The sequence below is a fragment of the Streptomyces spiramyceticus genome (genome assembly GCF_028807635.1).
GTDB lineage: Bacteria > Actinomycetota > Actinomycetes > Streptomycetales > Streptomycetaceae > Streptomyces > Streptomyces spiramyceticus.
Map to the genome: position 1 here is coordinate 4,444,886 of NZ_JARBAX010000001.1, position 57,296 is coordinate 4,502,181.

General features: G+C 70.2%; 51 protein-coding genes, 2 tRNA genes and 1 riboswitch (2 of these 54 running past the window's edge). Of the genes, 32 read left to right on the forward strand and 21 right to left on the reverse strand.

What is annotated here, in order from left to right; all coding sequences use genetic code 11:
- The 4 genes in view from PXH83_RS20490 to nudC are tightly spaced (at most 54 nt apart) and all read left to right on the forward strand, a layout consistent with a single transcriptional unit that may run on beyond the window.
- On the forward strand, positions 1–1,885 hold the 3' portion of the coding sequence (locus tag PXH83_RS20490; protein ID WP_274561852.1) for an ATP-dependent helicase. It extends 1,481 nt beyond the left edge of the window; only the last 1,885 of its 3,366 coding nucleotides appear in the window; its start codon lies beyond the left edge, outside the window; the stop codon is at positions 1,883–1,885.
- Between the two features lie 52 nt (positions 1,886–1,937).
- On the forward strand, positions 1,938–6,008 hold the full coding sequence (locus PXH83_RS20495) for a UvrD-helicase domain-containing protein (RefSeq protein WP_274561853.1): 4,071 nt from the start codon (positions 1,938–1,940) through the stop codon (positions 6,006–6,008).
- 10 nt (positions 6,009–6,018) lie between these two features.
- Entirely contained in the window at positions 6,019–7,428 is a 1,410-nt protein-coding gene (locus tag PXH83_RS20500; RefSeq protein ID WP_274561854.1) for a dipeptidase, read from the forward strand.
- A 54-nt stretch (positions 7,429–7,482) separates the two neighbouring features.
- The gene (gene nudC, locus PXH83_RS20505) at positions 7,483–8,436 is read left to right on the forward strand and encodes an NAD(+) diphosphatase (RefSeq protein ID WP_274561856.1); all 954 of its coding nucleotides are present in this window, start codon (positions 7,483–7,485) and stop codon (positions 8,434–8,436) included.
- An 86-nt stretch (positions 8,437–8,522) separates the two neighbouring features.
- On the opposite strand, the gene PXH83_RS20510 is transcribed toward nudC, so the two are convergent.
- A complete protein-coding gene (locus PXH83_RS20510; protein WP_214920292.1) occupies positions 8,523–8,780 on the reverse strand; it encodes a mycoredoxin in 258 nt (85 codons plus the stop codon).
- 156 nt (positions 8,781–8,936) lie between these two features.
- Here PXH83_RS20510 and PXH83_RS20515 point away from each other — a divergent pair, with 156 nt between their 5' ends.
- From PXH83_RS20515 to PXH83_RS20535, 5 genes are all read left to right on the forward strand, one after another.
- Positions 8,937–11,123, forward strand: a complete 2,187-nt coding sequence (locus tag PXH83_RS20515; RefSeq protein ID WP_274561857.1) for an ATP-dependent DNA helicase UvrD2 — start codon at positions 8,937–8,939, stop codon at positions 11,121–11,123.
- Positions 11,124–11,305: 182 nt separating this feature from the next.
- Entirely contained in the window at positions 11,306–11,599 is a 294-nt protein-coding gene (locus PXH83_RS20520) for a hypothetical protein (RefSeq protein ID WP_274562919.1), read from the forward strand.
- 155 nt (positions 11,600–11,754) lie between these two features.
- Positions 11,755–12,123 carry a WhiB family transcriptional regulator gene (locus PXH83_RS20525; protein WP_214920293.1) on the forward strand — a complete coding sequence of 123 codons (369 nt, stop codon included), beginning with the start codon at positions 11,755–11,757 and terminating at the stop codon, positions 12,121–12,123.
- Entirely contained in the window at positions 12,120–12,443 is a 324-nt protein-coding gene (locus tag PXH83_RS20530; RefSeq protein ID WP_274561859.1) for a hypothetical protein, read from the forward strand. The genes PXH83_RS20525 and PXH83_RS20530 overlap by 4 nt, the downstream gene beginning before the upstream one ends.
- 116 nt (positions 12,444–12,559) lie before the next feature.
- Positions 12,560–12,787 carry a hypothetical protein gene (locus PXH83_RS20535; protein WP_274561860.1) on the forward strand — a complete coding sequence of 76 codons (228 nt, stop codon included), beginning with the start codon at positions 12,560–12,562 and terminating at the stop codon, positions 12,785–12,787.
- A 9-nt stretch (positions 12,788–12,796) separates the two neighbouring features.
- Here PXH83_RS20535 and PXH83_RS20540 read toward each other — a convergent pair whose 3' ends face one another.
- Positions 12,797–14,206 (reverse strand): ABC1 kinase family protein, encoded by a 1,410-nt coding sequence (locus PXH83_RS20540; RefSeq protein WP_274561861.1) that lies wholly within the window; start codon positions 14,204–14,206, stop codon positions 12,797–12,799.
- A gap of 42 nt (positions 14,207–14,248) precedes the next feature.
- Positions 14,249–15,394 carry a ThiF family adenylyltransferase gene (locus tag PXH83_RS20545; protein ID WP_274561863.1) on the reverse strand — a complete coding sequence of 382 codons (1,146 nt, stop codon included), beginning with the start codon at positions 15,392–15,394 and terminating at the stop codon, positions 14,249–14,251.
- A gap of 192 nt (positions 15,395–15,586) precedes the next feature.
- On the opposite strand from PXH83_RS20545, the gene PXH83_RS20550 reads away from it, so the two are divergent.
- The 4 genes from PXH83_RS20550 to PXH83_RS20565 all read left to right on the forward strand — a co-directional run bounded on the left by PXH83_RS20550 (position 15,587) and on the right by PXH83_RS20565 (position 19,409).
- A complete protein-coding gene (locus PXH83_RS20550; protein WP_274561864.1) occupies positions 15,587–16,162 on the forward strand; it encodes a M48 metallopeptidase family protein in 576 nt (191 codons plus the stop codon).
- Positions 16,163–16,268: 106 nt separating this feature from the next.
- Positions 16,269–17,942, forward strand: a complete 1,674-nt coding sequence (locus tag PXH83_RS20555; protein WP_274561865.1) for a TerD family protein — start codon at positions 16,269–16,271, stop codon at positions 17,940–17,942.
- Between the two features lie 11 nt (positions 17,943–17,953).
- A complete protein-coding gene (locus PXH83_RS20560; protein WP_214920299.1) occupies positions 17,954–18,634 on the forward strand; it encodes an AIM24 family protein in 681 nt (226 codons plus the stop codon).
- A gap of 19 nt (positions 18,635–18,653) precedes the next feature.
- Complete coding sequence (locus tag PXH83_RS20565) at positions 18,654–19,409, forward strand: AIM24 family protein (protein WP_274561866.1); 756 nt, start codon at positions 18,654–18,656, stop codon at positions 19,407–19,409.
- A gap of 86 nt (positions 19,410–19,495) precedes the next feature.
- Here PXH83_RS20565 and PXH83_RS20570 read toward each other — a convergent pair whose 3' ends face one another.
- A complete protein-coding gene (locus PXH83_RS20570; protein WP_274561867.1) occupies positions 19,496–20,017 on the reverse strand; it encodes an NUDIX hydrolase in 522 nt (173 codons plus the stop codon).
- Positions 20,014–21,459 carry a zinc-dependent metalloprotease gene (locus PXH83_RS20575; RefSeq protein ID WP_274561868.1) on the reverse strand — a complete coding sequence of 482 codons (1,446 nt, stop codon included), beginning with the start codon at positions 21,457–21,459 and terminating at the stop codon, positions 20,014–20,016. The genes PXH83_RS20570 and PXH83_RS20575 overlap by 4 nt, the downstream gene beginning before the upstream one ends.
- A gap of 191 nt (positions 21,460–21,650) precedes the next feature.
- On the opposite strand from PXH83_RS20575, the gene PXH83_RS20580 reads away from it, so the two are divergent.
- The 4 genes from PXH83_RS20580 to PXH83_RS20595 all read left to right on the forward strand — a co-directional run bounded on the left by PXH83_RS20580 (position 21,651) and on the right by PXH83_RS20595 (position 24,867).
- Positions 21,651–22,757: an SDR family oxidoreductase gene (locus PXH83_RS20580; RefSeq protein WP_214920303.1), complete on the forward strand. Its 1,107-nt coding sequence runs from the start codon at positions 21,651–21,653 to the stop codon at positions 22,755–22,757.
- Positions 22,758–22,837: 80 nt separating this feature from the next.
- On the forward strand, positions 22,838–23,299 hold the full coding sequence (locus tag PXH83_RS20585; protein ID WP_274561869.1) for a molybdenum cofactor biosynthesis protein MoaE: 462 nt from the start codon (positions 22,838–22,840) through the stop codon (positions 23,297–23,299).
- Between the two features lie 178 nt (positions 23,300–23,477).
- Positions 23,478–23,648, forward strand: coding sequence for a hypothetical protein (locus PXH83_RS20590; RefSeq protein ID WP_274561870.1), 171 nt, complete (start codon positions 23,478–23,480; stop codon positions 23,646–23,648).
- A gap of 130 nt (positions 23,649–23,778) precedes the next feature.
- A complete protein-coding gene (locus PXH83_RS20595) occupies positions 23,779–24,867 on the forward strand; it encodes a YlbL family protein (protein WP_274561871.1) in 1,089 nt (362 codons plus the stop codon).
- 18 nt (positions 24,868–24,885) lie between these two features.
- On the opposite strand, the gene PXH83_RS20600 is transcribed toward PXH83_RS20595, so the two are convergent.
- The gene (locus PXH83_RS20600) at positions 24,886–25,452 is read right to left on the reverse strand and encodes a PPA1309 family protein (RefSeq protein ID WP_274561872.1); all 567 of its coding nucleotides are present in this window, start codon (positions 25,450–25,452) and stop codon (positions 24,886–24,888) included.
- Positions 25,453–25,579: 127 nt separating this feature from the next.
- Between PXH83_RS20600 and PXH83_RS20605 the strand changes: the two genes are divergently transcribed.
- From PXH83_RS20605 to PXH83_RS20620, 4 genes are all read left to right on the forward strand, one after another.
- On the forward strand, positions 25,580–28,465 hold the full coding sequence (locus PXH83_RS20605; RefSeq protein ID WP_274562921.1) for a UPF0182 family membrane protein: 2,886 nt from the start codon (positions 25,580–25,582) through the stop codon (positions 28,463–28,465).
- Positions 28,466–28,507: 42 nt separating this feature from the next.
- Positions 28,508–28,581 (forward strand) — tRNA-Met (locus tag PXH83_RS20610).
- A gap of 248 nt (positions 28,582–28,829) precedes the next feature.
- Entirely contained in the window at positions 28,830–30,848 is a 2,019-nt protein-coding gene (locus PXH83_RS20615; protein ID WP_274561873.1) for a tetratricopeptide repeat protein, read from the forward strand.
- Positions 30,849–30,957: 109 nt separating this feature from the next.
- Positions 30,958–31,031: transfer RNA gene (locus PXH83_RS20620), tRNA-Met, on the forward strand.
- A gap of 101 nt (positions 31,032–31,132) precedes the next feature.
- Here the strand turns inward: PXH83_RS20620 and PXH83_RS20625 are convergent.
- The gene (locus tag PXH83_RS20625; protein ID WP_214920309.1) at positions 31,133–31,549 is read right to left on the reverse strand and encodes a Fur family transcriptional regulator; all 417 of its coding nucleotides are present in this window, start codon (positions 31,547–31,549) and stop codon (positions 31,133–31,135) included.
- A gap of 127 nt (positions 31,550–31,676) precedes the next feature.
- Between PXH83_RS20625 and PXH83_RS20630 the strand changes: the two genes are divergently transcribed.
- Positions 31,677–33,146, forward strand: coding sequence for a catalase (locus PXH83_RS20630; protein WP_274561874.1), 1,470 nt, complete (start codon positions 31,677–31,679; stop codon positions 33,144–33,146).
- Positions 33,147–33,249: 103 nt separating this feature from the next.
- Here PXH83_RS20630 and PXH83_RS20635 read toward each other — a convergent pair whose 3' ends face one another.
- Together PXH83_RS20635 and hisN are read right to left on the reverse strand one after the other, a co-directional pair.
- Positions 33,250–33,651 (reverse strand): CBS domain-containing protein, encoded by a 402-nt coding sequence (locus PXH83_RS20635; RefSeq protein ID WP_274561875.1) that lies wholly within the window; start codon positions 33,649–33,651, stop codon positions 33,250–33,252.
- Positions 33,652–33,815: 164 nt separating this feature from the next.
- Positions 33,816–34,610 (reverse strand): histidinol-phosphatase, encoded by a 795-nt coding sequence (gene hisN / locus PXH83_RS20640; protein WP_274561876.1) that lies wholly within the window; start codon positions 34,608–34,610, stop codon positions 33,816–33,818.
- Between the two features lie 127 nt (positions 34,611–34,737).
- On the opposite strand from hisN, the gene PXH83_RS20645 reads away from it, so the two are divergent.
- Entirely contained in the window at positions 34,738–35,433 is a 696-nt protein-coding gene (locus PXH83_RS20645; RefSeq protein ID WP_274561877.1) for a TetR/AcrR family transcriptional regulator, read from the forward strand.
- On the opposite strand, the gene PXH83_RS20650 is transcribed toward PXH83_RS20645, so the two are convergent.
- The 4 genes from PXH83_RS20650 to PXH83_RS20665 form a co-directional block, all read right to left on the reverse strand.
- Positions 35,399–35,722, reverse strand: coding sequence for a DMT family transporter (locus PXH83_RS20650; RefSeq protein WP_274561878.1), 324 nt, complete (start codon positions 35,720–35,722; stop codon positions 35,399–35,401). The two genes, PXH83_RS20645 and PXH83_RS20650, sit on opposite strands and share 35 nt — an antisense overlap.
- A gap of 89 nt (positions 35,723–35,811) precedes the next feature.
- Positions 35,812–36,822 (reverse strand): ribosome small subunit-dependent GTPase A, encoded by a 1,011-nt coding sequence (rsgA, locus tag PXH83_RS20655; protein ID WP_274561879.1) that lies wholly within the window; start codon positions 36,820–36,822, stop codon positions 35,812–35,814.
- Positions 36,823–36,834: 12 nt separating this feature from the next.
- On the reverse strand, positions 36,835–38,184 hold the full coding sequence (gene aroA, locus PXH83_RS20660; RefSeq protein ID WP_274561880.1) for a 3-phosphoshikimate 1-carboxyvinyltransferase: 1,350 nt from the start codon (positions 38,182–38,184) through the stop codon (positions 36,835–36,837).
- A 76-nt stretch (positions 38,185–38,260) separates the two neighbouring features.
- Positions 38,261–38,974: a M50 family metallopeptidase gene (locus PXH83_RS20665; protein ID WP_274561881.1), complete on the reverse strand. Its 714-nt coding sequence runs from the start codon at positions 38,972–38,974 to the stop codon at positions 38,261–38,263.
- 49 nt (positions 38,975–39,023) lie between these two features.
- Here PXH83_RS20665 and PXH83_RS20670 point away from each other — a divergent pair, with 49 nt between their 5' ends.
- From PXH83_RS20670 to def, 8 genes are all read left to right on the forward strand, one after another.
- The gene (locus PXH83_RS20670; protein ID WP_274561882.1) at positions 39,024–39,839 is read left to right on the forward strand and encodes an SOS response-associated peptidase; all 816 of its coding nucleotides are present in this window, start codon (positions 39,024–39,026) and stop codon (positions 39,837–39,839) included.
- Between the two features lie 105 nt (positions 39,840–39,944).
- Positions 39,945–40,583: an alpha/beta hydrolase family protein gene (locus PXH83_RS20675; RefSeq protein ID WP_274561883.1), complete on the forward strand. Its 639-nt coding sequence runs from the start codon at positions 39,945–39,947 to the stop codon at positions 40,581–40,583.
- Between the two features lie 231 nt (positions 40,584–40,814).
- Positions 40,815–41,483 (forward strand): sigma-70 family RNA polymerase sigma factor, encoded by a 669-nt coding sequence (locus PXH83_RS20680; protein WP_274562922.1) that lies wholly within the window; start codon positions 40,815–40,817, stop codon positions 41,481–41,483.
- Complete coding sequence (rsrA, locus tag PXH83_RS20685) at positions 41,480–41,782, forward strand: mycothiol system anti-sigma-R factor (protein ID WP_274561884.1); 303 nt, start codon at positions 41,480–41,482, stop codon at positions 41,780–41,782. Before PXH83_RS20680 ends, rsrA begins: the two co-directional genes overlap by 4 nt.
- Positions 41,783–41,966: 184 nt before the next feature.
- On the forward strand, positions 41,967–43,574 hold the full coding sequence (locus PXH83_RS20690) for an HD-GYP domain-containing protein (protein WP_274561886.1): 1,608 nt from the start codon (positions 41,967–41,969) through the stop codon (positions 43,572–43,574).
- Positions 43,571–44,875 carry an HD-GYP domain-containing protein gene (locus tag PXH83_RS20695; RefSeq protein ID WP_274561888.1) on the forward strand — a complete coding sequence of 435 codons (1,305 nt, stop codon included), beginning with the start codon at positions 43,571–43,573 and terminating at the stop codon, positions 44,873–44,875. The genes PXH83_RS20690 and PXH83_RS20695 overlap by 4 nt, the downstream gene beginning before the upstream one ends.
- Positions 44,876–44,991: 116 nt before the next feature.
- Positions 44,992–45,972 (forward strand): tetratricopeptide repeat protein, encoded by a 981-nt coding sequence (locus PXH83_RS20700; protein ID WP_214920324.1) that lies wholly within the window; start codon positions 44,992–44,994, stop codon positions 45,970–45,972.
- An 84-nt stretch (positions 45,973–46,056) separates the two neighbouring features.
- Complete coding sequence (gene def, locus PXH83_RS20705; RefSeq protein ID WP_274561889.1) at positions 46,057–46,689, forward strand: peptide deformylase; 633 nt, start codon at positions 46,057–46,059, stop codon at positions 46,687–46,689.
- Positions 46,690–46,991: 302 nt separating this feature from the next.
- On the opposite strand, the gene PXH83_RS20710 is transcribed toward def, so the two are convergent.
- Positions 46,992–47,960, reverse strand: a complete 969-nt coding sequence (locus PXH83_RS20710; protein WP_274561890.1) for a helix-turn-helix domain-containing protein — start codon at positions 47,958–47,960, stop codon at positions 46,992–46,994.
- 212 nt (positions 47,961–48,172) lie between these two features.
- Positions 48,173–49,027 carry a helix-turn-helix domain-containing protein gene (locus PXH83_RS20715; protein WP_274561891.1) on the reverse strand — a complete coding sequence of 285 codons (855 nt, stop codon included), beginning with the start codon at positions 49,025–49,027 and terminating at the stop codon, positions 48,173–48,175.
- A gap of 163 nt (positions 49,028–49,190) precedes the next feature.
- On the opposite strand from PXH83_RS20715, the gene PXH83_RS20720 reads away from it, so the two are divergent.
- Positions 49,191–49,793, forward strand: coding sequence for an NADPH-dependent FMN reductase (locus PXH83_RS20720; RefSeq protein ID WP_274561892.1), 603 nt, complete (start codon positions 49,191–49,193; stop codon positions 49,791–49,793).
- A 6-nt stretch (positions 49,794–49,799) separates the two neighbouring features.
- Here PXH83_RS20720 and PXH83_RS20725 read toward each other — a convergent pair whose 3' ends face one another.
- The 6 genes from PXH83_RS20725 to PXH83_RS20750 all read right to left on the reverse strand — a co-directional run.
- Positions 49,800–50,822: a ribonucleotide-diphosphate reductase subunit beta gene (locus PXH83_RS20725; RefSeq protein WP_274561894.1), complete on the reverse strand. Its 1,023-nt coding sequence runs from the start codon at positions 50,820–50,822 to the stop codon at positions 49,800–49,802.
- Between the two features lie 2 nt (positions 50,823–50,824).
- The gene (locus PXH83_RS20730; protein WP_274561895.1) at positions 50,825–53,212 is read right to left on the reverse strand and encodes a ribonucleoside-diphosphate reductase subunit alpha; all 2,388 of its coding nucleotides are present in this window, start codon (positions 53,210–53,212) and stop codon (positions 50,825–50,827) included.
- Between the two features lie 171 nt (positions 53,213–53,383).
- Positions 53,384–53,454: riboswitch (cobalamin riboswitch) on the reverse strand.
- Positions 53,455–53,648: 194 nt separating this feature from the next.
- The gene (locus PXH83_RS20735) at positions 53,649–53,939 is read right to left on the reverse strand and encodes a ribosomal protein L7/L12 (protein ID WP_274561896.1); all 291 of its coding nucleotides are present in this window, start codon (positions 53,937–53,939) and stop codon (positions 53,649–53,651) included.
- A 93-nt stretch (positions 53,940–54,032) separates the two neighbouring features.
- Positions 54,033–54,236: a YbdD/YjiX family protein gene (locus tag PXH83_RS20740; protein WP_274561897.1), complete on the reverse strand. Its 204-nt coding sequence runs from the start codon at positions 54,234–54,236 to the stop codon at positions 54,033–54,035.
- A complete protein-coding gene (locus tag PXH83_RS20745; RefSeq protein WP_274561898.1) occupies positions 54,233–56,476 on the reverse strand; it encodes a carbon starvation CstA family protein in 2,244 nt (747 codons plus the stop codon). Before PXH83_RS20745 ends, PXH83_RS20740 begins: the two co-directional genes overlap by 4 nt.
- A gap of 457 nt (positions 56,477–56,933) precedes the next feature.
- A protein-coding gene (locus tag PXH83_RS20750; RefSeq protein WP_214920334.1) for a GntR family transcriptional regulator crosses the window boundary here: on the reverse strand, positions 56,934–57,296 show its 3' end. It continues 405 nt past the right edge of the window; only the last 363 of its 768 coding nucleotides appear in the window; its start codon lies off the right edge, out of view — the gene reads right to left on this strand; it ends in the stop codon at positions 56,934–56,936.

A 57,296-nucleotide genomic window follows, 5' to 3' on the forward strand; every position in this document is an offset into this window, starting at 1 on the left:
CACCACCACGTGGCTCCGCACCGAAACCGCCACCGAGCTGCTCACCTCACCCCTCGCCGGCATGGACACCGCCGACCTCCGCCGCCTCGGCCGCGCCCTCCGCGACGAGGAGCGTGCCGCGGGCAACCGCCTGCCCCCGCCCTCCGACGAGCTCCTCGCCCGCGCCCTCGCGGAGCCCGAGCGGCTGGCCGCGCACGACCCGGCTTACGCCCGCGGCGCCCAGCGCCTCGGCGCGCTCCTGCGCAAGGCGCGCGAACTCCTCGAAGCCGGCGGCACCGCCGAAGAGGCCCTCTGGGAGCTGTGGGACGGCACCCCCTGGCCGGGGCGCCTCGAACGTGCAGCCCTGCGCGGCGGCGCCGCAGGCCGCAACGCCGACCGCGACCTCGACGCGGTGTGCGCACTCTTCGACACCGCGGCCCGTGCCGAAGAGCGCTCCGGCGGCCGGGGCGCGCTGAACTTCCTGGAGGAGCTCGACGCCCAGGACATCGCCGCCGACACCCTCAGCAAGCGCGCCGTACGCCCGGACGCCGTACGCCTGATGACGGCCCACCGTTCCAAGGGCCTTGAATGGCGCCTGGTCGTCGTAGCGGGCGTCCAGGAGGGCCTCTGGCCGGACCTGCGCCGCCGGGGCTCCCTCCTCGAAGCCGACCGCATCGGCCGCGACGGCCTGGCCGAACCCCTCACCCCGGGCGCACTCCTCGCCGAAGAGCGCCGCCTTTTCTACGTCGCAGCGACCCGCGCCCGCGACCGCCTGGTCGTCACCGCCGTCAAGGCCCCTGCCGACGACGGCGACCAGCCCTCCCGCTTCCTCACCGAGCTCGGCGTAGAACCGCGCGACGTCACAGGCCGCCCCCGCCGCCCCCTCGCGGTCGCCCCGCTCGTCGCCGAACTGCGCGCCACCACCGTCGACCCGGCCGCGGCCCCCGCCCTGCGGGACGCCGCCGCCCGCCGCCTGGCCCGGCTGGCCGCGCTCGCGGACGAGGACGGCCAGCCGCTGGTCCCTTCCGCGCACCCGTACCGCTGGTGGGGCCTGTACGAGCCGACGCAGAGCAGCATCCCGCTGCGGGACCGCAACCAGCCCGTCGCCCTCTCCGGCAGCGCCCTGGACCAGCTCGCCAACACCTGCTCCCTCCAGTGGTTCCTGGGGCGCGAGGTCAAGGCGGACGCCCCCGCCACAGCGGCCCAGGGCTTCGGCAACGTCGTCCACGTCCTCGCCGACGAGGTTGCGTCCGGCCGTACGCCCGCGGATCTCGCCGTACTGATGGAGCGCCTCGACTCCGTCTGGGACGCCCTCGCTTTCGACGCCCCCTGGAAGTCCCAGCAGGAGAAGGAGCACGCGCGCGTCGCGCTGGAACGCTTCCTCCAGTGGCACGTCATGGACCGCGGCGGCCGCACCACTGTCGCCACCGAGCACGACTTCGACGTGACGCTGGAGGCGGGCGGATCGTACGAGGTGCGGATCCGCGGCTCCATGGACCGCGTCGAGGAGGACGCGGAGGGACGGGCTTACGTCGTCGACTTCAAGACGGGGAAATCGACCCCCACACGGAACGAGGTCGCCCACCACCCCCAGCTGGCCGTGTACCAGCTTGCGGTACGGGAGGGTGCGGTGGACGACGCCTTCGCCGGCACGCGCCCCCAGCCCGGCGGCGCGGAACTCGTACAACTGCGGCAGGCGGCGGCGAAGAAGGACGGCGGGGAAGCCCTTCCCAAAATCCAGGCACAGGAGCCGCTCACAGGGGAGTGGGTCGGCGACCTGCTCGCCACGGCCGCGGGCCGCGTACTCGACGAGCGCTTCGCCCCCGCCACCGGCCAGCACTGCACGCACTGCGCCTTCCGCGCGTCGTGCAGCGCACAGCCGGAGGGCCGCCACGTAATCGAATAGTTGAAAACCGGACGGGCCGGGGCTGTCGGCGGGGGCGGATAGCCTCTCTGGGGTGTCCGACCGAATCACCGACCCCGAGCAGCTCAAAGAGCTCCTCGGCATCCCGTTCACCCCGGAGCAGATGGCGTGCATCACCGCACCGCCTGCCCCGCAGGTCATCGTGGCCGGAGCCGGTTCGGGCAAGACGACGGTCATGGCAGCGCGCGTGGTGTGGCTGGTCGGGACGGGACAGGTCGCCCCGGAGCAGGTTCTGGGCCTGACTTTCACGAACAAGGCCGCAGGCGAGCTCGCCGAGCGCGTCCGCAAGGCCCTGGTCCGCGCCGGAGTGACCGACCCGGACGTGATCGACCCCGACAATCCTCCCGGCGAGCCCCGGATCTCGACGTACCACGCCTTCGCCGCCCAGCTCCTCACCGAACACGGCCTGCGCATCGGCCTGGAACCGACCGCCCGCCTCCTCGCCGACGCGACCCGCTACCAGCTCGCCGCCCGCGTACTGCGCGAGGCGCCCGGCCCGTACCCCGAGCTGACCAAGTCCTTCCCGGCGCTGGTCAGCGACCTCCTGGCGCTGGACGGTGAGCTGGCCGAGCATCTCGTACGCCCCGAGGGCCTCGCGGCGTACGACACGGAACTCCTGCGCACCCTCGAATCCGTCAAGCTCACCAACCCCGACCTGCGCAAGGTCCCCGAGGCCGCCGCCGCCCGCCTCGAACTGCTGGAGCTGACCACCCGCTACCGCGAGGCCAAACGCAGCCGCGACCTTCTCGACTTCGGCGACCAGATCGCGCTCTCCGCCGAACTCGCGCTGACCAGCCAGGAGACCGGCCGGATCCTGCGCGACGAATTCCGAGTCGTCCTCCTCGACGAGTACCAGGACACTTCGGTCGCGCAGCGCCTCCTGCTCTCCGGGCTGTTCGGCGGCGGCACAGGGCACGCGGTGACGGCTGTCGGCGACCCCTGCCAGGCGATCTACGGCTGGCGCGGCGCCTCCGTCGCCAACCTCGACGACTTCCCCGCCCACTTCCCGTACGCGGACGGCCGCCCCGCCACCCGCCACTCCCTCAGCGAGAACCGCCGCAGCGGCGGCCGCCTCCTGGACCTCGCCAACGGCCTGGCCGTCCCGCTCCGCGCCATGCACGAGGGCGTGGAGGCCCTGCGCCCCGCGCCCGGCGCCGAGCGCGACGGCACGGTCCGCTGCGCCCTTCTCCGTACGCATGCGGAGGAGATCGATTGGCTGGCCGACTCGATCGCCCACCTTGTCCGTACGGGCAAGGAGCCCGGCGAAATCGCGGTTCTGTGCCGTACAGCGGGCGATTTCGCCGAGATCCAGGGCGCACTGGTCGCCCGGGACGTACCGGTCGAGGTGGTCGGCCTGTCCGGGCTCCTCCATCTCCCGGAGGTCGCGGACCTGGTCGCGGTCTGCGAAGTCCTCCAGGACCCGGGTGCCAATGCGTCGCTCGTACGCCTCCTCACTGGCCCCCGCTGGCGCATCGGCCCGCGCGATCTGGCGCTGCTCGGGCGCAGGGCACGGCTGCTGGTCCACCGCGCACAGGGCGACGACGCGGACCCCGACAGCAGACTGGCCGAGGCAGTGGAGGGCGTGGACCCGTCCGAGGTGATCTCTCTCGCCGACGCGCTCGACACCTTCCTGGACTCCGGCGGCGGTACGGACGACGGCCTGCCCTTCTCCGCCGACGCCAGGGTCCGCTTCGCCCGCCTCGCCGCCGAACTGCGCGACCTGCGCCGCTCGCTGGCCGACCCGCTCATGGACGTACTGCACCGGGTCCTCGCCACCACGGGCCTCGAAGTGGAACTCTCCGCCTCACCGCACGCCCTGGCCGCCCGCCGCCGCGAGACGCTGAGCAACTTCCTGGACATAGCGGCGGGCTTCGCGGCGCTGGACGGCGAAGCGACGCTCCTGGCTTTCCTGGGCTTCCTGCGTACGGCAGCCCAGTACGAAAAGGGCCTGGACAACGCCCTGCCCGGCGGCGAGAACACGGTCAAGGTCCTCACCGCCCACAAGTCCAAGGGCCTGGAATGGGACGTCGTGGCCGCCCCGGGCCTGGTCTCGGGCCACTTCCCGAGCGAACAGTCCCGCGACTCCTGGGCCTCCCAGGCCAAGGTGCTGCCGCACGCACTGCGCGGGGACGCGAAGACGCTCCCGGACGTCCGGGACTGGGACGCGAAGGGCATCAAGGCCTTCAAGGACGACATGAAGGCCCACCAGCACACCGAGGAACTCCGCCTCGGCTACGTCACGTTCACGCGCCCGCGGTCCCTGCTCCTCGGCTCGGGCCACTGGTGGGGCCCGACCCAGAAGAAACCGCGCGGCCCTTCCGCGTTCCTCCAGGCCCTGTACGACCACTGCGCGACCGGCTTCGGCGAGATCGAGGTCTGGGCGGACGCGCCGACGAAGGACGAGGAAAACCCGTCCCTGCAGGACGCGACAGCGGACCAGGCCTGGCCCCTCCCGCTGGACGCGACGTCGATGTCCCGCCGCCGCCGGGCGGCGGACATGGTGCTGGCCCACTTGAACGCCCTGACGACGCCTTCCGCCGACGACCCGTACGAGGAAGAACCCCCACAGGAGTGGTACGAGGCGGATGCTGCGCAGGCCAACCCGTTCGCCGACTCGGCGTCCTGGGAGGGCCTCCTTACCGAGCGCCCTGCGGCGGAGCCCGACCAGCGGGCGACGGACGACGCAGGCGAGGGACAGTGGGCCGGGTTCCCGTCCGGTACGGACGACGCCGAAGCCGTGGCCTGGGAGGGCCTCTTCACGGAGCGCCCAGCAGCGGAGCCCGACGAGCAGGCGACGGACGACGCACGCGAGGGACAGTGGGCCGGGTTCCCGTCCGGTACGGATGACGACGAGGCTGTGTCCTGGGAGGGCCTTCTTGCGGAGCGCCCTGCGGGGGAGCCTGACCGGGGGCCGACAGATGACGCCCATGAGGGACAGTGGGCCGGGTTCCCGTCCGACACGGACGATGCGGGCGCTGTGTCGTCCTGGGACGGCCTCCTTACCGAGCGCCCTGCGACCGCACCCGACCACGGCGCTGACGCCGTCCACGCATCCGCCGGGGCCGGTACCGGCCCCTACCCCGTCGGCTCCGAAAACCCGTCGGGCGCACTCCGCGCCGAGCGTCCGACGCCGCCCGGGGACGGCGACAGCGACCCGTCCCACTCGCACCCGCACTCCCACCACGACCCGCACTCGGGCCCGGCCCCGGGCAGCCGCCCCACCCCGCATCCCGGCCCGCGGCCGTCCGCTGCCGCCGTACCCCACCCGCGCACAGCGGAGCGCCCCGGCCCCGCATCGCAGCACGGTGCCTCCAGCCACGACACCATGCCCGCACGCCCCCACCCCGCCGACCCCGCGTCGGCCGGGGAGCCCGGGTCGGGCCAGGCGCGCAGCCGCCTCACCCCCGAGGAAGCCCGCGCCGTCGCCTCATGGGACCGCGACCTCGACGCACTCGCCGGCGAGCTCCGCCGCGCCCGCGCCACCACCCGCGACGTCCAGCTGCCGCCCTCCCTCACCGCCTCCCAGCTGCTGCGCCTCGCCGCCGACCCCGACGGCTTCGCCCAGGAGCTGGCCCGCCCCATGCCGCGCCCGCCGCAGCCCGCAGCCCGCCGAGGCACCCGCTTTCATGCCTGGGTGGAGTCCCGCTTCGAGGAACTGCCCCTCCCTATGCTCGGCCCGGACGAGCTGCCCGGAGGCGACGACAGCGAGGCCGACATCGCGGACGAGCGCGACCTGGCCGAGCTCAAGGAGGCGTTCGAACGCACGCCGTACGCCCGCCGCACCCCGCACCGCATCGAGGCGCCCTTCCACCTCACCCTCGCGGGCCGCGTGATCAGGGGCCGTATAGACGCCGTGTACCGGGACGAGGACACCGGCGCGTACGAGATCGTCGACTGGAAGACGAGCCGCACACACGCGGCAGACCCCCTCCAACTGGCGGTCTACCGCCTCGCGTGGGCCGAGCAGCACGACCTCCCCGTCGACGCCGTGGGCGCCGCCTTCCTCTACGTACGGAGCGGTGAAATCGCCCGCCCCGCCCGCCTCCCGGGCCGTGCCGAGCTCGAACGGATCCTGCTGGACGAGCCGGGTCCGACGGCCGGATAGGCTCGGGAGCATGAGCGACGCCCCGGACAGCGCAGTCCGCACGTACATCGAGGAGCACCGCGAAGCCTTCCTCGGCGACCTCGCCGACTGGCTGCGCATCCCTTCCGTGTCGGCTCATCCGGTCCACGCCGAGGACGTGTGGCGCAGTGCCGACTGGCTGTGCGTGAAGCTCAAGGAGACCGGCTTCCCGGTCACCGAAATCTGGCCCACGGACGGCGCCCCCGCGGTCTTCGCCGAGTGGCCGAGCGGCGACCCTGCCGCCCCCACGGTCCTCGTCTACGGGCACCACGACGTGCAGCCCGCAGCCCGCCAGGACGGCTGGCACACCGACCCCTTCGAGCCCGAGATCGTCGAGGGGCGCCTGTACGCACGCGGCGCGGCCGACGACAAGGGCCAGGTCTTCTTCCACACGCTCGGGGTACGGGCCCACCTCGCCTCCACCGGCCGCACCGCCCCCGCCGTGAACCTCAAGCTCCTCATCGAGGGCGAGGAAGAGTCCGGCTCCCCGCACTTCCGCGCCCTGGTCGAACAGCACGCCGCACGCCTGACCACCGACGCGGTGATCGTCTCGGACACCGGCATGTGGTCCGAGGACACCCCCACCGTCTGCACCGGCATGCGCGGCGTCGCGGACTGCGAAATCGACCTGTACGGGCCGGACCAGGACATCCACTCCGGCTCCTTCGGCGGCGCCGTACCGAACCCGGCCACCGTCGCCGCCCGTCTCGTAGCTGCCCTGCACGACGCGGACGAGCACGTCACAGTCCCCGGTTTCTACGACGGCATCACGCCTCTCACCGACCGTGAGCGCGAGCTGTTCGCCGCCCTGCCCTTCGACGAGGCGCAATGGCTCCGTACGGCCAAGTCCCGCGCCACTCTCGGCGAGGCGGGCCACACCACCCTGGAGCGCGTCTGGGCCCGCCCGACCGCCGAGGTCAACGGCATCGGCGGCGGCTACCAGGGCCCCGGCGGCAAGACGATCATCCCGTCGTCCGCCCACCTGAAACTGTCGTTCCGCCTGGTCGCGGGCCAGGATCCGGCCCGTATCGAGCAGTCCGTACGAGACTGGGTCGCGGCCCGGGTGCCGACCGGAATCAGCCACGAGATCAGCTTCGGCGCCGCCACCCGCCCGTGCCTGACGCCGCTGGACCACCCCGCCCTGCAGTCCGTCGTAAGGGCGATGGGCCGTGCTTTCGGACAGGAGATCCTGTTCACACGAGAGGGCGGCTCGGGACCCGCCGCCGATCTTCAGGACGTACTCGGTGCACCCGTTCTTTTCCTGGGTATCTCCGTACCGTCCGACGGCTGGCACGCGCCCAACGAGAAGGTCGAGCTCGACCTGCTCATGAAGGGCGTGGAAACGGCCGCGTACCTGTGGGGCGACCTCGCGGCGAACTGGCAGCCCTCCCGAACCGCCTGAGCGTCCTGAACGACCCGAACCAATCCAGTCCATCCGGGGGAGTTGGAAGCACCTGTGAGTACCTCGACCGACCACACGGGCCTGACAGCGGAGAGCCCGATCGGTCTCACCGCTCCGAGCGGCATCGACCGCGCAGCCCACCACCGCCTCGACGAGGCATGGCTGGCTGCGGCGTGGAGCCACCCGACGACCCGGGTCTTCGTGGTCTCCGGCGGGCAGGCCCTGGTCGACGACACCCCGGACGGCCGCACCGAACTCGTCATGACCCAGGCCTTCGAGGCGCCGGTCACCGAGACGCACCGCTACTTCCTCGGTACGGACGAGGAAGGCGTCAGCTACTTCGCACTCCAGAAGGACGCCCTGCCCGGCCGCATGGACCAGTCCGCGCGCGCTGCGGGCCTGCGCGAAGCCGGACTGCTGCTCTCACCCCGCGACGCGAGCCTGATGCTCCATGCAGTGGCCCTGGAGAACTGGCAGCGGCTGCACCGCTTCTGCTCGCGCTGCGGCGAGCGCACCGTCATCGCGGCGGCGGGTCACATCCGCCGCTGCCAGGCGTGCGGCGCCGAGCACTACCCGCGCACCGACCCCGCTGTGATCATGCTCGTCACGGACGAGGACGACCGCGCGCTCCTCGGCCGCCAGGTGCACTGGCCGGAAGGCCGGTTCTCGACGCTCGCGGGCTTCGTCGAGCCCGGCGAGTCGATCGAGCAGTCGGTGGCGCGCGAGGTCTTCGAAGAGGCGGGCGTCACCGTCGGTCATGTCGAGTACGTCGCCAGCCAGCCGTGGCCGTTCCCGTCCAGCCTGATGCTGGGCTTCATGGCCCGCGCCACGTCCTCGGAGATCAACGTGGACGGCGAGGAGATCGAAGAGGCGCGCTGGTTCTCCAGGGACGACCTGCGGAACGCGATCGAGACCGGCGAGATCCTGCCCCCGTCAGGTATCTCGATCGCGGCCCGCCTGGTGGAGCTCTGGTACGGCAAGCCCCTGCCGAAGCCGCTGAACCCGTAGGCAGACCGCGTACCGGTACATGCGGCCGTACATGTGGAAGGCCCCCGAGCCGAGCTCGGGGGCCTTCCACATGTACGGGGGTGGTCTCAGGCGCCCAGCGCCTGCTTGACCTGGGCCAGGCTCGGGTTGGTCATGACCGACTCCGGGCCGCCCTGGTGCGGGATCACGAGGACGGTCGGAACTGTCTGGTTTCCGCCGTTCGCCTTCTCGACGAAGGCCGCCGACTCCGGGTCCTGCTCGATGTTGATCTCGTTGTACGTGATGCCCTCGCGGTCCATCTGGCTCTTGAGCCGACGGCAGTAGCCGCACCACGTGGTGCTGTACATCGTCACAGTGCCCGGCATGTCGTTGGCGCTCCTTTGATTCGCTGGGGGATTCGTATATTTCCCAGGGACTCGAACGTACGTGACGCGCTCACCATTCCCGCATTAGTACGATCGGCGCCCGCTCCCTGTGGACAACCGACCCAGCCACCTCGGGCGACCTGGCAGCATGGCTGTGTGACAGCAGCAACGCACTCCTCTCTTTTCCCGCAGGTCCCCGACTCGGCGGACGCGGTGCTCGAAGGGCTCGACCCCGAGCAGCGCGCGGTCGCGACGGCCCTGCATGGTCCGGTGTGTGTGCTCGCAGGAGCCGGCACCGGCAAGACGCGCGCGATCACGCATCGCATCGCGTACGGCGTGCGTGCCGGGATACTGCAGCCCGCCAGTGTGCTGGCTGTCACCTTCACGAACCGCGCCGCGGGGGAGATGCGCGGCCGGCTCCGTCAGCTCGGCGCGGGCGGCGTCCAGGCGCGGACCTTCCACTCCGCCGCGCTACGCCAGCTCCAGTACTTCTGGCCGAAAGCAGTCGGTGGCGAGCTGCCGCGGCTCGTCGAGCGCAAGATCCAGCTCGTCGCCGAGGCCGCCGCACGCTGCCGCGTCCGGCTCGACCGCAATGAGCTGCGTGACGTGACGGGCGAGATCGAGTGGGCGAAGGTCACGCAGACGGTCCCCGGCGACTACCCGGCCGAGGTCGCCAAGTCGAGCCGAGAAGCTCCCAGGGACGCGGCGGAGATCTCTCAGATCTACGCCATGTACGAGCAGCTCAAGCGCGATCGAGCCATGATCGACTTCGAGGACGTGCTGCTGCTCACCGTTGGCATCCTCCAGGACCGCCACGACATCGCCGACCACGTGCGCAGCCAGTACCAGCACTTCGTGGTCGACGAGTACCAGGACGTCAGCCCGCTCCAGCAGCGGCTGCTCAAACTGTGGCTCGGCGACCGGCAGAGCCTGTGCGTCGTCGGCGACGCCAGCCAGACGATCTACTCCTTCACCGGCGCCACCCCCGACCACCTGCTGAACTTCCGCACCGAGCACCCCAACGCAACCGTGGTGAAGCTGGTCCGCGACTACCGCTCGACCCCGCAGGTCGTCCACCTCGCCAACGGCCTGCTGAACCAGGCGCGCGGCCGCGCCGCCGAGCACCGGCTCGAACTGATCTCCCAGCGCGAGGCGGGCCCCGAGCCCGTCTACACGGAGTACGCCGACGAGCCCGCCGAGGCCGAGGGCACGGCCCGCCGCATCCGCGACCTGATCGCGGCGGGCGTCCCGGCAAGCGAGATCGCCGTGCTGTACCGCATCAACGCCCAGTCTGAGGTCTACGAGCAGGCCCTGGCCGACGCGGGAGTGCCCTACCAGCTGCGCGGCGCCGAGCGGTTCTTCGAGCGCCAGGAGGTGCGCAAGGCGATCGCAGGCCTGCGCAGCGCCGCCCGCTTCGGGGACAACGACCCGCTGCTCGACGACGTCGTGGACCTGCCCTCCCAGACCCGCGCCGTCCTCAGCGGCAACGGCTGGACCACGCAGCCCCCAGCGGGCTCCGGCGCCGTCCGTGACCAGTGGGAGTCGCTCGCGGCACTGGTCCGCCTCGCGGAGGACTTCGCGAAGGCCAGGTCGGCAGCGACGCTCTCCGACCTTGTCGCGGAGCTCGACGAGCGCATGGCCGCCCAGCACGCGCCCGCCGTCCAGGGCGTAACGCTCGCCTCGCTGCACTCGGCCAAGGGCCTGGAGTGGGATGCCGTGTTCCTGGTCGGCCTCACCGAGGGGATGATGCCGATCACCTACGCCAAGACCGACGAGCAGGTCGAGGAGGAGCGGCGCCTGTTGTACGTCGGCGTGACACGGGCCCGGCTCCACCTGGGCCTCTCCTGGGCACTGTCCCGTTCACCCGGCGGCCGCGCATCCCGCCGTCCGAGCCGCTTCCTGAACGGGCTGCGCCCCGGCTCCTCAATCCCCGGCAGCCGGTCCGCCGGCGGCGGCGGTGGAGGCATCGAGCGCGGCAGCGCCACCGGCGCCACCAAGCGGGGGCGTCGGCGCTCGGCCCTGTGCCGGGTGTGCGGCAAGACCCTCACCGAGGCCGGCGAGGTGAAGCTGATGCGCTGCGAGGACTGCCCGTCCGACATGGACGAGGCGCTGTATGAGCGGCTGCGCGACTGGCGCGCTGTCCAGGCGAAGGACCTGGGCCAGCCCGCGTACTGCGTCTTCACCGACAAGACGCTGATGGCGATCGCCGAGGCGGCACCGGGCGAGGCGGGAGAACTGGCCGTCATCTCAGGTGTCGGCGCCCGGAAGCTGGAGCGTTTTGGAGCCGATGTGCTGGCTCTCTGCACAGGTCAGGAGCCTGGAGGAGCCGACGAGGAGGACTGATTCAAACTCGTCGAAAAAATAGTTTGCGCATGCCCCAGGAATCCCCATAGGTTCTTAACCACGGCAACAGCGACTTCTCTGAAGCGCTGTTTCCGTGCTGTACTCATCCGAATACGTAGGGACCGGCCCCGGCCATCAGGTCCCCGAGACGCCGAGAGGAGGCGAGCCCAGTGACCAGCTTCATGAACTTCACCAAAATGACCGATCGCTCGGTCGTCGCCACCTGCCCGCTCGGCTCCTCTCTCCGTGGCACCGGTCTGTCCGGCATTTCCGCCGTCAGCCTGGCGTCTCTCGCGAGCCTCCCCGTGTCGCCGCGCAATGAGCGACCGACTGAGGCACCGGAAGCAGCAGTAGCAGCGGCACAGGCAAGGGCCTATGCCTTTGCGGCAGCCGGTGCCGGATCCATGAAGCAGACGACGCAGCACCACACGATGTGGGCCTTCCGTGGGCCTGAACCCTGGAGTGATCCAGCCTGATTCGCTCAGGCAGGCGCCTTCAGGGCCGCGGAACCCCACCAGGGATCCGCGGCCCTTCTGTTTGTCCCGAACGGGAGAGACAGAGCGAAGGGCCTCGGGACAGCAACCGCCAACCGGCCAACCGGCCGGAACGATCAGACGAGGAAACAGCCACCGTGCAACTCGAAACGCACGCCCCGTCCGTACCGCCTTCCCAAACGATCACCCCGCCCGGTCTCACGGAGGACCCCGCCTTGACCCCCCTCACTGCGCTCACCGCGCTCGACGACGCCATCGAGAACCTCGGCGTGCCCGTCCCCTGCCGTTCCTATGACCCGGAGGTCTTCTTCGCCGAGTCGCCGGCCGATGTCGAGTACGCCAAGTCGCTCTGCCGCACCTGCCCGCTGGTCGAGGCCTGCCTCGCCGGTGCGAAGGAGCGCCGCGAGCCCTGGGGTGTCTGGGGTGGCGAGCTCTTCGTCCAGGGTGTCGTCGTCGCCCGCAAGCGTCCGCGTGGCCGCCCGCGCAAGAACCCGGTCGCGGCATGAACGCCATCGGAACCATCGATCGACCCCATACGCACGATCCCAAGAAGCAGGACCCGATGAACCCTTCCGCCCGTGAGCCCATCGGCTCCGCTACCCCCGACGTCACCACCACCGGCGCGAATGACTCGCGTCAGAACAGGACCCGCGAGATGCAACTCATTCCAGAAGCCCTGGCTCGTGCCCATATGCAAGAACGCAGGCGTGAAGCCGAGGCGGAACACCAGGCCGTGCGCCTGATCGCCGCCCGGCGGATGCAGCGCCGTGCCGAGCGTGTGTCGCTGCGTGCCCGTCGCGCTCTGGCCATGGCGGTCATGCAGTAGCCAGGCACTGGCTGCTTGGCAGACAGAAGCCCTTCGCGGGGGCCGGTCCGAAGGGACCGGCCCCCGCGGTGCGTTGTACGCTGCAACGCGCCCCGTCGGGGGATATCGTCATAGATGTGCCGAGTCCTCCCGGGGGAGACCCCCGGCCTCCTGAGCAGACTCCTCACCCTGCGCAGCAGGGTGCCGACGTCGTCGTGTGCTCCCGCTGCGGCAAGGTCTCCGAGGGCACACCGCTGACCTGGACCTGCTCGGTGGAGAACGGCCGCCGCCAGTATTTCTGCGACGACTGCGCGCGCGCCAACCTCAGAGCGATCGAGGGCCGCCTCGATTCGCCCTGGTGGTGAGCGCCCGCCCTAGGCCCCGGCCACCGCGCCGCCCACGGCATCGTCGACTGCGTCCACGTCTTCGGCAGGCACGTCAGCGAGGAAGCCGGGAAGCCACTCCTCCAGTTCGTCTCGCAGCCGCACAGTCGCGCCGAGCTGGCAGAGGACCCCGATAGTGCTCAACGTCACGCGGTGTATCAGCAGGTAGGAGGGCGGCAGGTTGAGCTGCTTGCCCAACTGATGGGCGGGCGAACGCATATCGGCGATCCGCGCCGCCTGCTGTCGTATCCAGCCCCGGGTGAACGTGAACTCGTCCGCCTGCGCCGGCTCGATGATGGGCAGCAGATAGTCCAGCACCGCATCCGGGTCCAGTTCGATGGACTCCTTGACGAATCCCTCCTCGCGGAGCAGCTCGTACACCGCCTCCGCCTCGCCGTCGAGCGTCATCCGCAGCGACTCGCCGATCGTGCCGGGCAGACCGCCGGGCAGCCGGTCCACGGTGCCGAAGTCCAGCACCCCGAGCCGCCATCCCGCGACCGCGCCTTCCTCAGGCTCCTCGTCGCCCATGGGCAGCAGCCGGAAGTTGCCCGGGTGCGGATCCGCGTGCAGCAGACCTGTGCGGGCCGGGCCGGAGAAGAGGAATCTGGCCAGCAACTGTCCGGCCCGGTCCCGCTGCTCCGGCGTGCCGTCCGAGATCACCTCGGCCAGCGGAATCCCGTCGATCCACTCTGTCACCAGCACCTGATCGCTCTGGTGCACCACATCGGGCACCACCACGTCAGGATCGTCGGCGAACTCCGCCGCGTGCTCCCGCTGCGCCTGCGCCTCCAGCTCGTAGTCCAGCTCCTCGGACACCCGGTCCCGCAACTCCGAAATGAGCGGCTTGATGTCCATCCCCGGGATCAGTGGGCCCAGCAACCATGCGAAACGGCTCAGTTGGGTCAAATCCGAGAGCAGCGCTTCCCCGGCCCCCGGGTACTGCACCTTGACGGCCACCTCGCGCCCGTCGTGCCACACCGCCCGGTGCACCTGGCCGATCGAGGCGGCGGCCGACGGCTTGTCCTCGAACTCCAGGAACAAATCCCGCCAATCCTCCCCGAGCCGCTCTTCAAGGACCGTGTGCACCGTGCGTGTCGGCATCGGCGGCGCCGCTTCCTGGAGCTTGGTCAGCGCCGCCCGGTACGGGCCCGCGACCTCCTCGGGCAGCGCGGACTCGAAGACGGACAGGGCCTGCCCGAACTTCATGGCACCGCCCTTGAGCTCGCCGAGCACCTTGAAGAGCTGCTCCGCTGTGCGCTGTTGAAGCTCGCGCCCCACTATCTCGGCCGACTTGCCGCCGATCCGCTTGCCCAGGCCCCAGGTGGCTCGGCCGGCGAAGCCCAGTGGCAGTGCTGCCAGCTTGGCGGTACGGGTGACCGCCTTCCGGGGAAGATCAGACATGCGCCCCTCCAAATCCCAGACACCCATGGCCGCGTGAGGCGGTCACCCGGCCATTGTGTCCTGTGGCTCGCCGGCGCCCGAGGCGCACTCCCCCGAAGTGTGCCCGCCGGCGCCGCAGGAGCATTCACGGTGGGGTGACATCGACGACTGGCGCCAGTCCAGCAGGGGCAGCGCCGCCTCCCATCTCACCCCTGTTGTCGCAGGCAGCTCGCCGTCCAGAAACGACAGCGCGTGCGCCGCGGCCAGACCGGCGACCGCCGTCGCCAGACCGATGTCGCAAGCCGGTACGGGCCCGCGCCGCCCCGAGCGCCACTGCGCCAGCATCCGCGGCCACCCCGGGTCGCGCTCGGCACGCTCCAGCGCCATGCAGCCGGCGCACGCAGTCCCGCCCGGCAGCACCAGCGGCCCCACCACCCCTGTTGCTTCGGCGACCCCCGCATACAAATGAGGTGTCCCAGAGCTGAGCCAGGGCTCGGCTTCGACAGGATCGGGAGCGTACGCCGCGGCCCCGTCCCGAGGGGCCACGATCACGAGCGACAGCCCCGGCTCACCCCCGCCGGACGCCCTTGCCGCCTCCGCCGCACGCGGAGGCCGACCGGGCGCGGCCCGCCGCACCAGCTGCCGCGCCGCCGTGTCCCGACGGTCGCCGACGGACGCCGCCGGCAGTCCGCCGGGCGCGACGTCCCAGAGCTCCGCGGACCCGCTGTCCAGCACCTCGACCCGACCCACGCCCCCGGCGGCCAGCACGGAAGCGATGGTCGCGCCGACCCGCCCCGCGCCACGCACCTGCACCCGCATCGCGCGCCTGGCCGCCAATCGCCGTGTCCCACCGGCCGGTTCGGGATGGGCCACGGAGAGCGAGGCCAGATCGGGCCGGAGCCGGTCGAACATGTCGGCGCGCATGCGCAGAGCATCCACCCCGGCGCCGCCCGCCGTAGCGTCGTCGATCAACCCTGCCGCCGTCAGCCGCGACACCAGCTCGTCCACGAGCCCGTCGGGCAGGCCCATCGCCCGCGCCTCCTCGCGCAGCAGCGGAAGGCCTCGCGTCCCGTCGAGCAGCCCGAGGAAACTCCCCGTCGCCGTGTCTACGGGCCCCACCGTCACCGCGTGCGCCGACGTCATGCCGAACTGCACGGTCTGCCGGTCCCGCCATGCGCGCTTCAGTGCAGGCTTCACCATCGGATGCATCTCGCCGTCCCCCGTCGCCTCGTGCAAGATCCGTTGTCGGTTCTCAGAATGCACGGCGTGGCCGAAGTCGGCGGAAAGTTGTCCACAGGTTGTGCACATTAGTCATTCAAATGGTGCACACAAGGGATCGGATCGCGTTCGAACCACCAGGAGGCGGGACTTCCGCCACTGACAGCGGGTAACGTCGTGGCCGTGCCCGTCGACCCTCTGCACAGCGCGACAAACCCGCCGCCCCGCGGCTCACGGTCGAGCGCGGTCGAGGTCCGCAGGAGCGCCCGCCGCAGCAGGACGGTCTCCGCGTACCGTGAGGGCGATCGCACCATCGTGCTCATCCCCGACCGTATGTCGGAAGCGGAAGAGCAACGCTGGGTGAGCGTGATGCTCGACAAGCTCGCCGCCCAGGAGAACAAGCGCATCTTCGGGGATTCCGAACTCGCCGAGCGGGCTCGGCAATTGTCCGTCCAGTACTTCGACGGCAGGGCGTGCCCCGCCACCGTGCGCTGGGTGACGAACCAGAACACCCGCTGGGGCTCGTGCACTCCGGCGGAAGGCAGCATCCGCCTGTCGCACCGCCTGCAGGGCATGCCGGAGTACGTCGTCGACTACGTGCTCCTTCACGAGCTCGCCCACTTGCTCGTACCGGGCCACGGTCCGCGCTTCTGGCAGCTCCTGGAGGCGTACCCTCGCACCGAGCGGGCTCGCGGCTACCTCGAAGGAGTCGTCGCCGCCGACCGGTTGCCGCACTTGCCGGCCGCACGCACCGAGTGACCTTCGGCGATTCTGTACCGAGTCTGTACCGGCTTGGCCGGAAGTAGCTGTTTGCGGCTAGCCTGACGCGACGCATTCACCTCGGGATGGGGGACGGTCGTTACGCATGGCCAGGGAATTTCAACGCGGCCACAAGGCCAAGATCAGTGACCTCACAGCGGGGACGGACCTGTACGTAGGCGTGCAGATCGCGGGGCCCGGGCTGACCTTCGACATCAGTTGCTTCGGACTCGACGTCAATGAGCAGCTCTCGGACGATCGTTATTTCGTCTTCTTCAATCAGCCGAAGTCGCCCGAGGAGTCGATCCAGCAACTAGGCCCGCAGGCCGGTGACACGGAGTCGTTCCGCGTGACGCTGGACCGCGTTCCGGCGAGCATCCACAAGCTCTCGTTCACCGCGACCATCGACGGTGCGGGCCAGATGTCGCAGGTGGGCCCCGGTTACATCCGTATCGTCGCGGGCGGCGAAGAGGTCGTCAGGTACGCCTTCACCGGCTCGGAGTTCACCACCGAGCGCGCCGTGATGCTGGGCGACTTCTACCTCAAGGACGTGTGGCGGTTCGCCGCCGTGGGCCAGGGGTTCGACGGCGGGCTCGACGCCCTCCTGAAGAACTTCGGTGGTGAGGTCGCGGAGGAAGAGCCCGCCCCGCAGCCGCAGGCCGCGGCCCCCGCCTTCGCCCCGCCGCCCCAGGCAGCGCAGCCCGCGCCGTCCTTCGGCGCCCCCGCAGCACCGGCCCCGGCTCCTGCCCCGGCCCCCGCCCCGGCTCCCGCTCCGGCACAGGGCTTCGCCCCGCCGCCGCAAGCCCCGGCCCCCGCACCGACCCCTGCGCAGGGCTTCGCCCCGCCGCAGCAGGCCGCGCCGCCACAGGCGCCCGCCCCCGCTGCCCCGCCGCAGCAGATGCACGCGGCCCCCACCATCGCCGCACCGATGCCCACACAAGGCGACGGGATGCCGCCGGCCCCTCCTGCGCCGTACGGACAGCCGCCCCAGCAGCCGCAGTTCGGCCAGGTCCCGGGCCAGCCCGCCCCCTACGGTCAGCCTGCCCCGTACGGACAGCCACAGGGCGCACCGCACGGCGGCGCCCCCCAGGGCGTGCCTCAAGGTGCCCCCCAGGGAGGCGCCGGTCTGCTGGCCGCCCTCCAGCCGTACCGCGAGGCGGCCACCGGGCAGCGCTGGACCCCGCAGAACCAGCAGCTCATGCGGGTCGACCTGGGCATGGGCGGTACGCCTGTCCTCGCCCGCCAGGGCAGCATGGTGATGTACCAGGGCAAGGTCGACTTCGGCTACAAGGGCGCCGGCTTCGCGGGCCGCTTCGTCGGCAACGCGACCGGCCAGGAAATGCAGTTGATGCGCTGCTCAGGACGCGGCCAGGTCTTCCTCGCCGAGAACGGCGCCCATCTGCACCCCATCGAGCTCCAGGGCGACGGCATCTGCGTCTCCGCGGAGAACGTCCTCGCCTTCGACGAGTCGCTGCAGTACGAGGTCCGCAGGATCGAAGGTCACGGCATCCCCGGCGGCGCCCTGTTCACCATGCAGTTCCAGGGCAGCGGCACGGTCGTCGTGAAGACCAACGGCATCCCCGTGGTCCTGCCCGTCACGCCGACCACCTTCGCCGACGCCAACGCCGTCATCGCGTGGTCCTCCGCGTCCCAGGTGATCCTTTCCAGTCAGGTCCGGCTCCGCCGCAACGCCTACCCGGGCCACAGCGGAGAGACCGTCAATCTCCAGTTCCGGGGCGCCCCCGGAAACTTCATCGTCGTCCAGCCCTACGAGGTCTGAGGGAGCCCGTCATGAATCAGCAACTCGCGGGCTTCGCCCCGACCCCGATCGCGGCCCGCATGGAGAACCACGGCCGCGCGATGCTCAAGGTCGCCATGGCCGGCGGCCAGGACCTCTACGCACGCACCGGCTCGATGGTGGCGTACGAGGGATTCATCCAGTACGAGCCGAACCCGCCCGCCGTACGCCAGATCGCCTCCCAGTGGATCAGCGGCGAGGGAACGCCGGTCATGAGGTGCTCCGGTGACGGCCTGCTCTACCTCGCCGACTACGGCGCGGACGTCGTCGTCATCAACCTCAACAACGAGGCCCTCTCGGTCAACGGCACCAACCTGCTCGCCTTCGACGCCCACCTCCAGTGGGGTGTGGAGCGGGTCAAGGGCATGGCCAAGTTCGCCGGACAGGGCCTGTGGAACATCCAGATCTCGGGCACAGGATGGGTCGCGGTGACCTCGCGCGGCACCCCGATCGTCGTCGACTGCGGACGCGGCGAAGACGAGACGTACGTCGATCCGGACGCCCTCGTCGCCTGGTCCCCGAACCTCAAGGTCAAGGGCAAGCGCAGCTTCAAGGCGTCCTCCCTGATCGGGCGGGGCAGCGGAGAGGCGTACCAGATGGGCTTCTCCGGCGAGGGCATCGTCGTCGTACAGCCGAGCGAGGACAGCACCGACCGCCTGCGGGTCCGGGGCTGAGGGGGAGCGAGAACACACCATGCAGAGCCCACTTTTCAGTTACACGGAACAGCAGTCCCAGGACCGGTACACCGTGCAGAACCCGCAGCTCCTGCGGGTCTCGCTGACCGGCCACGACGACGTCCTCGCCCGCAAGGGCGCCATGGTCGCCTACCAGGGGCTGATGGAATTCGACGGTGAGTACGGTACGAACGGCCAGCGCCGCGCCCGGGCCAACACCGGTGAGGGACTGGACCTGATGCGCTGCTCGGGGCAGGGCACCGTCTACTTCGCCAACCTCGCGCAGTACGTCCATGTGGTCGACGTCGACCACGACGGCCTGACCGTGGACAGCGCCTACGTCCTCGCGCTCGACTCCACGCTGAACACCGAAGTCATCGCTGTCGACAGCCAGTACGGCATCTCCGGCACCGGCAAGTACCAGCTCAACATCTCCGGGCGGGGCAAGGTCGCGCTGATGACCTCGGGCCAGCCGCTGATGATCCAGGTCACGCCCGAGAAGTACGTCAACGCCGACGCCGATGCCATCGTCGCCTGGTCCAGCTCCCTGCGCGTACAGATGCAGGCCCAGACGCACTCGTCGAACGTGCGGCGGCGGCGCGGCAACACCGGCGAGGGCTGGGAACTCAGCTTCCTCGGGCAGGGCTTCGCGCTGGTGCAGCCCAGCGAGGTGATGCCGCCGCAGCACGCCGAGATCGGACAGGGCGCCGCCGCCCAGTTCGGTGTGGGCCAGCATGGCGCCCACGGCCAGAACCAGAACAACGCCTGGAACTGACGGCTCTTAAAACACAGGTCCCCAAAACATGCGTAAGGGGCGGGCTCCCAGGAGCCCGCCCCTTACCCATGCCCTGTCGGGCCCGTCTACAGCGCCGCGCGCGTACGTTCCATCAGGCGTACGACCGACTCGTCGGCCACGCCCGCCACTTCGTCGTACGCGAACCAGCGCAGGTCCAGCGACTCCTCGCTGATCTCCGCCACCGCACCCTCCGGCGCCAGCGCCGCGTACTGCACATCCAGATGCCAGTGGCAGGGCGCGGGAATCGCATGCCGGTCAAGCCGCACCGGTCCCACAGGCAACAGCGTCAGCCCGGGGATCCCGGACTCCTCGGTCGCCTCGCGCAGCGCCGCCGCCGCGAGCGTCGCGTCGCCCGGCTCGCAGTGACCGCCCATCTGCAGCCACAGGTTCAGCTTCTTGTGCAGCGTCAGCAGCACCCGTCCGCGCTCCGGATCGACGACCAGCGCACTCGCCGTGACGTGCCCGGCCTCACAGGCCTTCCACATCCCGTCCGCGTGCACCGACAGGTGATCCAGATACGTCTGGCGCAGCTCTTCCTGGTCCTCGTAGTCCTTCAGGACGAGGACGGCGTTGTCATGCAGGCTCACTTGTCGGTGTCGCCCTCTTCGTCGCCCTTGTCCTTGGTCAGGTCCGGCTTGGTGGTGCCAGAACCGGTGCCGCCTCCCGCCGCCTCGCCGAGCATCTTGTCGATCTCGGAGAAGTCCAGCTGCTCGCGGTGCACGAACCCGTCCGGGTCGTCCAGGTCCTCCGCCGTCGGCAGCATGTCCGGGTGCTCCCACAGAGCGTCGCGGCCCTCCAGGCCCCGCGCGTCCGTGAGCGAGGCCCACAGCCGCGAGGCGTCCCGCAGCCGACGCGGGCGCAGCTGGAGACCGATGAGCGTCGCGAACGTCTGCTCGGCGGGACCACCGGACGCCCGGCGCCTGCGCAGCGTCTCGCGCAGCGCGTCCGCCGACGTGAGGCGGGGCTTGGCGGCCTCGTGCACCACCGCGTCCACCCAGCCCTCGACCAGCGCGAGCGCCGTCTCCAGGCGGGCCAGCGCCACCTTCTGCTCAGCGGTGTCCTCCGGCTGGAACATGCCCTGCTGGAGCGCTTCCTGAAGCTGCTCCGGGTGCGAGGGGTCGAGCTGGCCTACGACGTCCTCAAGCTTCGACGTGTCGACCTTGATCCCACGCGCGTATCCCTCGACCGCGCCGAACAGGTGCGAGCGCAGCCACGGCACATGTGCGAAGAGCCGCTGGTGGGCGGCCTCGCGCAGCGCCAGATACAGCCGCACCTCGTCCTTCTCGACGCCCAGGTCCTTGCCGAACGCCTCGATGTTCAGCGGCAGCAGCGCTGCCTTGCCCGCCGGGCCGAGCGGCAGACCGATGTCGGTCGAGCCGACCACCTCGCCCGCCAGGACGCCCACGGCCTGCCCGATCTGCTGACCGAACATCGCACCGCCCATGGACCGCATCATCCCGAGCAGCGGGCCGGCCATGGCCTGCATCTCCTCGGGCAGTACGTCGCCCATGGCGGCCCCGACACGCTCGGCGACGGGGTCCACCAGCTGCTTCCAGGCAGGCAGGGTCGCCTCGACCCACTCGGCGCGGCTCCACGCCACCGATGTGCCCGCGCCGGAGGGCATCGAGGTCACGCCGTCCAGCCACAGGTCGGCAAGACGCACGGCCTCCTCGACCGCCGACCGCTCGCCGGGGCTGATGCTGGCGTCCTTGGTGCCGTCGGCCGTGCCCTGTGCGACGGTCTGGCGCGCGATGTCCTTGGCCATGTCCCAGTTCACGGGACCGCCCTCGTAGCTGAGCATCTGGCCCAGCTGCTGGAAGGCCGCGCCCAGGTCGTTCGGGTTCAGCGAACCGAACATCGCGGCGAACGGATTGTCTCCGCCCGCGCCGCCCGGCAGACCGCCGAACCCGAGCGGGTTCGCCGGACCCTGGCCACCCTGGCCACCGCCCTCGCTGCCCTTCTTCTTGCCATCGTCGCCGTCCTCCGGCTCCTCCGGCGGAAGGCCGAATCCGAATGGGGTGTCACTCACGGGTTTCCTCGGCTCGTAAGGCCGCCGGCTCCGGCCGGCGGCAGCTGCCCGACATCACCACCCAGCGTAGACACCAGAGCCTGTAATGGGCTCGGTGCTCCGCCGACCCTTGGCCTGCGGCAGGATGGACGCCACCTGGTACGTACCCGCCAAGGCGTATACGTACTGAAGACAACCGCTGGAGACGCCCGGTGAGTTCCCCAGATCCGCAGGTTCGCGCAGCGCGAAACCACACAACCGCAGGCCGCGGTCCCGTCGTAGCGGTCACGGGTGCCGCTTCCGGTATCGGTGCGCTGCTCACCCGGCGCCTTGCCGCGTCGGAAGAAATCAAACAGGTCGTCGCGATCGACGAGCGCCGTGGCGAGGTGGCCGAGGCGCAGTGGCACATCCTGGACGTACGCGACCCGGCCATCGCGGAGAAGCTGCGCGGCGCCGACGTCGTCGTGCACCTGGCCCTCGACCTCGACCTTGAGACGGACCCGGCCGCCCGTACGGCCTACAACGTGCGCGGCACCCAGACCGTGCTCACGGCGGCTGCCGCCGCAGGCGTCCACCGCGTCGTGCTGTGCACTTCGGCGATGGTCTACGGCGCCCTGCCGGACAACGACATCCCACTCTCCGAGGACGCGGAACTGCGCGCCACAGCGGAGGCGACGGGCGTGGGTGACCTCTTGGAGATCGAGCGCCTGAGCCGCCGCGCGCCCCGTGCGCACCCCGGCCTGAACGTCACGGTGGTAAGGCCCGCCGTCCTGGTGGGTGGTACTGACACCGCACTCACCCGCTACTTCGAGTCGCCCCGCCTCCTCGTCGTCACCGGCTCCCGCCCCACCTGGCAGTTCTGCCATGTGGAGGACCTGGTCAGCGCACTGGAGTACGCCGCGCTGGAGAAGGTCGACGGTGAGCTTGCGGTCGGCTGCGACGGCTGGCTGGAGCAGGAGGAGGTCGAGGAGCTCAGCGGTATCCGCCGCATGGAGCTGCCGTCGGCGGTCGCCCTGGGGGCCGCCGCCCGTCTGCACCGGATCGGCCTGACGCCCTCTCCCGCCGGGGACCTCGCGTACACGATGTATCCCTGGGTGGTGAGTGTCAGCCGGCTCCACGACGCGGGCTGGCGGCCCCGGTGGACCAACGAGGAGGTCCTCTCGGAGCTCCTGGAAGAGGTCGCGGGACGGCACACCGTCGCCGGCCGCCGCCTCGGCCGCAAGGACGCCACCGCAGCGGGCGCAGCGGGCGCGACGGTCGCTCTGCTGGGCGCCGCCGCTGTGGTCCGCCGTGCCCGCAAGGCACGGCGGCGCATGTAGAACCCTCCATACAGGGGGTCTGTACAGCCGGTCGAAAGCGCTATTCCGCAATGTCAGTGCGGTACGGCACGATGGGGACCATGGCAGGTACGTACTCCCACCCGGGCGAGCAGGCGGCACAGGACCCCATCCGGCTGCTGGCGATCCGCGACACCCCCCTCTCCGTCGACGAGGTCTTCAGAGCGGTGGGCGACGCCGCCGCGGGCGGAACGGCGCTGTTCGTCGGCACCGTGCGTAACCATGACGGGGGCGCCGACGTCGACAGACTCGGCTACTCCTGCCACCCCTCGGCCGAGGACGAACTACGCCGTGTGGCCGAAAAGGTCGCCGCGGATTTCCCGGTACGGGCACTGGCGGCCATCCACCGTGTGGGTGACCTGGAAATCGGCGACCTCGCGGTCGTCGTCGCGGTCTCCTGTCCGCACCGCGGCGAGGCCTTCGAGGCATGCCGCAAGCTGATCGACGACCTCAAGCACGAGGTCCCGATCTGGAAGCACCAGAAGTTCTCCGACGGCACGGAAGAGTGGGTCGGCGCCTGCTGAAACCGGCGTCGGGAATCGGCGCTGGGCCGGGGCCGCGGTGTCGCCGGGCTGCTGATCGGCCTACTGGTCGTCACCCACCCGATTTGCGTAACCGCACCCCTGCCGTGAGCGTTAGACCGACCGGTGGTTAATCTGCTGATCGGCCGGTCCCGGTCGATCTTGGAGTCCGGAGGTCGGAATGGCAGCACTTGCCTGGTTGCTGATTCCGTTTTTCGCTGCGCTCGGCGCCGCGATATGGGGAACCTGGGCAGCACGCAATCGCACGGTCGGCGATGTTTCCGAACTCGCCGGGTACACCCGGTTCCGCGAGGCGATGGAAAAGTCCGGCCCCGGTTCCGACGCCGCCTGAAGCCGACTGGCGCGGCCCCGCACCGTACGCCCGAGACGCCCGAGTCCCCGATTCCTCGGACTACCCGCGGTACTCCTCGTACGGACGGCCCCAGCGGTGCTCCGGCCGACCCGTCCCGTACTGTCGTTCCATGCCACGCCGCACTGCGACGATGCTCGCCTCCACCCTCATCCTGATCACGCTGCTGTGCGCGGGCGTATTCATCACGGTCCCCTACTCGGAAATGTCTCCGGGCCCGACCGTGAACACTCTGGGCAAGGCGGCCGGCGAGCCGGTGCTGCAGATCTCCGGTCGCAAGACCTACCCGACCACCGGCAATCTCAACATGACCACGGTCAGGGTCACCGGCGCGGACTACAAAATGAACCTGGTCGAGGCGGTATACGGCTGGCTGGCCCATGACAGCGTGGTGGTACCGCACGACACGCTCTACCCGGACGGCAAGACGGAAGAAGAGTCCACCCAGGAGAACGCCGAGGAGTTCAGCCAGTCCCAGGAGAGCGCCAAGACGGCGGCCCTGAGGAAACTCGGCATCCCGGTGAAGACCCGCGTGGTCGTCTCCACCGTCCTCAAGGACAGCCCCGCCGAGGGCAGGCTCCACGCGGGCGACGTCGTCAAGGCCGTCGACGGCACGGCCGTCAAGGACCCCAAGGACGTCGCCAAGCTCGTCACCAGGCACGAGCCGGGGGAGAAGGTCGTCTTCACGGTTGTCCCGGCCAAGGACGCGGCCGCCGCGGAGAAGGCGGGCAAGGAGCCGGTGGGCAGCGAAGACATCACCATCACCACCAAGAAGGCCGGCGACGACGACCGCGCGATAGTCGGCATCCACGCCGGGCCCGACAACACGTTCCCGTTCAGCATCGACATCAAGCTGGCGGACGTGGGCGGCCCGAGCGCGGGCCTGATGTTCTCGCTCGGCATCGTCGACAAGCTCACGCCCGGGAACCTGACCGGCGGAACGTTCGTGGCGGGCACCGGAACCATCGACGAAGCGGGCAAGGTCGGCCCGATCGGCGGCATCCAGATGAAGACCGTCGGCGCGCGCGACGCGGGCGCCGAGTACTTCCTGACTCCCAGCGACAACTGCGCGTCCGCCGCATCGGACGTTCCCGAAGGCCTCACCCTGGTGAAGGTCAAGACGATCGACGACGCCACGAAGTCGCTGGAGAAGATCCGCAAGGGGGACACGGCCGGCCTGCCGCAGTGCACGACGGGCTGATGACCGTGCCCCCAGGGGTTACGCCTCGAACGTGGCGGCCAGGGCCTCGGCGAGGCCCGGAACGAGCGCCGAACCGGTGAGGACCTCGGTCGCCGAGTCCTTCTCCCGCAGCCGCAGCGCCGACTCGCGTACGCCGTTGCGCAGTACAGCCACCGTCATACGGACCTCCTGACGGTCCGGGTGCTTTGCCACCCACTTCGCCAGCTGGGCGTCGCTCAGGCCCTCAGGTACGGACGTCTCGGCGGACGGCGGCAGCATCAGCCGCTCCACCGTCAGCGCGCAGCCCGCCACGGCGTCGGGCCAGGCGATGGTGGCCAGGAACTCGTCGAGTGCGGCGTCCTCAGGGATCTCGTCCTGCTCGACGGGGGTGAGGGTGGCCGTCGAATCGGTGTCGTCGAGACCGAGCTGGGCCGCGAGGCCCGGCTCCTGGGCACGGAGTTTGGCGGTGTCGACGAGGGCGAACAGCCTGGCCGGCTGATCCCAGCCGAGCCCGGAGGTGTATTCGTCGATTTCGAGCACGGCGCGGGTGAGCGGGCTCGTGGCCATGGGAGGCCCGGAGGGGGAAACGTTGGACATGTTCAACATCCTGCCTCCTTGGGACCCCAAAGCGGGAACTGAGTAAAGCTTCAGTAAGTTGCATGAGTGGGCTCTACGATCGCGGAGCCTGCTTCTACGACAGCGAACTTTCGAGGTGCGCACCTTGGCTTTCCAGATGCCGGACCGCGGCGGAGGCCCGACCGGGCCACGGATCAGAGTCGGCCGGCCGTCCAGGCGTGTCCGGACCCTGCTCATGACATTGGGTGTCCTGGCCGTCCTGGCCATGGCGTTCGTCATGTTCGCCGGGTTCTGGACAGACTGGCTCTGGTACCGGTCGGTCAATTACTCGTCGGTCTTCACTACCACCCTGTGGACCAAGATCGGCCTGTTCGCCGTCTTCGGACTGCTGATGGCAGGGGCCGTCGGTGTGAACATCTGGCTCGCGCACCGGCTCCGGCCGCCGCTGAGCGCGATGTCGCTGGAGCAGCAGAACCTGGACCGCTACCGGATGGGCATCGCCCCGTACAAGAAGTGGGTGCTCCTCGGGGTCACCGCTCTGGTCGGGCTGATCGCCGGAGCCTCCGCGTCCGGCCAGTGGCGGACCTGGCTCATGTGGGTCAACGGGGTGTCCTTCGGCCAGAAGGACCCGCAGTTCGACATGGACGTGTCGTTCTACGCCTTCGACCTGCCCTGGTACCGCTTCCTGCTCGGCTTCGGCTTCGCGGCCGCCGTGCTGTCCCTGATCGCCGCCGCCCTCGTGCACTACCTGTACGGCGGCCTGCGCATCACCAGCCCCGGAGCGCGGGCGACCGCCGCGGCCACCGGCCATCTGTCGGTGCTGCTCGGCCTCTTCGTGGCGCTCAAGGCCGTCGCGTACTGGCTCGACCGGTACGGGCTGGCAGTGAAGTCCAGTGACTTCAAGGCGACCGGCAACTGGGCGGGCCTGCGGTACGTCGACGCCAACGCCTACCTCCCCGCGAAGACGATCCTCTTCTGCATCGCCGTCATCTGCGCCCTGCTGTTCTTCGCGACGCTGTGGCGCCGCACCTGGCAGCTGCCGGTCATCGGCTTCGGCCTGATGGTGCTCTCGGCGATCCTCATCGGCGGGCTCTACCCGGCGATCGTGCAGAAGTTCCAGGTCCAGCCGAACGAGCAGGCCAAGGAAGCGCCGTACATCAAGAAGAACATCGACGCGACGCGCGAGGCGTACGGCATCGATGACGCGAAGGTGGACGACTACCGGGGCGTCGGCGACAGCAGGGACAACACCAAGCTGCGCAAGGACGCCGACTCGGCGGCCAGTTACCGGCTGATCGACCCGAACGTCGTCCCGCCGACCTTCCAGCAGCTCCAGCAGGAGCGTAAGTACTACCAGTTCCCCGCGACGCTGGACGTGGACCGTTACAAGGGCCAGGACACGGTCGTCGGTCTGCGCGAGCTCGACCTCAAGGGCATCCCCAAGCGCAACTGGATCAACGACCACTTCACGTACACGCACGGCTATGGCGTGGTCGCCGCCAAGGGCACGGCCGTCAAGCCGGACACCGAGGGCGCCCCGGACTTCACCGAGTCCGGCCTGCCGTCCGAGGGCACGATCGGCACGTACGAGCAGCGGATCTACTACGGCGAGAAGACCCAGCAGTACTCGATCGTGGGCGGGCCGCAGAAGGAGCTCGACTACGAGAAGAACGGCGAGCCCACCACGACCACCAGCTACAAGGGCAAGAGCGGAGTCAACCTGTCGAACCCGCTGAACCGGGCCGCGTACGCGGTGACCTTCAGCGAGCCGCAGATCCTCTACTCGGGAGCCATCGGCGAGGGCTCGCGGATTCTCTACAACCGCACGCCCAAGGAGCGCGTCGAGGCGGTCGCACCCTGGCTGTCCCTCGACGGCGACGCCTACCCGGCAGTGGTCGGCGGCCGTGTCCAGTGGATAGTGGACGCGTACACCACCACCAACGGCTACCCGTACGCCTCGCGCACGACGCTGGGGGAGACCACGGCCGATGCGCTGTCGCAGACCGACAACCAGCGTGCGGTGATCGCCCAGCAGAACCAGGTCAACTACATCCGCAACTCGGTGAAGGCCACCGTCGACGCGTACGACGGCACGGTCAAGCTGTACCAGTGGGACACCGAGGACCCGGTCCTCAAGACCTGGATGAAGGCGTTCCCCGACACGGTGAAGCCGAGGGGCGACATCGCCCCGGACCTGATGGCGCACCTGCGCTACCCGCAGGACCTCTTCAAGGTGCAGCGCGAGCTGCTCACCCGCTACCACGTCGAGAGCCCGTCGCAGTTCTACAGCGGCAGTGACGCGTGGCAGGTGCCGGACGACCCGACGACGGGCGAGAAGAGCTCCGTCCCGCCGTACTACCTGAGCCTGAAGATGCCGCAGGAGACGGACCGGAAGTTCTCGCTGACGACGACGTTCACCCCCAACGGACGCCCCAACCTCGGTGCGTTCATGGCGGTCGATGCGGATGCGTCGAGCAAGGACTACGGAACGATAAGGCTCCTGCGTGTCACGGGCGACGTACCGGGCCCGCAGCAGGTGCAGAACCGGCTGAACAGTAATAGCGAGGTCGCCGAGTTCGTCAGGAACATGAAGGGCGCCAACTCGGACATCGAGTACGGCAACCTGCTGACGATCCCGCTGAACGACGGCTTCCTCTACGTCGAGCCGGTGTACGCCCAGGGCAACAACGCCTACCCACTCCTGAAGAAGGTCGCCGTCTCGTACGGCAGGGAGACCGTCTTCAAGGACTCGCTCGGAGAGGCGCTCAACGCGGTCTTCGGCGACGAGGGCGCGCAGCCGCCACCGGGTGACGGGGACGGCGACGTCACGAAGCCGCCGGCCGACGGCGACGGTTCGCTCCAGAAGGCCATCGAGGACGCCCAGAAGGCGTACGACGAGGGCGAGGAGGCCCTGAAGAAGCAGGACTGGACCGCTTACGGCGAAGCGCAGGAGAGGCTCCAGGACGCGCTCCAGCGGGCCGCCGACGCCGAGGCCAAGAGTGAGGCCAAGCCGGACGGGAAGGGCGACCAGAAGGGCGACTGAGCTGGGACTGTCCCGCGTCGTGGTACTGTTTGAACACAACGACGCGGGGTGGAGCAGCTCGGTAGCTCGCTGGGCTCATAACCCAGAGGTCGCAGGTTCAAATCCTGTCCCCGCTACTGAAGAAGACGAGGGCCCGGATCTCGAAAGAGATCCGGGCCCTCGTCGTGTGCCTGAGTGCCTATGCGTATGCGTATGCCTGTGCGTATGCCTGCGGGTTCGTGCGCCCGTACGAAGTGTGGTTCCGACGGGCGGAGTTGGTGTTGAGGCGTTTGGAGTGTCTCTCTGTGGGCATGTCGACAAAACGCTGAAGTGACCTCACTGGCTGCGGTATACCAGGTGTACGCGGGTTGCGGGTGGTGCGACGATGGGTTTTATGGGGGACAGGACAACTCTGTTGGAGACAGGGCGGTTTGTGCAGCGACATCAAGAGCACGCTGTGGACACCGTGGACACCGCCGAGGCCGAGTCGGAGGCGCGGCACCGGCGCGCTGCCGAGAGCGGCGACACCGAGTCCATGAGCGTGCTCGGCTCGCTGCTGCTGCGCCGCGGTGACCTCGACGGTGCCGAACCGCATCTGCGCGCCGCGACCGCCGACGGCGACCGCGCCGCGGCCAACAACCTCGGCGTCCTCCTCCACCAGCGCGGATATGCCGACGAGGCGGCCGGCTGGTGGCGCATCGCCGCTGTGGCCGGGTCCGCCGCCGCCGCGCACGCCCTCGGCAGGCACTACCGCGAGCGCGGCGACGAGCCCGCCGCCGAGTACTGGCTGCGCCAGTCCGCCGAGCAGGGCCATGCGCTGGGGGCGTACGCCCTCGCCGACCTGCTGGAACACCGCAGCGACGTGGGCGCCGAGCGCTGGCTGCGCGCCGCCGCCGAGCAGGGCCACCGCGAAGCGGCGTACCGCCTTGCCCGCACGCTGGACCGCCGCGCGGCCGCGGAGGCGCACGCGGGAGGGGGCGCGGCTGACTCCGGCGGGGATGCGGGCGGTGGCTCCGGCCGTACGGGCGCCCGCAGGGCCGGTACGGACACCGGTGTGGGACGGGGCAGGCTGGGCCCCGGCTACCTCGACTTCGGCACGGGCACCCGTCACGCAGCCGTCGGCTCGGGTACTGGTACCGGAACCGGCCCAGGCAGCAGCACCGGAACCCGGCATGCCGTCGCCGCCGAGCCGGATGCCGCCGTCGAGGCCGAGCAGTGGTACCGGCAGGCCGCAGCGCGCGGGCACCGGCGTGCCGCCCTGCACCTCGGCGCGATCCTCGAAGGGCGGGGCGAGCTCAAGGAGGCCGGGCGCTGGTACCTGACCTCCGCCAAGGACGGCGAGGCCCGGGCCGCGTGCGCGCTGGGCTTCCTGCTGCGTGACGCGGGCGACGAGGAGAGCGCCGCCGTCTGGTGGCTGCGTGCCGCCCAGGACGGCGACGGCAACGCGGCCAACGCGCTGGGCGCCCTGCATGCCGCCCGTGGCGAGCAGCAGACCGCCGAGCGCTGGTACCGGGCTGCCCTGGACGCCGGTGACGTGAACGGGGCGTACAACCTCGGGCTGCTCTGCGCGGCCCAGGGGCGTACCGCCCAGGCCGACCAGTGGTACCGTCGAGCCGCCTACGCGGGCCACCGTGAGGCCGCCAACGCGCTCGCCATTCTGTTGCTGCAGGGCGGCGATGCGGCCGGCGCCGAGCCCTGGTTCTCCAAGGCCGCCGAGGCCGGCAGCGTCGACGCCGCCTTCAACCTCGGCATCCTCCACGCTGGGCGCGACGACGACCGTACGGCCTTCGTCTGGTACGAGCGCGCGGCGGCCGCCGGGCACACGGAGGCCGCGCTCCAGGTCGGCATCGCCCTGCTCAGGGACGGTGAGGAGCAGGACGCCGAGCGCCATCTGCGCTGCGCCGCGGGGAGCGGCAACGCCGAGGCCGCCTTCCGCCTCGCCACGCTGCTCGACAGCAGGCAGCCGCCCGCGGGTCCGCCCGCGCTCGGTGAGGCGCTGACCGAGAAGAGCGAGTGCGAGGAGTGGTACGAGCGCGCTGCCGAGCAGGGCCACCGGCGCGCGCAGGTGCGGGTGGGCATGCTCGCTGCGGGCCGCGGTGACCTTGAGGGCGCCGCGCGCTGGTACCGCGAGGCCGCGGAGGCCGGCAGCCGTAACGGTGCGTTCAACCTCGGGCTGCTGCTGGCCCGTGAGGGCAGCGAGCCCGAGGCGGCTCTGTGGTGGTCCCGCGCGGCGCAGGCCGGCCACGGTCGGGCCGCGCTGCGTCTGGCGCTGCTTGCCGCGCGGCACGGTGAGCTGGACGAGGGGGAGCGGTGGTGTGCGCGGGCGGTGCAGCTGGGTCCGCCGGAGGTCGCGGAGCGGGCGGCGCGGTTGCGGGAGGCGCTGCATCAGGAGCTCACCGCGTAGTGCGGGGTGCCGGTGCCGGTGCCGGTGCCGGTGCGGATGTGGGCGCGGGCGCGGTGCGAGAAGGGATTTGCGCTGGTCGGGCGTGACAACGTACAGTCGGGTTTACCGACGCGGGGTGGAGCAGCTCGGTAGCTCGCTGGGCTCATAACCCAGAGGTCGCAGGTTCAAATCCTGTCCCCGCTACTGAAGAAGTAGACACTGAAGGCCCGGATCTCGATTGAGATCCGGGCCTTCAGTGTTTGCAGGGGTGGGGCCGGCCGTGCGGGCCGGTGGGCACACGCCTCTCAGGCGGAAGCGCAGTTTGGGCAGAGGCCTCGGTAGGTGACTTCTACGTCCGAGATCGTGAAGCCGAAGCGTTCCGTATCCGGGAGGTCCGCCAGCGGGTTGCCCGCCGGGTGTACGTCGCGGATGGCGCCGCACTGTGCGCACACCAGGTGCTGGTGCGGCTGGTGTGCGTTCGGGTCGTACCGCTTGGCGCGGCGGTCCGTGGACACTTCCAGCACCTCGCCGAGGGAAACCATCTCGCCCAGCGTGTTGTAGACCGTCGCGCGCGAGATCTCGGGCAGCTTGGCCACCGCCCGCGCATGCACCTCGTCGGCGGTCAGGTGGATGTGCTCCCCGTCGAGGACTTCAGCCACGACGCGCCGCTGAGCGGTCATACGCCAGCCGCGTCCGCGCAGTCGTTCCAACAGGTCACTCATGCCGCCCAGCCTAACAGTGGTGGGACCCAGGTCCCGAACAGGTGTGACTTTGGATGCTTGCTTGACTTAGACAAAGTCCATTGTAGGATCGACACCGGCATACGCCAAGGGACAGGACTTGTCAGGAATGACGCAGGAGGCGCACGTGACGCAGGGACCGCTCACCACGGAGGCCGGCGCGCCGGTCGCCGACAACCAGAACAGCGAGACCGCTGGCGTCGGCGGTCCCGTTCTGGTCCAGGACCAGGCACTGCTGGAGAAGCTCGCGCACTTCAACCGGGAGCGCATACCGGAGCGCATCGTGCACGCCCGCGGCGCCGGTGCGTACGGCACCTTCACGCTGACCCGTGACGTCTCGCAGTGGACGCGCGCCAAGTTCCTCTCCGAGGTCGGCAAGCAGACCGAGACCTTCCTCCGGTTCTCGACCGTCGCCGGCAACCTCGGTTCCGCCGACGCCGTCCGTGACCCGCGTGGCTTCGCGCTGAAGTTCTACACGGAAGAGGGGAACTACGACCTCGTAGGGAACAACACGCCCGTCTTCTTCATCAAGGACGCCATCAAGTTCCCCGACTTCATTCACACGCAGAAGCGCGACCCGTACACGGGCTCGCAGGAAGCCGACAACGTGTGGGACTTCTGGGGTCTGAGCCCCGAGTCGACCCACCAGGTCACCTGGCTCTTCGGTGACCGCGGTATCCCCGCCACGCTGCGCCACATGAACGGGTACGGCTCGCACACGTACCAGTGGAACAACGAGGCCGGCGAGGTCTTCTGGGTCAAGTACCACTTCAAGACCGACCAGGGCATCAAGAACCTCACCCAGGACGAGGCCAACAAGCTCGCCGGTGAGGACCCGGATTCGCACCAGCGCGACCTGCGCGAGGCCATCGAGCGCGGCGACTTCCCGTCCTGGACCGTGCAGGTGCAGATCATGCCGGCGGCCGAGGCGGCGGCGTACCGCTTCAACCCGTTCGACCTGACCAAGGTCTGGCCGCACGCGGACTACCCGCCGATCGAGATCGGCAAGCTGGAGCTCAACCGCAACCCGGAGAACATCTTCGCCGAGGTAGAGCAGTCGATCTTCAGCCCCGCGCACTTCGTGCCGGGCATCGGCCCGTCCCCGGACAAGATGCTTCAGGGTCGTCTCTTCGCGTACGGCGACGCCCACCGCTACCGCGTCGGCATCAATGCCGACCACCTGCCGGTGAACCGCCCGCACGCCACCGAGGCGCGCACCAACTCTCGTGACGGGTACCTGTACGACGGCCGCCACAAGGGCGCCAAGAACTACGAGCCCAACAGCTTCGGCGGTCCCTTCCAGACGGACAAGCCGCTGTGGCAGCCCATCCCGGTCACGGGCGGCACGGGCAACCACGAGGCCCCGAGCCACGCCGAGGACAACGACTTCGTCCAGGCGGGCAACCTGTACCGGATGATGTCCGAGGACGAGAAGGGCCGTCTGATCGAGAACCTCGCCGGGTTCATCTCCAAGGTGTCGCGCGACGACATCGCGGAGCGTGCGGTCAACAACTTCCGTCAGGCCGACGGTGACTTCGGCAAGCGGCTGGAAGCCGCGGTCCAGGCCCTGCGCGGCTAGTACGGACCGCTTGTCGTAGACAGAGGGCCGGATTCCCCCGGGGGAGTCCGGCCCTCTGTGTGCGTACGCGCCGGACTTGTGTACGCCGGACTGTGCGCGGGGCTCAGCCGGCCAGGGCGGTCGGGTGCCTGCGGGCCGGGGCCCAGCAGCGGATGATGTCCCGTACGGAGACGACGCCGACCGGGCCGTTTCCGTCCAGGACGACGAGATGGCGGAAGCCGCCGTGCGTCATGGCCTCCGCGGCCTCCTCCAGGGTCCAGGAGGGTGCGGCGAAGACGACGTCGGTGGTGGTGTGCATGCCTGCGGTCTCGTGGTCGGGATCCTGGCCCGTACCGACCGAGATGAGGATGTCGCGTTCGGTCAGGATGCCGAGCCCGCCGGCGTCGTGGTCGAGGACGACGGCGGCGCCGACGCGGCGCTCCGCCATCAGTCGGGCTGCCTGGCGGAGTGTGTGGGCGGGGCCGATGGTGAGGACCACCGTGCTCATGGCGTCACGGACGAGCATGGACAGAGCCACCTCCTTGGTGAACCGGCCCTGTGAGAACCAATTCACAAATTCACAAGTGGGGTCGCTCTCAGAGTGGCAGCCGCCAGGGACGCCATCAAGGGGGCGCGTGAGGCGTATTGCCGTGCGCGCCCCCACCGTCACGCGTCGATGTACGCCCCGCCTCACCCGCCGATGTAGCTCAGCAACTCCTCGTGGAGCAGGCCGTTGGAGGCCGCCGCGTTGCCGCCGTGCGGGCCTGTCACACCGTCGAGGCTGGTGAACACGCCGCCCGCCTCCTGGACGATGATCACGTTCGCGGCCATGTCCCACAGCGAGAGCTCCGGCTCCGCGCACATGTCCACCGACCCCTCGGCGACCATCATGTACGGCCAGAAATCGCCGTATCCGCGCGTCCGCCAGCAGTCGCGGGACAGGTCGAGGAAGCCGTCGAGGCGGCCTCGCTCCTCCCAGCCGGTGAGTGACGAGTACGCGAAGGACGCGTTCTCGATCTTGTCGACCTTGGAAACATGCAGTCGCGTCGCGGACGTGAGGCTGCGGCCGGTGTACGCGCCGCCGCCCTTCGCCGCCCACCAGCGGCGGCCCAGCGCGGGCGCGGACACGACGCCCATCACGGGCTGGAAGCCGTTCTCGCCCGCCTCCATGAGCGAGATCAGCGTCGCCCAGACCGGCACGCCGCGTACGTAATTCTTGGTGCCGTCGATCGGGTCGATCACCCAGCGCCGCGGGCCCGTGCCCTGAAGTCCGTATTCCTCGCCCAGTACGGCGTCGCGCGGCCTGCCGCGGTGCAGGTGGCTGCGGATCAGCTCTTCGGCGGCCTTGTCGGCCTCGGTCACCGGCGTCATGTCCGGTTTGGTCTCGACCTTCAGATCCAGAGCCTTGAAGCGCTCCATCGTCGTGGCGTCCGCGGCGTCCGCGAGGACATGGGCAAAGCGCAGATCATCGTGATAGTCGGGCATGACCGAACAGTATCGACCGGCTTCTGCGCAAACCACATGGTCTCGCCGTGCGGGCACTGCCCCCGACCCGCGGGCTCTTGACAGTGCCGGACCGCGAGTCAACTCTGACAGGCGGGGAGGCAACGCCATGCCCACAGCGCGAGAAGCCCTACTGGACGCCGCCTTCACCGCAGTCGCGGGCCGGCCGTGGTCCCGGGTGCGGATGGTCGACGTTGCCGCGGCAGCCCGGGTCTCCCGGCAGACCCTCTACAACGAATTCGGCAGCAAGGACGGCCTCGCCCGCGCCCTCGTGCGCCGCGAGGCCGACACGTATCTGGCGGGTGTCGAGCGGGCGCTGGTCGAGCGGGTGCCGGTGGACCGGATGCCGGCCGACCGCGCCGAAATGGTCCAGGACCGGCTCCTGGCCGTCGCGGAGTGGACCGTCGCCGCCGCCCGCGCCAATCCGCTCGTACGGGCCCTGCTCACCGGCTGCTGGAGCGAGCGGCTCCCCGCGCCCAGCCCGGCCAGGACCCACCTCGGCGGTGTCTCGATGTCCCCGGTCCCGGCTCAGCGCCGCGCCGACGCGGGGCATCCCGGGCCCGCCGAACTGGCCGCCGCGGTGCGGGACCGGGCGGTGGCCGTGCTGGAGCGGGGGTACGCCAAGGAAGAGGCCGGGGCGGTCGCGAACCGCTGCGAGCTGGCGGTGCGGCTCGCGCTCTCGTACGTCGTCGCGCCCGGTGGGTCTGCGGGAAACGGCGAATCCGGCGAGGACTTCAGGAGGCTGCTGCGGGCCGTGCTCGGCAACGGCCTCACTGGGACGAGCCGGAGAGCTGGAGACCGATGACGCCGACGATCACCAGCGAAATCGAGATGATCTTGAGCGTCGACACCACGTCACCGAGAAAGATCATTCCGTAGATCGCGGTGCCGGCCGCACCGATGCCCGTCCACACCGCGTACGCCGGCCCGACGTCGAGCTTCTTCAGCGAGAGGGTCAGTAGGCCGAAGCTGGCCAGGGCGAACGCGCAGAAGGCGACCGTGGGCCAGAGTCTGGTGAAACCGTGGGAGAGCTTGAGGCACACCGCGAAGCCGGTCTCGAACAGACCGGCCACCACCACGAGCAGCCACGGCATGGTCTTTCCTCCCGGGTCGGTGACTGCTTCGTCTCACTAAGTGCGATTATGCACTTACCAAGAGCGGGGAAGGGGTAAACGCGGCGCTCTCAGTCGCCTTCCCGCCGCTCCCTCGTGGCCAGCAGCCGCCGCAGTGAGTCGAGCCTGGCCGGATCGGCGTGACCGTCGGCCACCCACTGGTCCAGCGCGCACTCCGCCTCGTCGTGGCTGCAGCCGCGCGGACACTCCTCCGTCCCCGGCTCCAGGTCCGGGAAGGCATGGATGACGCGCGACGGGTCGATGTGGTTCAGGCCGAAGGACCGCACGCCAGGCGTGTCGATCACCCAGCCCTTGCCGCCCGAGAGCGGCAGCGCGAGCGCCGATGTGGTGGTGTGCCTGCCTCGGCCCGTGACCGCGTTGACCAGGCCGGTCGTACGCCGCCGCTCCTCCGGTACGAGCGTATTGACGAGGGTCGTCTTGCCGACGCCGGAGTGGCCGACGAAGGCCGTGACCCGGTCGTCGAGGTGCTCGCGCACCATGGCCGTCGCCGCCCCGCTCTCCAGCTCCTCGCGGCTGGTCACGAGGTACGGGACACCGAGCGGGCGGTACGCCTGGAGCAGCGGCTCCGGCGACGCCAGGTCCGACTTGGTCAGTACGAGGAGCGGTTCGAGCCCGGCGTCGTACGCCGCCACCAGACAGCGGTCGATCATGCGCGGGCGCGGCTCGGGATCGGCCAGCGCCGTGACGATGGCCAGCTGGTCGGCGTTGGCGACGACCACGCGCTCGAACGGGTCGTCGTCGTCGGCCGTGCGCCGCAGGACCGACTTGCGCTCCTCGATCCGGACGATGCGGGCGAGGGTGTCCTTGTCGCCGGAGAGATCGCCGACGATGCTGACGCGGTCGCCGACAACCGCGGCCTTGCGGCCCAGCTCGCGGGCCTTCATCGCCATGACCGTACGGCCGTCGACGAGGCAGGTGAGACGGCCCCGGTCGACGGTCAGGACGAAGCCTTCGACGGCGTCCTCGTGCTTGGGGCGGGTGTGGGTGCGAGGCCGGTTGCCCTTGCGGTTCGGGCGGACCCGGATGTCGTCCTCGTCGGGGTTCTTGCCGTATCGGCGCATCTCGTCAGCCCGTCAGTTTTCCGCGAGCCCGAGCATGCCGGTCCACATGCGTGGGAAGTCCGGGAGCGTCTTGGCGGTGGTCGCGACATTCTCGATCTGTACGCCCTTGACGGCGAGGCCGATGATCGCGCCTGCGGTCGCCATGCGGTGGTCGTGGTACGTGTGGAACACCCCGCCGTGCAGGGGGCGCGGCCTGATGCGCAGGCCGTCCTCGGTCTCGGTGACGTTGCCGCCGAGCTCGTTGATCTCCTTGGTGAGGGCGGCCAGCCGGTCGGTCTCGTGCAGCCGCAGGTGCGCGACGCCGCGCAGGACGGACTCGGAGTCGGCCAGCGCCGCGACGGCCGCGATGCCGGGGGTCAGCTCGCCGACGTCGCCGAGATCCACGTCGATGCCCCGGACACGTCCCATGCCGGTGAAGGTCAGGCCCTGCTCGGTCAGCTCGTACGAGCCACCCATCTCGGTGAAGATCTCGCGCAGCGCGTCGCCGGGCTGGGTGGTGTGCTCCGGCCAGTCCGGGATGGTGACGCGGCCGCCGGTGATCAGGGCGGCGGCGAGGAACGGCTGGGCGTTGGAGAGGTCGGGCTCGACGGTCAGGTCGCGGCCCAGTACGGCGCCGGGGGAGACCCGCCAGACGTTCGGCTCGCCGCCGGATTCCGGGGTGTCCACCTGTGCGCCGACGCTGCGCAGCATGTCGACGGTCATCCGGATGTGCGGGAGAGAGGGGAGGACGGCGCCGGTGTGGCGCACCTCCACGCCCTGGTTGAAGCGCGGGGCGGACAGCAGGAGCGCGCTCACGAATTGCGAGGACGAGGACGCGTCGATCTCCACAGGGCCGCCGTCCAGTGCGCCGCCGCCGTGCACGGTCAGAGGCAGCGAGCCGCGGCCGTCGTCGTCGATACGGGCGCCGAGCGTGCGCAGCGCCTCGATGACGGCACCCAGCGGGCGTTCGTACGAACGGGGGTCGCCGTCGAAGCGGACCGGACCGTCGGCGAGCGCCGCGACGGGGGGCAGGAAGCGCATCACCGTGCCGGCGTTGCCGACGTCGACCGTGGCGGGGCCGTGCAGCCCGGCCGGGATCACGCGCCAGGCCTCGCCTGAGCCGTCGGGGCTTCCCGTGACGGAAGAGCTGGACGACACCGTCTCCTCGATGCCGACGCCCAGCGCGCGCAGGGCCTCGGCCATCAGCAGGGTGTCGCGGGAGCGCAGGGGGTGGCGCAGCCAGCCGGGTTCGGCGGCGAGGGAGGCCAGGACGAGACCACGATTGGTGACCGATTTCGAGCCGGGCACGGTGACGGTCGCGTCGACGGCTGTGCTCGTGTGAGGGGCGGGCCAGAGGTCGGGGTGCACGGGGCTTTCGGTCATGGCTTTCACTTTAGTGGCATGTGGCGGACACAGATCTTGATCAAATGCGCCGAAACCGGGGCGTAACTCAAGGGTGCTAGATGTCCAGCAGCCAGCGGCCGCCGCCCAGCAGCGCACACACCGACACCGTATGGAAGAGGAACAGCCACATCGCGGCAGGCACGTGCGTGAGGCGTGACAGCTGGTCGGCGTCGGAATCGGGGGCTCCGCCGTGGCGGCGCTTGGACTGGAGCTCGAAGGCGGGTCGTACGCCGCCGATGAGCATGAACCAGACAGCGGCGTACGCGAAAGCGGCCTGGACCTCCGGTGAGGTCAGCCAGGAGATCAGCAGGAAGGCCGCACCCGTGAGGATCACGGTGAGCGCCCCGTACGCGTTGCGGATCATCACCAGCATGGCGATGAGCAGGGCGGTGGCGATCCAGAGGAAGAGCGTGATGTGGTTCGCGGCGAGCAGCCAGGCGCCGCCGAGGCCGAGGAGCGGCGGGGCGGTGTAACCGGCGGCGGCCGTGAGGATCATGCCGATGCCGGTCGGCTTGCCGCGGCTGACGGTGAGGCCGCTCGTGTCGGAGTGGAGGCGGATGCCGTCCAGGCTGCGGCCGGTGAGGAGAGCGATCAGGCCGTGGCCGCCCTCGTGGGCGATGGTGATGGCGTTGCGCGACAGGCGCCAGACGACGCGCGGGACGACGACGGCGAGGGCGACGGCGGCCGTGGCTATCACGAGCCATTGATCGGGGTCGGGCTGCGCGCCGAAGACGCGGTCCCACAGGGCGCCGAGATGGGTGCTGTCCATTGTTCGGGCGGCTCCTTGAGGTCTGGGCAGTCGTGGCAGTGTGGCACTTATGTGCGGACGGTATTCAGCGAGCCGGAGGCCCGAGGACCTCGTCGGGCTCTTCGATGTGCAGAAGTGGGAGCCGAAGGAGGCGCTCGCGCCGGACTGGAATGTGGCTCCCACCAAGGAAGTCCACGTGGTCCTGGAGCGTCCTCTCAAAGACGCAGCCGATCGGCGTCCGGTTCGGCAGCTGAGGAAGATGAAGTGGGGGCTCGTGCCGTCGTGGGCGAAGTCACCCGAGGGCGCGGCTCGGATGATCAACGCGAGGGCCGAGTCGGTGCACGAGAAGCCGTCGTTCAAGCAGCCGTTCGTTTCGCGGCGCTGTCTCGTCCCGGCCGACGGCTACTACGAGTGGGTCACCGGCGCGGACGAGCGTCAGCTGGAGGTGGAGGGGAAGAAGAAGCGGGCCCGGAAGCAGCCGTACTTCGTGACCCCGGCGGACGGGTCGGTCATGGCGATGGCCGGTCTCTACGACTTCTGGCGCGATCCGACCCTGCCGGGTGACCATCCGCAGGCGTGGTGGGTGACGTGCTCGGTGATCACCACCGAGGCGGAGAAGTCACCGCTGGCGGTGGCACCGGCCGAGGGCCCCGGGTCGCTGGCCGACATCCACCCCCGGATGCCGCTGATGGTGACGCCGGACCGGTGGGATGCGTGGCTGAATCCGGCCCGTACGGACATCGAGGACGTACGGACACTGCTGGCGCCGCCGCCTGGCGGGCTGATGCGGGCCTATCCCGTGAGCACGGCGGTGAGCAACGTCAAGAACAACGGCCCGGAGCTGCTGGAGGAGCTGGCGGCGCCGGAGGTGGGGACGCTGTTCTGAGGCGGGGCGCGCGGTGCGTGTGCGCTGACGCGGGGTGCGGTGCCTGTCGCGGGCGCGTGGGTGGGTCGACCCCGCGCCGTACGCGCGGAAAGGCAGGATGGGGGCGTGACGCAGAGCGAGATCGTTGAGACGGGTGTCGGTGAGGCGCGGATCACCTGGGCCGAGGCCAGGAAGCCGCGCATAGTGCTGGCCGTGAGTCATGGCGCCGCGGGCGGCATCGGGGCCCGGGACCTGCAGGGGCTCGCTGCCGCCCTGCCGCCGCGCGGGGTCACCGTCGCTCTGGTGGAGCAGCCCTGGCGCGTGGCCGGGAAGAAGCTCGCGCCCGCCCCCAAGACCCTGGACGCCGGGTGGCGCGACCTGTGGCCCGCGCTGGCCAAGGCCGGGCTGCCGGTGGTGGCCGGCGGGCGCAGTGCGGGGGCGCGGGTGGCGTGCCGTACGGCGGTCGAACTGGGGGCCTGTGCCGTGCTGGCGCTGAGCTTTCCGCTGCACCCTCCCGGCAGGCCCGAGAAGTCCCGGGCGGACGAGCTGCTCGGGGCGGGCGTACCCACCCTGGTCGTACAGGGCGGAAACGATCCGTTCGGGAAGCCCGCCGAGTTCCCCGAGGGCGATTACGAGCTCCTGGAGGTGCCGTACGCCGATCATGGTTTCGCCGTGCCGAAGAAGGCCGGGTCGACGGAGGAACAGGTCCTCGAAGTGATCACGAGCGGCGTCGCGACCTGGATCGACGGCCTGCGGGAATGCTGAGCACGACACCTCTGTTGTTCGGTGCGACGACATACGCAGCACGTACGTGGAGAGGGAGTCCGTCGCATGGGTTCGACCATCTGCCCGAGCCGCTCGAACACCGCTGACCTGGAGTGGACGGTGCTCAGTGCGGCCAAAACCGCCCCTCGTCGGGCGGCGGCCGGGTCGGATCGTCGTCTATCCTCCGATTCGAGCGGGTCCGCATTCGGTCCTGCCAAGGCGTTGGAGGAGGTGGGTCCGGTCACTGGGACCGACAGGGGGACCGACGACGGCCAGGCGGAGGAGAACACGCCGGAGACCACCGCCGAGCGCAACGCGCGCTTCGAGCGTGACGCTCTTGGTTTCCTCGACCAGATGTACTCCGCCGCATTGCGTATGACACGTAATCCGGCCGACGCGGAGGACCTGGTGCAGGAGACGTATGCCAAGGCGTACGGGTCCTTCCACCAGTTCCGCGAGGGTACGAATCTGAAGGCATGGCTTTACCGCATTCTGACGAACACCTTTATCAACACGTACCGGAAGAAGCAGCGCGAACCTCAGCGCAGCGCCGCCGAGGAGATCGAGGACTGGCAGCTCGCACGCGCCGAGTCGCACATGTCGACGGGCCTGCGCTCCGCCGAGACGCAGGCGCTCGACCACCTGCCCGACTCGGACGTAAAGTCCGCGCTGCAGGCGATCCCCGAGGAGTTCCGCATAGCGGTCTATCTCGCGGATGTGGAGGGCTTTGCGTACAAGGAGATCGCGGACATCATGGGTACACCCATCGGCACGGTGATGTCCCGGCTGCACCGGGGCCGTCGTCAACTGCGCGGCATGCTTGAGGACTACGCGCGTGACCGCGGGCTGGTACCGGCGGGAGCCGGGGAGTCGAACGACGGGAAAGGTTCGGACTCATGAGCTGCGGAGAGCCGCACGAGACTGACTGCTCAGAGGTCCTGGATCATCTCTACGAGTTCCTCGACCACGAGATGCCCGACAGCGACTGCAACAAGTTCGAGGTGCACTTCGAGGAGTGCTCCCCCTGCTTGGAGAAGTACGGCCTCGAACAGGCCGTGAAGAAGCTGGTGAAGCGCTGTTGCGGCAGTGACGACGTACCGGCGGACCTGCGGGCCAAGGTCATGGGGCGCATCGACCTGATCCGCTCCGGTCAGGCCGTGCCCGACCAGGATGTGACGGCTGTGACAGAGGAGGCCTAGGGCTTGTCCTAGCCTCCGCGCGCAGCGCGTCTGTGCAGTGCGTCTGCGTACGCCGGGACGAAAGCGGCCGATTATCACTCGAACGTGCTAATCGGCCCCTTCGTTCTGTTCCCACCCGTTCAACTCGCTAGCGTGGCGCACGAATTGGCGCGGGCGAACGGTAACGGACGCGGGAGCGAACCTGGTGAGAGCTCTGACGGGTGCGGCGCGGGCGTACATCCTCTGTGCGCTGCTCGCGGCCGCCTGCTGTGTCCTCCCCGCCTTCCACCCCGCCGCCCGCACCCCGTGGGGCCCCGTCACGCTGCTCGCCGTGGTGTACGCCGCCTGCGAGCTGCTCGGCCGTCGGCCCTTCCTCGTCAGCGCCGTACGGGTCGGGGCGGGGTCCTTCTTCCCGGTGCTGCTCGCCGCCGCGCTGCTCCTGCCGCCGTCGGCCGCCGCGCTCGTCGCCGTACCGGGGGCGCTCGTCGGCCATGTCGAGCGGCGCCCTCGCGCGGTACGGCGGGCCTGGCGCGCGGCGCAGCTCGCGCTCGCCGCCTGGGCCGCGGCGCACGTCTGCACGGCCCTCGACGGCCGGGCCCCGCTCGGCGGCGGGGGAGCGGGTGCAGGGGCGGGCGCAGGGACCTCGGCGGCGCACGCGGCGGTGCCCGACTTTCCGTACGTCATGGTGCCCGCCGGCGCCGCCGTACTCGCCTTCTGCCTGGTCCTGTGCGCCCTCGACGGCGGCATTCTCGCCACCGCCGAACGGCTGCCCGTCCGCAGCGCCTGGCGAGGGCTGCTGCTGCGGTCCCTCGCTCCGCACTGCGTGCAGGGTCTGGCCGGGCTGATGATGGCCGTCCTGTGGCGGAGTCCGTACGGCCCCCTCGCCGCGCTCTTCGTCCTCCTCCCGATGTACATCTCCTGCTGGATCTTCGCGCAGTACCACCGCGAGCGCGCCGCCCATCAGGCCACCATCCGCGCCCTCGTACAGGCCGTCGACATCAAGGACCGGTACACCCGCGGGCACAGCGAACGCGTCGGCCGGGCCTCCGTGATGATCGCGCGAGAGCTGGGCATGGACGAGGACCGCATCGAGGTCCTGCGCTTCGCCGGAATCCTGCACGACGTCGGCAAACTCGGCGTCCCCACACGGCTGTTGCGCAAGGACGGCCCGCTGACACCAGAGGAGCGCCGCGTCATCGAGCTGCATCCCGAGTACGGGCACGAAATGGTCCGCGGCATCGGCTTCCTCGGCGAGGCGCGGTCCGCGATCCTGCACCACCACGAGCGGCTCGACGGCAGTGGGTATCCGTACGGTCTGGCGGGCACCCAGATCCCGGAGTTCGCGCGGGTCGTCGCCGTCGCCGACGCGTTCGACGCGATGACGTCGAACCGCTCGTACCAGCGGGCCAGGCCGGTCGGTACGGCGGTGGAGGAGCTGGACCGGTGCGCGGGGACGCAGTTCGACCCGGTCATGGTGGCGGCACTGATCCGGGCCCTGGACCGGCACGGCTGGCACCAGCCGGTGACCGCGGACGAACAGACCCCGCCGCCCGCACGAGTCGCCGCAGATACCCAAAGCGCGTCCAGAGGAAACGTCCCGCCCGGTCACGCCCCCCATGCGCCCCCCGCGCGCACCCCCCATGCGCCCCCCGCCCCGGGTCCTGGCCCCGCCGCCGGTCCCGGCCCCGCCGGTCCCGGCCCCGCCGGTCCCGGCCCCGCCGGTCCTGGCCCCGATCCCGGTCCTGGCCCCGCTCCCGACTCCGCCCTTGCTCCCGACTCCGCTCTCGCTCCTGACTCCGGACGGTCCGCATGAGTGCCGTCCCGTGGGGCCTCAGCGGGCATGTACCGAGGCGCAGGAGGGCGCAGCCGCCGTCGGCTCTTGCGCTCGTGTACTGCGCCGCCGCAGCGCTCACCGCCTACGCCCTCGGCAGCACCCTCTGGTACGGGCTGGCCGAGCCCGGTGTCGCCCTCGCTTTCGGGGTTCTCATCACCGTCGGCGAGCTCGCCCGCTGGGGCGCCCGGGGACCCGAGCGGGAGCCCACGCCGCTCGGCTCCGCCGGCGCCCTCGCCTACGCCCTGCTCGGGCAGAACGCCGCGCAGCCCACCACCCACGGCGTGCTCCAGGTCGTCGCCGTGGTCGTGACCGCCGCCCTCGTCGGGGCGGTGCCGCACATCGCGCGCGGGCACGGGCCCGACGTCGGCCAGGTCGCCCGCCGCGTCCTCACCGTCGCCTTCGCGGCCGTCTGTTTCCAGCCGCTGTACAACTCCGGGATGTTGCGGGAGTGGCTCGGTCACGGCCCGTACTACGCGATCTGCCTGCTCTTCCTCCTCGCCCTCACCGCCCTGTGCGACGCCGTGATCGCCGCCGCCATGGCACGTGCCCGCACCCGCTATCCGTACGGCCCGCTGCTCAGGGACGAGCTGCGGGCCCTGCTCGGGATCGGCTCCGCCGTCTGCGCCACGGGGGCCGTCATGGCGCTCGGCGTCGCCGTCGCCGGACTGTGGGCGCTGCCAGTCTTCTGCGTGCCGCTGCTGCTCACCCAGATGGCGTTCCGGCGGTTCGCGGCCGTCCGTACGACGTACCGCCAGACCATCACCTCCCTGGCCCGCGCCACCGAGATCGCCGGTTACACCCCGCCGGGCCACGCACGCCGCGTCGCCCTCCTCAGCGGCGCCGTCGGCCGCGAGCTCGGCCTCTCGGAGCCCGACCTCACGGTCCTGGAGTACGCCGCCCTGATGCACGACATCGGACAGCTCTCCCTCCTCGACCCTGTCCCCGCAGGGGCCACCGCCTCCCTGCCGCCCGCGGAACAGCGCCGCATCGCCCTGCTCGGCGGAGCCGTCGTACGTCAGACCGGGGTGCCCGCCGAGGTCGCCGTGGTCGTGGAGCGGCAGGCCGACCCGTACCGGGAGCAGCCGCTGCCCGCCCGAATCGTCCGCGCCGTCAACGCATACGACGATCTCTCGGGGGAAAGCGGCGGGGGACTGGGCGGACCGCTCAGCGCCCTGGAACAGCTCCGCCTGGGCACGGGAAACGACTATCAGCCCGAGGTCGTGGAATCCCTGGCGCGCGTCCTGTCGCGAGGCGGTCTGACCCCGTCCCCACCTGGGTAACCCATGGGTAATGAGCGCCCCTGTGACCGGGCATGGTTGGATGCAAAGAAGAGGAGAAAGTCGAAGTAGAAGGTGCCCGGGGGTACTGGCCCTTCAGCGACCGGCAGGCGGGAATCGTGAGGATCTTCGGGAAGGTACGGCATCGGCCCTCCGCCTCGTGGCGGCAGGCCACCGACCGCGCGTTCACGCTGATCGGTGACGGTCGGTACGAGGACGCGGGGGCGCTGCTGACGCGCGCGGCGGATCTCGAACCCTGGTTGTCCGAGTCCTGGTTCAACCTCGCGCTGCTGCACAAGTTCCGGCACGACTGGGAACAGGCACGGTCGGCGGGACTGCGAGCCGTCGCGCTCCTGGACCGGGAGACCGGCGCTCCGGACTGGTGGAACGTCGGCATCGCGGCCACCGCCCTCCAGGACTGGCCGCTCGCGCGCCGCGCCTGGCAGGCGTACGGCCTCAAGGTGCCCGGTGAGCCCACCGAGAGCGGCGAGCCCGTCGGCATGGAGCTCGGCAGCGCCGCCGTCCGCCTGTCGCCCGAGGGCGAGGCCGAAGTGGTGTGGGGCCGCAGACTCGACCCGGCCCGTATCGAGGTGCTGTCGATTCCGCTGCCCTCGTCTGGGCGGCGCTGGGGCGAGGTCGTCCTGCACGACGGCGTACCGCACGGCGAGCGCGTCACGGCCGCGGGGCCCTCGTTCCCCGTCTTCGACGAGATCGAGCTCTGGGCTCCCTCGCCCGTGCCCACCTGGGTGGTGCTCCTGGAGGCGGCGACCGAGGCCGACAGGGACGCCCTGGAGCGGCTGGCCGCCGACGCGGGATTCGCCGCCGAGGACTGGTCGTCGTCCGTACGGCTGCTCTGCCGCGCCTGCTCCGAGTCGCAGATGCCCAGCGACGAGGGCGACGGCGAGCACCTGGACCCGCACGACCACAGTGAACCGGGACACCCGGGGCCGCTCGGCCACCGCACGGCCGGCGAGCTGTGGGTGCCGGAGCGCGAGTGCGGCATAGCGGCACCGGCCGGTCTCGTCCGGGGTCTGCTGGACGGCTGGGTCGCCGACAGTCCGGACAGCCGCGAGTGGCGGGACCTCGAAGAAGTCTGCTGAGGCCACGTGCCCCGGGCGGTGCCCTTAGGCTGTATGGGCACATCATTCGGTGTTCCGGGGTTTTGAGGAAGGCGTACGGCGGACATGTCGCAGCAGGAGACGGACCAGCAGGTCATCAACGACGGGTTCGTCGTGGACACGGAGGACACCGAGGAGCGCGAGCAGGCGTACCGCGCGCGCGGCACCGCCCGCCCCATCACCGTCGTCGGCAACCCGGTCCTCCACAAGGAGTGCAAGGACGTCACCGAGTTCGACGACAAGCTGGCCGCGCTGATCGACGACATGTTCGCCAGCCAGCGGGCGGCCGAGGGCGTCGGCCTCGCCGCCAACCAGATCGGTGTCGACCTCAAGGTCTTCGTCTACGACTGCATGGACGACGACGGTGTGCGCCACGTCGGTGTCGTCTGCAACCCGGTCCTCGAAGACCTCCCGCAGGACCAGCGCAATCTGGACGAGGCGAACGAGGGCTGCCTGTCCGTCCCCACGGCGTACGCCGAACTGGCCCGCCCCGACTACGCGGTCGTGCACGGCCAGGACGCCCGGGGCAACGCCATCAAGGTGCGCGGCAGCGGTTACTTCGCGCGCTGCCTCCAGCACGAGACGGACCACCTGTACGGCTACCTGTACATCGACCGTCTGTCGAAGCGCGACCGCAAGGACGCGCTGAAGCAGATGGCAGAGGGCACGCCGCGCTACGAGGTCGTCCCGAACGACTGATCTCGCGTACGTACGACGCCAAGAGGGCCCCGTGCCGCCGGTTCGCCGGTGCGGGGCCCTCTTCGCTGCCGTCACCGTCGCCATTGGTCGGACAAATGACCCTGGCCGACGCCCTGTTGACGCGCGTCCAGGGGGGCGTCAGTCTCGGGCGTGCCCCGCTCCTGTGCTCCCCGTTTCCCGGCATGGAGGTCCAATGCTCCGACGTACCGCGAGATGTGCGCTCAGTATTGTCATGCTCATGATTGACGCGCTGGCCGCTACGGCCCCCTCCTGACGGCCGCACCGGAAGGCCGGCACGGACCCTACGCGGCCTGTGCCGGCCCCCGGAATGTGCGGCGGTAGGCGTTCGGGGTCGTGCCCAGTGACCGTACGAATTGATGACGCAGCGCCGCCGCGTTCCCGAACCCCGCGCGGCCCGCGATCGCGTCCACCGTGTGGTCCGTCGCCTCCAGCAACTCCTGGGCGAGGAGGACCCGCTGGCGCAGCAGCCAGCGGTACGGCGTCGTGCCCGTCTCCTGGAGGAAGCGGCGCGCGAACGTCCGGGGCGACATGTGCGCCCGTTCGGCCAGTTGCTCCACGGTCATCTCCTGGTCCAGATGCCGCTCCATCCAGGCCAGCACCCCGCCCACCGTGTCGCAGCGCGCGTACGTCAGCGGACGCTCGATGTACTGCGCCTGTCCGCCGTCGCGGTGCGGCGGGACGACCATGCGGCGGGCGATGGTGTTGGCGACCTCGGAACCGTGTTCCTGGCGTACGACATGCAAGCAGGCGTCGATCCCGGCGGCCGTGCCGGCCGACGTGATGACCGGGCCCTCGTCGACGTACAGTACATCCGGCTCGACCCGTGCCCGCGGATGGCGGCGGGCCAGCTCTGCGGAGTGCCGCCAGTGGGTCGTGCACCGGCGCCCGTCCAGCAGCCCCGCCGCGCCCAGTACGAACGCGCCCGAGCAGACGCTGAGCACCCGGGCCCCGCGGTCGACGGCCCGGCGCAGGGCGTCGAGCAGCGGCTCGGGGTAGGTGCGGGCCTCGCAGTGCTGGTCGGCGGGGATGGCGATGAGGTCGGCGCTGTCCAGCCGGTCGAGTCCGTGCGGTACGGAGATGGAGAAGGCGCCGGAACGGGCGCTCAGCGGGCCCGGTTCGGCGGCGCAGACCGCGAAGTCGTAGACCGGCAGCCCCTGATCGCTGCGGTCGATACCGAACACCTCACAGATGACGCCGAGTTCGAAGGGATTGACTCCGTCGACCAGCGCCACGGCCACGTTTTTCAGCATGCTCGCAGTGTGGCAGCAATTCGACGTTCCATGACAGTCCTGCCACTCACTTTTCTGGGCGGGAAAGACCACAGTGGAGCCATGACAACCTTCCTGAACTACCTCGCAGTCCTGACCGTCTTCCTGCTCCTCACCCTCCCTTCCTTCATCGGACACGCCAGAGAACGCCGGATCGACCGGCAGCTCCGGGAGGCCGGGAACCCCCGCCCGCGTCAGCCTGAAACAGCACGCAGGGCGCCCGGCCGGCGGCCGGTCAGGCGGTCCATCGCGACGGACGTGCTGTCGTCGGCCGGCAGGTGAACGATGAGGCGCTGGTCGTCGTCGGCGGGCAGTTCGAGCGTCTCGTACGCCAGCCTCAGCTCGCCCGCCTCCGGGTGCACGAGGCGGGTGACGCCGCTGGACCTCGGAAGCCCCGGCAGCGTGTCCACGCGCCCGCTGAAGTCCGCCCCGGCGGTGACGGTCAACTCGTCGGCGAGCACCGCGACATGCGCGTCCGCCCGGAAAGGGCCCTGCTTGAGCGCCGCCACCTGCTCGTCGGCGACGAGGCCCCAGTCGGGGTACGCGGTACGCGCCCGGGGGTCGGTGAACACGAAGCGGGCGAGGTTCGGCGGCGTGCCGTCCAGCAGGCCGATCGGGCCCGCCAGCCGCTCGTAGCCCTCCGTGCGGGCGAGGATCTCGCTCAGCCGGTTGACCAGCACGGCGGGTGTGGGCTCCAGCCGGTCGAGGAGTGCCCGCACGGTGGGCCGTACCGTACGGACGGGTGACGCGCCGCCCATGCAGTTGAATCCCGCGTCGGCCGCCTTGGTGAGGCGGTGCAGGTGGATGCGCTCGCTCGCGGTCAGCCGCAGCGCGTCGGCCAGCGCGGACAGCACCTGGGCGGAGGGCCGGCGGTCGCGCCCCTGCTCCAGACGTGTCACGTACTCGACGCTGACGCCCGCAAGCGTGGCCAGCTCGGAGCGGCGCAGGCCCGGTGTGCGGCGGCGGGCGCCGGTGGGCAGCCCCACCTCGGCGGGTGTGACGGCTTCACGGCGGATGCGCAGGAAGAGGCCCAGCTCGTTGTCGCTCACCTTCCGAACGTAACACCGGCTGCCGGACCGGATCGTGGCCCTGCCACTACCAGTCTCGGCCCGGCCTTCCTGGTCCCGGCTGCGCCCGGCAGATTGAGGGACGTGACCCCGACGGGTCACTCCCACACCTCGTATGCCGGACAACCGGACAAGGAGCACAGCCATGCACAGTGAGACGCCCCTCAATCTCGCGGTCGTCATCGGAAGCGTCAGGGAGGGCCGGTTCGGACCGGTCGTCGCCAACTGGTTCGTCGAACAGGCCGAGCAGCACGGCCGGTTCACCGTAGACCTCATCGACCTGGCGGATACGCCGATCCCGCTGGAGCTGCCGGCCGTGCCGCCGGCGATGCAGCCCGACCTGGCCCGCCCCGCGAGCATGGAGCCCCTCACCCGCCGGCTCGCCGCCGCCGACGCGGTCGTCGTACTGACGCCGGACTACAACCGCAGCTTCCCGGCCTCGCTCAAGGCCGCCGTCGACTGGCACTACACCGAATGGCAGGCCAAGCCGATCGGCTTCGTCGGTTACAGCGGAGGCAGCGGCGGCCTCCTGGCCATCGAACAGCTCCGCCAGGTCTTCAACGAGCTGCACGCCCACACGGTCCGCGACTACGTCTCGTTCCCCCGGTATTACGAGCTCTTCAGCCCCGACGGGAGCCTCAAGAACCCCGAAGAGCCCAACGGCGCCGCGAAGGTCCTGCTCGACCAGCTTCACTGGTGGGGCTCGGTCCTCCACGACGCCAGGCGCGACCGCCCGCTCGCGGTCTGAGGCTTCCTAGAAGTCGTCGTCGAAGGCGACCGAGCCCTCGACCGCGACCTGGTACGCCGACGGGCGGCGCTCGAAGAAGTTCGTCAGCTCCTGCACGCCCTGGAGCTCCATGAAGGAGAACGGGTTCTCCGAGCCGTACACCGGGGCGAAGCCGAGGCGCTCCAGGCGCTGGTCGGCGACGCACTGGAGGTACTCGCGCATCGACTCGGTGTTCATGCCGGGCAGGCCGTCACCGCACAGGTCGCGACCGAACTGGAGCTCCGCCTCGACGGCCTCCTTCAGCATGTCGGTGACCTGCTGCTGGAGGGCGTCGTCGAAGAGCTCCGGCTCCTCCTTGCGGACGGTGTCCACGACCTCGAACGCGAAGTTCATGTGCATCGTCTCGTCGCGGAACACCCAGTTGGTGCCGGTCGCCAGGCCGTGCAGCAGGCCGCGCGAGCGGAACCAGTAGACGTAGGCGAAGGCGCCGTAGAAGAACAGGCCCTCGATGCACGCCGCGAAGCAGATCAGGTTCAGCAGGAAGCGGCGGCGGTCGGCCTTCGTCTCCAGGCGGTCGATCTTCTCGACCGAGTCCATCCACTTGAAGCAGAACTGCGCCTTCTCGCGGATGGAGGGGATCTCCTCGACCGCGTCGAACGCCGCCGCGCGGTCGTCCGGGTCGGGCAGATAGGTGTCGAGCAGCGTCAAGTAGAACTGGACGTGCACGGCCTCCTCGAAGAGCTGGCGGGAGAGATACAGCCGCGCCTCGGGGGAGTTGATGTGCTTGTAGAGGGTCAGCACCAGGTTGTTGGAGACGATCGAGTCGCCCGTCGCGAAGAACGCGACCAGCCGGCCGATCATGTGCTGCTCACCGGGGGTGAGCTTGGCGAGGTCGGCGACGTCCGAGTGGAGGTCGACCTCCTCCACCGTCCAGGTGTTCTTGATCGCGTCCCGGTAGCGCTCGTAGAAGTCCGGGTAGCGCATGGGGCGCAGGGTCAGCTCGAAGCCCGGGTCGAGAAGGTTTTTGGATGTAGCAGCCTTGTCACTCATGATTACTGGCACGCCTCGCAGGACTCGGGGTTCTCAAGGGAGCAGGCGATCGCGTCCGCGTCGGGAGCCGGAGCCTGCTGTACGGGGATGGGGGCCGCGGCCGAGGCCGCGCGCGCGATGCGGGTCGCGGGGCGCGAGCGCAGGTAGTACGTCGTCTTCAGCCCCTTCTTCCAGGCGTACGCGTACATCGAGCTGAGCTTCCCGATGGTCGGCGTCTCCAGGAAGAGGTTGAGGGACTGCGACTGGTCGAGGTACGGCGTACGGGCCGCCGCCATGTCGATCAGTCCGCGCTGCGGGATCTCCCACGCGGTGCGGTACAGCGCTCGTACCTCGTCCGGGATCCAGCTGAAGCCCTGGACCGAGCCGCTGGCCTCGCGCAGCGCCTCGCGGGACTGGGCGTCCCAGACGCCGAGCTTCTTCAGGTCCTCCACCAAGTAGGCGTTGACCTGGAGGAATTCACCGCTGAGCGTCTCGCGCTTGAAGAGGTTGGAGACCTGCGGCTCGATGCACTCGTACACGCCCGCGATCGATGCGATGGTCGCGGTCGGCGCGATCGCGAGGAGCAGGGAGTTGCGCATTCCGGTCTTGGCGATACGGGCGCGCAGCGCGTCCCACCGCTCCGGCCAGGTCGTCTCGACGCCGTAGTGGTCGGGGTGCAGCACGCCGCGCGCGGCGCGGGTCTGGGACCAGGCGGGCAACGGTCCGTTGCGTTCGGCGAGGTCGCAGGAGGCCTCGTACGCGGCGAGCATGATCCGCTCGGCGATCTTCGTGGAGAGCGTCTTCGCTTCGGCGGAGTCGAAGGGCAGCCGCAGCTTGAAGAGGACATCCTGGAGGCCCATCGCACCCAGGCCCACCGGGCGCCAGCGGGAGTTGGAGCGGCCCGCCTGCTCGGTCGGGTAGAAGTTGATGTCGACGACGCGGTCGAGGAAGGTGACGGCGGTACGGACCGTCTCGTCCAGGCGCTCCCAGTCGATGTCGCCGGCCTCGGTGACGAACGAACCGAGGTTGACCGAACCGAGGTTGCAGACGGCCGTCTCGCCGTCGTCCGTGACCTCCAGGATCTCGGTGCAGAGGTTGGAGGAGTGGACGACGGAGCCGGGCTCGGCCGTCTGGTTGGCCGTACGGTTCGACGCGTCCTTGAAGGTCATCCAGCCGTTGCCGGTCTGGGCGAGGGTACGCATCATGCGGCCGTACAGGTCACGGGCCGGGATCGTCTTGCGGGCCAGACCCGCCGCCTCGGCCTTGCGGTACGCGGCGTCGAACTCGTCGCCCCACAGGTCGACCAGCTCGGGCGCGTCCGACGGCGAGAACAGCGACCAGTCGGCGTCGGCGTCGACGCGGCGCATGAACTCGTCGGGGATCCAGTGCGCGAGGTTCAGGTTGTGCGTACGCCGGGCGTCCTCACCGGTGTTGTCGCGGAGCTCCAGGAACTCCTCGATGTCCGCGTGCCAGGTCTCCAGGTACACGGCGGCGGCGCCCTTGCGCCTGCCGCCCTGGTTGACCGCCGCGACCGAGGCGTCGAGCGTCTTCAGGAACGGCACGATGCCGTTGGAGTGCCCGTTCGTGCCGCGGATCAGCGAACCGCGGGCGCGGATGCGGGAGTACGCGAGGCCGATGCCGCCCGCGTGCTTCGACAGGCGCGCGACCTGGTGGTAGCGGTCGTAGATCGAGTCGAGCTCGTCCTGCGGCGAGTCCAGCAGGTAGCAGGAGGACATCTGCGGGTGCCGGGTGCCGGAGTTGAAGAGCGTCGGGGAGGACGGGAGGTAGTCGAGGCGGCTCATCAGCCGGTAGAGGGAGGCGACTTCGTCGACGGCCGGGGCGGAGTCGTTCTCGGCGAGGCCGGACGCGACGCGCAGCATGAAGTGCTGCGGAGTCTCGATGACCTGGCGCGTGATCGGGTGGCGCAGCAGGTAACGGCTGTAGACCGTGCGCAGGCCGAAGTAGCCGAAGCGGTCGTCGGCAGTGGGGTCGATCAGCGCGTCGAGGCGAGCGGCGTGGGTGGCGACGAAGGCGGCCGTACGGTCCGCGATGAGGCCCTCGCGGTGGCCCACGGAGACCGACTCCGAGAAGGTACGGACGCCCTGCGTCGCCGCCTCGTCGCGGATCGTGCGGGTGAGCAGCCGGGCCGCGAGCCGCGAGTACGCCGGGTCCTCGGAGATGAGACCGGCGGCGGCGTCGGTGGCGAGCCCCCGCAACTCGGCCGCGTCGGAACCGGCGTTCCGGCCGCGCAGGGCCGCGGCGGCGACCTTGCCCGGGTCGGTGTCGGGAAGGTCGGCGGTGAGGTCGGTCAGGGTCCGCAGAAGTACGGTCCCGGGTCCGTCGGACGACTCCGTGGCGGTAGCCGTGGCAGTTGCTGTGGCAGATGCCGGATCGGCTGGCGCGATGGTCACGGGGTGCTCTCCCTCGCTCGGCTCGGGGCCGACGGGGGAGGGGGTGGGGGCGTACGGGCGCACGACACCCTTGAAGGGCGGTACATCACGTAGCGTCCACCGGCCCAACCGCGAGGCCCGGCGTGTCGGCATCCGGTTCGGTCGAGCCGGATGCGCCGTCGGCAGGTGGTCGGACTCCTGGGTGCGCGAAAGCACACCGATCACACCGTTGCGGGACAGTTCCGGATTCGCACCGGATTCCCCTGCGGCGACAGCGAGGTTGAGCATACATGTGGGGGCGGTTGGATGAGGCACCCCCCAGATGTTGTGTCGGTGCGGGTGGTGGGCCCTGCGGGAACCGGTCCCCTGCTGGCCCTTGCGGCAGTTGGGAGGAGCCCCCGCAGGACCCGTACGCCCCTCGGGCGTGTTGTGTCTCAGTCGACGGACGGGCGCGATCTCATATCTGGCTCTCCATCCGCTCGACCGCGTTCTTGGCCTCCACGAGGTCGGCGCCCGTGATCTCGCGGTAGAGCTTGATCGCCGGAATCTTCTTCCCGTCCCGCAGGAGCGTGTTGACCCGGTCCAGTTCGGGATCGGCCTCCTGGATGCCCAACTGGCCGAGGATGAGATCGATCTTGCGCTCAAGGCGGGCGACGTTGCGGGTGGTTCGTTTGATCCGGCCATCGGTGATCGAGCCCACCAGCACGATGACGATGAGGAGGGCGAGGAACAACATCTCCGTATTCATGATCCGCGATCCTAGTGAGCGCGGGTACAGCGACGGGCCGCCGCATCCCCGGGGGATGCGGCGGCCCGTACAACTGCCGGTCGTGCCACTGGCTCAGCAGCAGCGGAAGCCCTCGCGGGGGTCTGCCTCGCGGGCGTCCGTGCGGCTGCGCTCGAAGTCCCGGCGGGTCATGACCGGGGCCCCGGGGTCGTGGGAACGGGCGTGCGCGACATAGCGGTCGTACGCCGACTCGCCCGTCAGCTCGCGGACGTACCAGCGGATCCGGCCCGCCGCCCGGCGCACGTCCGTGAGGGTCATTCCGGCGTTCCTGTTCCGACTGTCTCCGTCCCGACTGTCCCCGTACCGACGGGCTCGGCTTCCTTGCGGATGCCGCCCTCCGGGCCGAGGCCTGCCGCCACGAGCTCCGCCTTCTCTTCCTTGGTCGCGATGATCGACGCGGGCGCGACGAGCCGCGACTCGACGAACGGAGCCTCGCTGAGCGTGGCGCTCGCGGGGTTGCGGACCGCCTTGACGCACACCCTGGCCGCGTCGACGAGCACCACCACGATGAGGATCGCGAAGAGCGCGCACAGCACGCCGTCGACCGTGGAGTTGGTGACGACGGTGTGCATGTCGTCGAGGCTCTTGGCGGGCGGCAGCACCTGGCCGGCGTCGATGCCCGCCTGGTACTTGTCGCGCTGGGCGAAGAAGCCGACCTTCACGTCGTCCGAGAAGATCTTCTGCCAGCTCGCGGTGAGCGTGACCGCGGCGTCCCAGGCGAGCGGGACGGCGGTGACCCATGCCCACTTCAGCCGCCCGGACTTGACGAGCAGTGTGGTGCAGACGGCGAGCGCGACGGCGGCGAGGAGCTGGTTGGCGATGCCGAACAGCGGGAAGAGCTGGTTGATGCCGCCCAGTGGGTCGTGCACGCCGACCCACAGGAAGTAGCCCCAGCCGCCGACGACGACAGCGCTGGCGAACCAGACACCCGGCTTCCAGCTGACCTGGCGGAACGGCTTGTAGACGTTGCCGAGCATGTCCTGGAGCATGAAGCGGCCGACGCGGGTGCCTGCGTCCACCGTGGTGAGGATGAACAGCGCCTCGAACATGATCGCGAAGTGGTACCAGAACGCCTTCATCCCGGCGCCGCCGATGACCGCCGAGAAGATCTCCGACATGCCGAGCGCAAAGGTCGGCGCACCACCGGTGCGCGACAGGAGGCTCTGCTCCTCGACATCCGCCGCCGCCTTGGCCAGCGCGTCGGGGGAGATGGAGAACCCGAGGTTGGTCACCGCTTCGGACGCGGCCTGGACGTTGTCGCCGATCACACCGGCGGGCGAGTTGATCGCGAAGTACAGGCCCGGGTCGATGATGCAGGCGGTGATCATCGCCATGACCGCGACGAACGACTCGGTCAGCATGGCGCCGTAACCGATCATCCGGATCTGCGTCTCCTTCTGGACCATCTTCGGGGTGGTGCCCGAAGAGACCAGGGAGTGGAAGCCGGAGAGGGCGCCGCAGGCGATGGTGATGAAGACGAACGGGAACATCGAGCCGGCGAAGACCGGGCCGGTGCCGCTGGTCGCGAAGTCGGTGACGGCGTCCATCTTCAGCGTCGGCAGGGCGATGAAGACGCCGAGAGCCAGCAGCCCGATCGTGCCGATCTTCATGAACGTCGAGAGGTAGTCGCGCGGGGCCAGGAGCAGCCACACCGGCAGCACCGAGGCGAGGAAGCCGTACACGATCATCCAGATGACGAGCGTGCCCGGCTCCAGCGTGAAGGTGTCCGCCCACGACGACTCCGCGACCCAGCCGCCCGCGACGATCGCGAGCAGCAGCAGCGATACGCCGATGAGCGACACCTCGCTGACCCGGCCGGGACGCAGAATGCGCAGATATACGCCCATGAAGAGCGCGATCGGGATCGTCATGCCGATGGAGAAGACGCCCCACGGCGAGTGCGCGAGGGCGTTCACGATGACCAGCGCGAGCACCGCGAGCAGGATGATCATGATGGCGAAGACGGCGATCAGCGCGGCCGCGCCGCCGAAGGGCCCGATCTCGTCACGTGCCATCTGGCCGAGCGAACGGCCGTTGCGGCGCGTGGAGAAGAACAGCGTCACCATGTCCTGGACGGCGCCGGCGAAGATGACGCCGACGATGATCCAGATCGTGCCGGGCAGGTAGCCCATCTGCGCGGCGAGCACGGGCCCGACCAGCGGCCCGGCGCCCGCGATCGCGGCGAAGTGGTGCCCGAACAGCACGCGCCGGTCGGTGGGGTGGAAGTCGACGCCGTTGTCGAGCCGCTCGGCGGGAGTGGCCCGGTTCTTGTCGACCTTCAGGACGCGGTTGGCGATGAAGCGCGAGTAGAAGCGGTACGCGATGGCGTACGAGCCGAGGGCCGCCGCCAGCATCCAGGCTGCGGAGACCTCTTCGCCCCTGGAGAGCGCGAGGACGGACCAGCCGATCGCTCCGACGAGGGCCACCGTGGCCCATATGGCTATGGACTTCGGGGACAGTGCCCGTTGCCTCTCGGGTGGAGGTGTCGATTCCGGCATGACGATCCGTCCCCTCGCGCGATCTTCCTCGTAATGTGCGCGAAATCTAGGCGCTGTGACCGCCGTCCGTAACCCCCCGTCCGCATATCGGTACGGACACAGTGGCGTCGCCGCAGGTCACGGGAGGTTCGGCGTCAGTCCGTCAGTCCGTCTCCGGCCGCTTCAGGTTGGCCACGCTGTGCTGTCCCGGGGGCAACCCCCGGACCCCCGGCCGCTCCTAGGGCGTGTCCGGCGGATCATGCCTGGGCCGCGGGGCCTGGCACGCACATCTGCGGCGTTGTCGTCAGTCGCTGACTCCCCCAAGTTCTCGACTGCGCTCGAACAGGGGGGACCCCCATCGCGTCGACTCCCTCCTCCGCCTTGCAGCTGCACGCACCAGGCCCCGCTCACCAGCACTGAGAACGCGCCGCACCCTGAAGTCGTCCTGATCCGCCGGACACGCCCTAGGCCGGCGCCGTCAGTCCGTCTCCGGCCGCTTCAGGTTGGCCACGAACTTGTAGCGGTCGCCCCGGTAGACAGAGCGCACCCACTCCACCGGATCGCCGTTCCCGTCGATCGAGTGCCGGGAGAGCATCAGCATCGGCAGGCCCACGTCCGTACCGAGCAGCCCGGCCTCGCGCGGCGTGGCGAGCGAGGTCTCGATGGTCTCCTCGGCCTCGGCGAGCCGTACGTCGTACACCTCGGCCAAGGCGGTGTAGAGCGAGGTGTACTTGACGAGCGAGCGGCGCAGCGCGGGGAAGCGCTTCGCCGACAGATGCGTCGTCTCGATGGCCATCGGCTCGCCGCTCGCCAGCCGCAGGCGCTCGATGCGCAGGACGCG

Coding starts and splice junctions, on each gene's coding strand:
- PXH83_RS20500 (WP_274561854.1), top strand. CDS start 6,019: ATGAGCGACGCCCCGGACAGCGCAGTCCGCACGTACATCGAGGAGCAC.
- PXH83_RS20510 (WP_214920292.1), bottom strand. CDS start 8,780: ATGCCGGGCACTGTGACGATGTACAGCACCACGTGGTGCGGCTACTGC.
- PXH83_RS20520 (WP_274562919.1), top strand. CDS start 11,306: ATGAACTTCACCAAAATGACCGATCGCTCGGTCGTCGCCACCTGCCCG.
- PXH83_RS20530 (WP_274561859.1), top strand. CDS start 12,120: ATGAACGCCATCGGAACCATCGATCGACCCCATACGCACGATCCCAAG.
- PXH83_RS20540 (WP_274561861.1), bottom strand. CDS start 14,206: ATGTCTGATCTTCCCCGGAAGGCGGTCACCCGTACCGCCAAGCTGGCA.
- PXH83_RS20545 (WP_274561863.1), bottom strand. CDS start 15,394: ATGCATCCGATGGTGAAGCCTGCACTGAAGCGCGCATGGCGGGACCGG.
- PXH83_RS20555 (WP_274561865.1), top strand. CDS start 16,269: ATGGCCAGGGAATTTCAACGCGGCCACAAGGCCAAGATCAGTGACCTC.
- PXH83_RS20560 (WP_214920299.1), top strand. CDS start 17,954: ATGAATCAGCAACTCGCGGGCTTCGCCCCGACCCCGATCGCGGCCCGC.
- PXH83_RS20565 (WP_274561866.1), top strand. CDS start 18,654: ATGCAGAGCCCACTTTTCAGTTACACGGAACAGCAGTCCCAGGACCGG.
- PXH83_RS20585 (WP_274561869.1), top strand. CDS start 22,838: ATGGCAGGTACGTACTCCCACCCGGGCGAGCAGGCGGCACAGGACCCC.
- PXH83_RS20590 (WP_274561870.1), top strand. CDS start 23,478: ATGGCAGCACTTGCCTGGTTGCTGATTCCGTTTTTCGCTGCGCTCGGC.
- PXH83_RS20595 (WP_274561871.1), top strand. CDS start 23,779: ATGCCACGCCGCACTGCGACGATGCTCGCCTCCACCCTCATCCTGATC.
- PXH83_RS20600 (WP_274561872.1), bottom strand. CDS start 25,452: ATGTTGAACATGTCCAACGTTTCCCCCTCCGGGCCTCCCATGGCCACG.
- PXH83_RS20605 (WP_274562921.1), top strand. CDS start 25,580: ATGCCGGACCGCGGCGGAGGCCCGACCGGGCCACGGATCAGAGTCGGC.
- PXH83_RS20615 (WP_274561873.1), top strand. CDS start 28,830: ATGGGTTTTATGGGGGACAGGACAACTCTGTTGGAGACAGGGCGGTTT.
- PXH83_RS20625 (WP_214920309.1), bottom strand. CDS start 31,549: ATGAGTGACCTGTTGGAACGACTGCGCGGACGCGGCTGGCGTATGACC.
- PXH83_RS20630 (WP_274561874.1), top strand. CDS start 31,677: ATGACGCAGGAGGCGCACGTGACGCAGGGACCGCTCACCACGGAGGCC.
- PXH83_RS20635 (WP_274561875.1), bottom strand. CDS start 33,651: ATGCTCGTCCGTGACGCCATGAGCACGGTGGTCCTCACCATCGGCCCC.
- hisN (WP_274561876.1), bottom strand. CDS start 34,610: ATGCCCGACTATCACGATGATCTGCGCTTTGCCCATGTCCTCGCGGAC.
- PXH83_RS20645 (WP_274561877.1), top strand. CDS start 34,738: ATGCCCACAGCGCGAGAAGCCCTACTGGACGCCGCCTTCACCGCAGTC.
- PXH83_RS20650 (WP_274561878.1), bottom strand. CDS start 35,722: ATGCCGTGGCTGCTCGTGGTGGTGGCCGGTCTGTTCGAGACCGGCTTC.
- rsgA (WP_274561879.1), bottom strand. CDS start 36,822: ATGCGCCGATACGGCAAGAACCCCGACGAGGACGACATCCGGGTCCGC.
- aroA (WP_274561880.1), bottom strand. CDS start 38,184: ATGACCGAAAGCCCCGTGCACCCCGACCTCTGGCCCGCCCCTCACACG.
- PXH83_RS20665 (WP_274561881.1), bottom strand. CDS start 38,974: ATGGACAGCACCCATCTCGGCGCCCTGTGGGACCGCGTCTTCGGCGCG.
- PXH83_RS20670 (WP_274561882.1), top strand. CDS start 39,024: ATGTGCGGACGGTATTCAGCGAGCCGGAGGCCCGAGGACCTCGTCGGG.
- rsrA (WP_274561884.1), top strand. CDS start 41,480: ATGAGCTGCGGAGAGCCGCACGAGACTGACTGCTCAGAGGTCCTGGAT.
- PXH83_RS20695 (WP_274561888.1), top strand. CDS start 43,571: ATGAGTGCCGTCCCGTGGGGCCTCAGCGGGCATGTACCGAGGCGCAGG.
- def (WP_274561889.1), top strand. CDS start 46,057: ATGTCGCAGCAGGAGACGGACCAGCAGGTCATCAACGACGGGTTCGTC.
- PXH83_RS20710 (WP_274561890.1), bottom strand. CDS start 47,960: ATGCTGAAAAACGTGGCCGTGGCGCTGGTCGACGGAGTCAATCCCTTC.
- PXH83_RS20720 (WP_274561892.1), top strand. CDS start 49,191: ATGCACAGTGAGACGCCCCTCAATCTCGCGGTCGTCATCGGAAGCGTC.
- PXH83_RS20725 (WP_274561894.1), bottom strand. CDS start 50,822: ATGAGTGACAAGGCTGCTACATCCAAAAACCTTCTCGACCCGGGCTTC.
- PXH83_RS20735 (WP_274561896.1), bottom strand. CDS start 53,939: ATGAATACGGAGATGTTGTTCCTCGCCCTCCTCATCGTCATCGTGCTG.
- PXH83_RS20740 (WP_274561897.1), bottom strand. CDS start 54,236: ATGACCCTCACGGACGTGCGCCGGGCGGCGGGCCGGATCCGCTGGTAC.
- PXH83_RS20745 (WP_274561898.1), bottom strand. CDS start 56,476: ATGCCGGAATCGACACCTCCACCCGAGAGGCAACGGGCACTGTCCCCG.